We start from the raw sequence: 51,021 nt of genomic DNA on the forward strand, positions 1-51,021 counted from the left end.
GCAGCCTATTTTTGTGTCAGATAGTCGATTATTCGAACAGTTAGCTAACTTGTGGACGAGATCGCGCTAGTTGGGAGCTAACTCAGCGACATTGTCGATAAGTTGCTGTCTTAACAGAGTTTGTTCTTCATCAGACAGTTTTCCACCTTCAGCACTGGTGATGATAAATAAATCTTCAGCGCGTTCTCCAATGGTGGTGATTTTAGCCGCATGAAGACTGATACCCAGATCCGCAAATGTTGCTCCAACTGTGGCTAGTAACCCTGGAGTATCGAGAGCCACAAATTCGAGTAAGGTTCGTTTTTTACTTTTTGTCGGAAGGAAATCAACCCGAGTTTTAACGGTAAAGTGTTGTAAGTTCCTTGGTACGCGGCGAGTGCGGATCTTCGTGGGTCGTCCATCTTCTAAAACGTGCAGTAAGTGCTTTATGACAGCTTTATGGCGGCTTTCTTCGATCGCTTCGCTGTTTTGATCCAATACCATAAATGTATCAAGGACATAACCGTCTTTACTTGTCATGACTTGCGCATCATGAACGTTAAAATTGCGTCGGTCGAGCTCTGCCACCACAGTGGCAAATAATGCGTGCTGATCTTTGCTATAAACAAAGACTTCAGTGCCGCCACGAGTGGCTTTTTTGCTGACTAAAATGAGTGGTTTTTCTGGTGCATCATGTCGTAGTAAGTGACTACAGTGCCAAGCGATTTGCTTATGAGTGTGGCGCAGGAAGTAGTCGGCTTTAAAGCGTTGCCATAACACTTCAATTTCTCTAGCAGTAAAGCCTTCTTTTCTTAGTATGGCAGAAGCCAGCTGTTGGTTGTGGCGGATGCGATCTCGGACGTCAACAGGGTTTTCCAACCCGCGACGCAGTGCTCGCTGAGTCGAATAAAACAGTTCGGCCAATAATGTTCGCTTCCAACTGTTCCATAACTCTGGATTGGTAGCACAAATATCTGCAACGGTTAGACATACTAAGTATTCTAGGTACTCTTCATCACGGACCTGTTTTGCAAATTCAGTGATCACTTCAGGATCGTAAATATCACGACGCTGCGCAGTGACGGACATCAATAAGTGATTGCGCACCAGCCAAGTCACCAGTTTAGCTTCGGGCTTGGATAAGCCATGTTCGATGCAAAACTGGTATGCCTCTTCAGCCCCAATTTCTGAGTGATCGCCACCACGTCCTTTACCGATATCATGGAAAATTGCAGCGAGGATTAGGAGTTCTTTTTTCTGAATTCTAGGATAGACTTCGCAGCAAATAGGGTGTTTATCGTAATTCTTGGCGTAGCTAAAGATATTGATGTGCTTGAGTAAACGAATACTGTGTTCGTCCACGGTATAAACATGAAACAGGTCAAATTGCATTTGACCAACAATTTGGCTCCATTGGGGTAAGTAGGCAGAGAGCACCCCAAGCTTGTGCATTAGGCTAAAAGCTTTGTGCAATGCATTCGGGTGACGGCATAAGGTCATAAATTTCTCTCTTGCCGCTGGAATGGTATGCAGGAACTTATTCAATCGTCTACGAGCTGTTCTTAATTGACGTAGTGTTGGTGGTGAAACGCCTTCGATACTTGAGTCATTGGCAATATGAATAAACATGTCGAGAATGGTTTCTGGGCGCGCTTGAAACAGGGCAGGCTTACGCGCTTCTATCAAATGACCACGTCGCTGGAAGTCATCACTGAGGATCTCTATCTGACATTCCACACCATTATTCAAGATTGCTTGATCAAAAATCTTGAGCAGCATTTTATTGAGCTCAGCCACACGACGTAGCGTGCGATAGAACTCCTTCATCATCATTTCAACACCACGGTTACCTTCTCCGGTAAAACCAAGGTGTTCAGCCACCTGTGCTTGATGGGCAAAGGTTAAGCGGTTGTCGTAACGTCTTAGCTCGATATGCAAAGCAAAACGTACCCGCCAAAGAAAGTCTTGGCACTCTACCAGTTCTCGGTATTCCGCATCAGTCAGAAACCCATATCGGCTCATCTCGAACAGTGATGTGGCGCCGAAGTGACGACGAGCAACCCAGCTTAAGGTATGAATATCGCGTAATCCTCCGGGGGTCGATTTGATGTCGGGCTCTAGATTATAGGTAGTGTCGTGATAGCGAGCGTGACGTGCTTTTTGTTCATCCAGTTTGGCTTTATAGAAGACTTCACTTGGCCAAAATGATTCAGAGTGGATCACCAACTGTAGTTGATGAAATGTGTCTTCGCAGCCGCACAGTAAACGAGACTCTTGTAGGTTGGTTGCCACGGTTAGATCTTGGCGACCAATATCGGCACACTCTTCAACGGTTCTAACGGCATGGCCGATTTCAAGCCGTAGATCCCATAGTAGCGTAATAAACTCACTGACTTTCTCAGCAAGTCCTTCGGGAAGGCGTTTGCGTGAGACAACAAGAATATCGATGTCGGAAAGTGGATGCAGCTCGCCGCGTCCATATCCGCCCACTGCCACTAAGCTGATATTGGGTAAGGCATCAAACCCATAATGGCACCATAGCCGATTGAGCAGCATATCGATGTATTCAGCTCGTCCTAAGACCAAATCAGTCACTGGATGATGGTTTAAGAACTCTTGTTTTTGATAAAGGGCAAACTGATCAAGCTGAGTTTTGATTTCAGCAACGGCCAGCTGCTGCTCAGAGAAGGTAAGGGGAGATTGGTATGGCATATACTGCGATCCATGCAAGATGATTCCATATAATGGAATCCACTCTAGCAAATTCAGGCGGATAAAAAAATATCCCTGCCGAAGCAGGGATATTGAAATTTATGCGTTGTTCATGTGGCGAGGAATGGTGTCATCACTGCGTAGTGTTAACACTTCACAACCACTACTGGTCACTAAAATTGTGTGTTCGTATTGCGCTGATTTCTTACCGTCGCCTGTGTAAACTGTCCAGTCATCTTCAGCATCAACAGTCACCCCAAATTTGCCTGCATTGATCATCGGTTCGATGGTAAAGCACATGCCTTCCTTCAATACACGGCGATCGTTGTTTTTGTAGTGAACAATTTGTGGCTCCTCGTGGAACTCATTACCAATACCGTGACCACAAAAATCTTTTACAATTGAGAACTTATTGCGTGGGTTCTTTTTGTTGTTGTCTTTGATGTATTTTTCAATAGCTGTACCAATATCACCAACGGTTGCTCCCGGTTTTACTTTGCGCATGCCCACATAAAGGGCTTCTTGAGTCACCATGCAAAGACGTTTGTCAGCAGGTGATACATCGCCAACGAAGAACATTTTAGAAGTATCACCGTGGTAACCTTCTGGGCGTACACTTAGGTCTGCATCGCCATCGTTAGGAATGATCACAGTAATATCGACATTGATGATGTCGCCATTTTTTAATACGGCTGGTTTTGGTTGACCATTACTGCCCACTTCATCTTCAGAAGCTGGAATGCCATGGCAAACAATGTGGTTGATAGAAGTACAGATTGATTTAGGGAAACCATGGTAATCAAGAGGTGCTGAGTATGCGCCTTTTTCAATCCCGTAATCGTGACAGAGCTGGTTTAGTTCATCTGTCGTCACACCTTCTTTAATGTGTGGTTCGATCATTTCTAGGATTTCAGCGGCCAACGCGCCCGCAATACGCATACGTTCGATTTCTTGAGCAGTTTTGATCTTGATTGACATTGGTTTTCTCTACTAACAGGTTGCGCCGAGTTCTGCGCGAATTGCGCGCATTCTAACAGGAAGAGATGAGAATGTGTATTGGTCTTGTTTTTACAAAGGCTACTGCATGCCTCGAATCTAGGGTTGATTGATCGTAAACGGGATTTTTTTCTAGCCAATTAGCACCGAAATATGGTATAAAGCGCGCCGGAATCGTGGTCTATACTCTTCAAACTTGGCGAGGTAGATGCACCTTCCATTAACCAATTATCTTTAAATCACACACATTCCGACACATATTCCGGGGTGCTGGGCAGAAGCCTAGTCGGAATCATGGGGGATGTGGAGGCCTAACCCCATAGAGGATTATAAAATGGCAACTGTATCAATGCGCGATATGCTAAAAGCTGGTGTTCACTTCGGTCACCAGACTCGTTACTGGAACCCAAAAATGAAACCATTCATCTTTGGTGCTCGTAACAAAGTTCATATCATCAACCTAGAAAAAACTGTACCAATGTTCAACGAAGCTCTAGCTGAGCTTGCTAAAGTTGGCGAGAAAAAAGGTAAAGTTCTTTTCGTTGGTACTAAGCGCGCTGCATCTGAAGCTGTTAAAGAAGCTGCTATCGCAAGCAACCAGTACTACGTTAACAACCGCTGGTTGGGCGGCATGCTAACGAACTACAAAACTGTTCGTCAGTCAATCAAGCGTCTGAAAGATCTTGAAGCTCAAGCTCAAGACGGTACTTTCGACAAACTAACTAAGAAAGAAGCTCTAATGCGTACTCGCGAAATGGAGAAGCTAGAGAAATCTCTTGGTGGTATCAAAGATATGGGCGGCCTACCAGACGCTCTATTCGTAATCGACGCTGATCACGAGCACATCGCAGTTAAAGAAGCAAACAACCTAGGTATCCCAGTTTACGCTGTGGTAGATACTAACTCTAACCCAGACGGCGTTGACTACATCATCCCAGGTAACGACGATGCAATCCGTGCGGTACAGCTTTACCTAAACGCTGCTGCTGCTTCGGTAACAGAAGGTCGTAACAAAGACGTTGCTGTAGCTGCTGAAAAAGACGGTTTCGTAGAAGCTGAATAATAGCGGCTCCGCGTCATTCTTGGTCTATATGACATCAATTTGTTACATAGACCAAGATATAGTTAGCATCAGGGGCCGATAACGTAGGCCCCTGATTTTTACCAAATCCAGAATCAACTGAGGAATAGAGAATGGCTGTAACTGCTGCTCTAGTTAAAGAACTGCGCGAACGTACTGGCGCAGGCATGATGGAATGTAAGAAAGCGCTTGTTGAAACTAACGGCGACATCGAACTAGCAATCGAAAACATGCGTAAATCAGGCGCTGCTAAAGCTGCTAAGAAAGCAGGTAACGTAGCTGCTGAAGGTGCAATCATCATTAAAGAAGAAAACGGCGTTGCTGTTCTTCTTGAAGTTAACTGCCAAACTGACTTCGTTGCTAAAGATGCTAACTTCACTGCATTTGCTGAAGAAGTTGCAGCTGACGCTCTAGCGTCTAAAGCAACAGCTGAAGAGCTACAAGCGAAATTCGAAGAAACTCGCGTTGCTCTAGTTGCTAAGATCGGTGAAAACATCAACATCCGTCGTGTTCAATACGTTGAAGGTACAGCAATCGCTTCTTACCGTCACGGTGAGAAAATCGGTGTAGTTGTTGCTGGTGAAGGTGACGCTGAAACACTTAAGCACGTAGCTATGCACGTAGCTGCTTCTCGTCCTGAGTTCGTTAACCCAGAAGACGTACCTGCTGATGTAGTAGAAAAAGAGAAAGCGGTTCAAGTTGAGATCGCAATGAACGAAGGCAAGCCAGCTGAAATCGCAGAGAAGATGGTTGTTGGCCGCATGAAGAAGTTCACTGGCGAAATCTCTCTAACTGGTCAGCCTTTCGTTATGGAACCTAAGAAATCTGTAGGTGAAATCCTGAAAGAGCGTGGCGCTTCTGTTTCTGCATTCGTTCGTCTAGAAGTTGGCGAAGGTATCGAGAAGAAAGAAGAAATGAGCTTCGCTGAAGAAGTTGCACTAGCTCAAAAAGGTTAATCCTTAGAGAAGTGTTTTTGATGAGACCGTGGCCTTGGCTACGGTCTTTTCATGAGTATCGCGGCTAATCGTGATGAATAAAGGGTTATTTACTTTTTTCTCAAAATGAATGCAGCCTTATGCATTACAATTTGAGCCTTTATTCATGACTGTTAATCAACAAACTCTTTCTGGAAGGTAAACTCCATGACTACGAACCCTAAACCAGCGTATCAACGAATTCTATTAAAACTGAGTGGTGAAGCACTTCAAGGTGAAGAAGGTTTTGGTATCGATCCTGCAATTTTGGATCGTATGGCTCAAGAAGTTAAAGAACTGGTTGAACTGGGTGTTCAGGTAGGTGTTGTAATTGGTGGTGGTAACCTTTTCCGTGGTGCTGGTCTGGCTGAAGCTGGCATGAACCGCGTAGTGGGTGATCACATGGGTATGCTTGCGACAGTGATGAACGGTTTGGCAATGCGTGATGCTCTGCACCGTGCATACGTAAATGCTCGCGTAATGTCTGCAATTCCTCTAAAAGGTGTGTGTGACGATTACAATTGGGCAGATGCGATCCGTGAACTTCGTCAAGGTCGTGTAGTGATTTTCTCAGCAGGTACGGGTAACCCATTTTTCACAACGGACTCTGCTGCTTGTCTACGTGGTATCGAGATCGAAGCGGACGTAGTTCTAAAAGCAACAAAAGTAGATGGTGTATTTACTGCTGATCCGGTGGCAAACCCTGACGCAGAGCTGTATGATAAGCTTGCTTACAACGAAGTTCTTGATAAAGAACTGAAAGTGATGGATTTGGCAGCATTTACACTGGCTCGTGACCATAAAATGCCAATCCGTGTATTCAACATGAACAAACCAGGTGCACTACGTCGCGTGGTTATGGGTGAAGCTGAAGGCACGCTAATCAGCAACGCTGAATAATAGATAACACCATGACAATATTTTTATTGTCATGGTGTTGCCTTTTCAAAACACCCTATTAGGCTTTCATTTAGAAAGAATTACACATTAAGGTGATATTGTGATTAACGAAATCAAACAAGACGCTCAGGAGCGTATGGACAAAAGCGTTGAAGCGCTGAAAAATACCCTTTCTAAAGTTCGCACTGGACGTGCGCACCCAAGCCTTCTTTCCGGTCTCAGCGTAGAGTATTACGGTGCTCCAACCCCGCTAAATCAGGTTGCAAACGTTGTGGCTGAAGACGCTCGTACATTAGCGATCACTGTGTTTGATAAAGAGCTTGCTCCAAAAGTTGAAAAAGCGATCATGATGTCAGATCTAGGTCTGAACCCAATGTCTGCTGGTACTGTGATTCGAGTACCACTTCCACCACTAACAGAAGAACGTCGTAAAGACTTAGTTAAAATCGTTCGTGGTGAAGCAGAAGGTGGCCGTGTGGCTATCCGTAATATTCGTCGTGACGCAAATAATGATCTAAAAGCGCTTTTGAAAGATAAAGAAATCTCTGAAGATGAAGATCGTAAAGCACAAGACGAAATCCAAAAAATTACTGATGCAGCTGTAAAAAACGTAGATGAAGTCCTTGCTGCGAAAGAAAAAGAGCTAATGGAAGTATAATTCCTGCTCATACTCTTCATATAAAAAACGCTGTGCTCGCAGCACTGCGTTTTTTTATGCTAATCTTTGTCACCTGCTGATATTCACTATTCTCTTTATGCAAAACTCACAACTCTCTCCTGATTCTTTACCTCAACATATTGCAATTATCATGGACGGAAATGGCCGTTGGGCGAAAGCTCAGGGTAAACCTCGTGTGTTTGGTCATAAAAATGGAGTTGCGGCGGTTCGAAAAACGATTTCTACGGCAGCAAAGCTAGGGATCAAAGCGGTGACGCTATTCGCTTTTAGTAGTGAAAACTGGCGTCGACCTGAAGACGAAGTGGGAGTTCTGATGGAGTTGTTCATCAGTGTACTTTCTACCGAAGTAAAAAAACTGCATAAGAATAACCTACGCCTTCGAGTAATAGGTGACACTAATCGGTTCAATGAACGTTTGCGTAGCAAAATTGCTCAAGCAGAAGCATTAACAGAAAACAACACAGGTATGGTGATCAACATCGCCGCAAACTATGGCGGTAAGTGGGATATCACTCAAGCAACACAAAAAATTGCGGCTAAGGTCAAGCTAGGTGAAATTCGAGTTGATGAAATTTCTGAAGAGTTGATTACGCAACAACTAACGATGTCTGATTTACCTGAAGTTGATTTGATGATTCGAACCAGTGGTGAATGTCGAATCAGTAACTTCATGCTTTGGCAAATGGCTTATGCCGAAATGTACTTTACGCCTATCTATTGGCCAGAGTTTGATGAAGATAGCTTAATTGAAGCAGTGACTTGGTTTGTTAATCGTGAAAGACGATTTGGTTGTACCGGTGAACAAATCAAGGCATTGATAGAAAATCAATAAAGGACTAATTGCTTGAAACAAAGAATAATAACAGCACTAATTCTTGCGCCAATCGTTATCTTTGGGATTTTTGAGTTGCCACTCTATTGGTTTATGTTTGCTGTCGCAGGCATAACCTTATTGGGTTTTTGGGAGTGGACTCAATTTGTTGAACACAAATCTCGTATTGCTGCACTCGTGCCCGCCGTTTTGATCAGTGTGGGGAGCCTTTTTGTTATCCCTTTTGACAGTGCAAGCTTACATAATCCGTCTCATCTACATTTAAGTATGTTAGCGATCGGTTTTGTTTGGTGGTTAGCCGCCAGTGCGTTAGCCGTCACCTACCCAAGATCCAGTGCCATGTGGCAGGATTCTAATTTATTGCGTCACTTGTTTGGTATTCTTACTCTTTTACCTTTCTTTTGGAGCGTTGTGCTACTAAGAGCAGAACCAGCAAACTCCGATCCATATCATGGCGCCAAACTTGTTCTCTTTGTGTGCTTTATAGTGTGGGCTGCTGATAGTGGGGCTTATTTCGCAGGGAAGACATTAGGTAAACGAAAAATGGCTCCTCATGTTAGTCCAAATAAAACTATCGAAGGGTTAATTGGGGGAATCATTACCGCCATTATCGTGGCTTGGTTTTCCGCAAAATGGTTTGGTATCGAGTTTAGTAGCCCTGCGGTTATGGTCATGATTACCTTGGTGACGGTTGTTATTTCGGTATTAGGTGATTTAGTCGAAAGCATGTTTAAACGCGTGGCTGGTATCAAAGACAGCAGCAATATCATACCGGGTCATGGTGGTGTTCTTGATCGTATCGATAGTTTGACTGCGGCTTTCCCTGTATTTGCTCTTCTTTATTTCTTCTTCTAATACATAAGAAGGCAAGCGTTAGGCTTGCCTTCTTAATTACTATTGGTTTCGTGTTATGCGTAAGTTAACAATTCTAGGTGCAACTGGCTCAATTGGTGCGAGCACGTTAAAAGTCGTGGCGCAGAATCCGGAACAGTTCTCTGTCGTTGCATTAGTGGCAGGGAAGAACGTTGAAAAAATGCGTCAGCTTTGTGAGCAATGGAAACCAAAATATGCCGTCATGGCGGATGAAGATGCTGCAAAATCACTGAAGCAACAACTCGTTCAACTTAACCTAACCACACAGGTAATGTCTGGCGTTGAGGCAATGTGTGATGTTGCCTCGATGGATGATGTTGATACTGTAATGGCTGCCATTGTTGGAGCTGCTGGTTTGTTACCAACGATGGCAGCAGTCAAAGCTGGTAAGCGAGTGTTATTGGCAAATAAAGAAGCTCTTGTCATGACTGGGCAGCTCTTTATTGATGCTGTTGCCCAATATGGTGCTGAACTATTACCTGTTGACAGTGAGCACAATGCAATTTTCCAGTGTTTGCCAAATTCGATCCAAACAAATTTAGGTCGTTGTGACTTAGCCAAGCAAGGTCTTTCCCATATTCTGTTAACAGGTTCTGGTGGTCCTTTCCGTTATAGCGATATTCATTCTTTAAGCAGTGTTACGCCTGAGCAAGCTATCGCTCACCCTAACTGGTCTATGGGCCCTAAGATCTCTGTCGATTCCGCTACCATGATGAATAAAGGTTTGGAGTATATTGAGGCCAAGTGGTTATTCAATACGTCACGAGATCAGCTGAAGGTATTGATTCACCCTCAATCTGTTATTCACTCTATGGTGCAATACAAAGATGGCTCAGTACTCGCACAGATGGGGGAGCCTGATATGGCGACGCCTATTGCACTGACACTTTCTTATCCAGAACGGGTTTCCGCTGGAGTTGCTCCGCTAGATTTTACTAAAGTTGGTGAACTGACTTTTCTTGAGCCGGATTACAATCGTTATCCGTGCCTTAAGTTAGCCATAGATGCTTGTTACGAAGGCCAGCATGCAACTACGGCATTAAATGCGGCGAATGAAGTGGCAGTAGCGGCATTTTTAGAGCGAAGACTACGTTTTACTGACATTGCGAGAGTGAATGATGTGGTAACGTCCCGACTTTGTGGATTAAATACATCATTGCAATGTGATGACTTGGAAAGCATATTGGAGCTCGATAGAATAGCTCGCAAGCTAGCAACTGAAACTGTGAATGAGTGTTCGTTATGAGTGGAGTATTGTGGAACTTCGTCGCGTTTATTATCGCACTAGGTATATTGGTTGCGGTGCACGAGTTCGGTCATTTCTGGGTTGCACGCCGTTGTGGCGTTAAAGTAGAAAAATTCTCTATTGGTTTTGGTAAATCGATCTGGAGCAAAGTTGGGAAAGATGGCACAGAATATAGCGTGTCTATTATCCCGTTAGGTGGCTATGTCAAGATGCTGGATGGGCGTGTTGATGATGTGCCAGACGACATGCGTCGTTTCGCATTTGATACCAAACCATTATGGAAACGAGCTTCTATTGTTGCTGCTGGGCCTGCTTTTAACTTCCTATTTGCGATTTTTGCTTATTGGTTAGTCTTTCTTATTGGTGTTCCTGCCATTAAACCTGTCGTTGGTCAGGTGACTCCGCACTCCATTGCAGCGCAAGCTGGTCTAGAGCAGGGGATGGAACTAACCGCTGTTTCTGGCGTCAAAACCGCAGATTGGGAATCTGTCAATATGGGGCTGATTTCTCATATCGGTGACCCAGAGCTTACTTTGACGGTTAAGCCTGAAGAAGGTATCGGTGTCGAGCAAACCCTCGCATTAAATCTGACAACATGGAACTTTGACCCAGAAAAAGAGTCTGCTATGGGAGCGTTGGGCTTTAGGCCTTATACTCCGGAAATTAAAACGACACTTGCGAATATTTCAGCCGGTGGCGCAGGTGAAAAAGCTGGGCTGTTGGCCGGCGATAAGATTATTGAGGTTAATGGCGAATCAATCAGTCATTGGCAACAAGTTGTTGATGTCATTCAACAGAACCCAGACACTCAAGTCTCGATAATGGTAGAGCGTAACGCTCAGACTCTGGAAATATCCATGACGCCGGCAAGTCGAGATGTTGCGCAAGGGAAAGTGATCGGTTTTGCTGGTATCGCTCCTGAAGTCGCAGAATGGCCGGAAAATTATCGATTTGAGCTGCAATTTGGTGTATTTGAATCTATCGGTAAGGCAGTAGATAAAACTGGTCAAATTATCGATTTAACCGTCAGCATGCTTAAGAAGCTGATTGTCGGTGATGTTGGGTTAAATAATTTAAGTGGTCCCATTTCCATTGCGAAAGGCGCTGGTACGACAGCTGAATATGGCCTCGTTTACTTTTTAGGCTTTTTAGCATTAATTAGTGTCAATTTAGGCATTATTAACCTCGTACCTTTGCCAATGCTTGATGGTGGCCATTTACTGTTTTTTGCTATTGAGGCAGTGATCAGACGCCCTGTTCCTGAAAAAATTCAGGAAATGGGGTATCGCGTTGGTGGTGCGATCATTTTCTCATTGATGGCTGTGGCAATATTTAATGATTTTGCTCGTTTGTAACAGAGCAAAGGTTGTAGTAAGGAATAACTAAAACAAATATGGCGATGAAAAAAATTCTGTTTGCGACATTGCTAGCGACGAGTGTCTCAGCGAACGGTGCCGAGAACTTTGTTGTTCAGGATATTAAAATCGATGGATTACAACGTGTCGCACTTGGTGCGGCGTTGCTAAAAATGCCTGTGCGTATTGGCGATACAGTCGATGGTCAAGACGTTGCGGACATCATTAAAGCGCTTTACGCCTCAGGAAACTTTGAGGACGTTAAGGTTCTACGTGATGGCAATGCATTATTAGTGCAGGTTAAAGAACGTCCTACCATCGCTAGTATTTCTTTCTCTGGCAATAAAGCGATTAAAGAAGAGCAGCTACAGCAAAATCTTGATGCATCAGGTATTCGAGTTGGTGAAGCCCTTGACCGTACAACGTTGTCCAATATTGAGAAAGGATTGGAAGACTTTTACTACAGCGTTGGTAAATACAATGCTTCGGTAAAAGCTGTTATCACACCTCTTCCTCGAAATCGCTCTGACCTTAAGTTTGTTTTTACTGAAGGTGTCTCTGCGAAAATCCAACAAATTAACTTTATCGGTAATGAAATATTTACGGATGAAGAGCTATTAAGCCGCTTCAACCTAAATGTTGATATCGCTTGGTGGAATTTCCTTGCTGATGATAAATACCAAAAGCAAGTACTCGCTGCCGATATCGAAGCATTAAAATCCTACTACCAAGATCGTGGCTATCTTAAATTCAAAGTCGAATCGACCCAAGTTGCGATTTCCCCAGACAAGAAAGGGGTCTACATCACGCTTGGTTTGAATGAAGGTAACCCTTATACCGTGAAGAACGTTAAGTTCCGTGGTGATATGATCGGTAAGCGCAAAGAGTTTGAGAACTTAGTACCGTTTCTTCCTGGTGATACCTACAATGGCTCTGCGGTGACATCATTGGAAGAGAGTGCAAAACGCTTACTAGGTGAAGCGGGTTATGCATACCCTCAAGTCAACACCATTCCAGAATTTAATGAAGAAACTCAAGAAGTCTCTTTAGTGGTGAATATCGACGCGGGTAAACGAATGTATGTACGTGATATTCGTTTTGTTGGCAACAATTCAACTAAAGATGAAGTACTGCGCCGCGAAATGCGCCAAATGGAAGGCAGTTGGTTGAACTCTAAAGCGATAGATACAGGTAAAACTCGATTAAATCGCTTAGGCTTCTTTGAAACGGTTGATGTTCAAACGGTTCGAGTTCCAGGCAGTGAAGATCAGGTCGATCTGGTTTATAGCGTTAAAGAAGCAAACTCAGGCAGTATTAACTTCGGTGTCGGTTATGGTACTGAGTCAGGTGTGAGTTTCCAGGTCGGTTTACAACAAGATAACTTTATGGGCTCAGGTAATCGCGTTGGTATCAATGCGATGATGAATGATTATCAGAAAAACGTCAGTTTGGATTATCGTGACCCGTATTGGAACCTTGATGGTGTCAGTTTAGGCGGGAAAGTTTTCTATAACGAGTTTGAAGCCTCTGAAGCCGGTATCATCGACTATACCAACGAAAGTTACGGCGGTAGTTTAACGTGGGGCTTCCCATTCGATGAATTAAACCGTTTTGAATTTGGTGTGGGATACACACACAACAAGATCGGTAATGTACCGACTTACGATCAAGCGCAACAGTTTGCCCAAAGTATTGGTCAAGGTGATCAAAACGAAATTGTTACCAGTGACTTTGATGTTAACGTCTCTTGGACGCGTAGCAACTTGAACCGAGGTTACTTCCCTACCGACGGTAACTATCAGCGTGCTTTTGCGAAGATGACAGTACCAAGCTCTGATGCCCAGTACTTTAAAGTGCAATACGACGTGCGTCAGTATGTCCCATTAACACGCAAACATGAGTTCACGGTATTGATGCGTGGTCGTTTGGGTTATGGTAATGGTTACGGTCAGACAGACGGTAGCGACAACTTATTCCCATTCTATGAAAACTACTACGCAGGTGGCTTTACCACGCTTCGTGGTTTTGGATCAAACAGTGCGGGTCCACGTGCCGTTTACACTGACAACAGTGGCTCATGTGGTAACAATGGCTGCGTGTCTGCGACAGATGACTCTGTGGGTGGTAACGCGATCGCTTTGGCAAGTTTGGAGCTGATTGTACCTACGCCATTTGCTTCGGATGAAGTACGCAACCAGATTCGTACCAGCCTTTTTGTTGACGCAGCAAGTGTTTGGGATACAGAGTTTGTTTATCGTGATGGTGTGGACGATAAGTACTATTACGATTACTCAGATCCAACGAATTACCGTGCTTCTTATGGTGCGGCTCTGCAATGGATGTCACCAATGGGGCCATTGGTCTTCTCGATTGCTAAACCTATTAAAATGTATGAAGGTGATGATGAAGAGTTCTTCACGTTCACCATCGGCAGAACCTTCTAAAACTGAGGAAAATATTTTGAATAAAATGATCAAAGCGGCTGGTGTAAGCCTTGTAGTTCTAACGTCTTCTTTCTTCGCCAATGCTGCTGAAGCTGCTCAAAAAATCGGTTATGTGAATACAGCTCAGGTTTTTCAGGCGCTTCCTCAACGTGAAGTTGTTCTTCAAAAAATGCGAAATGAGTTTAAAGACAAAGAAGCTGAGTTGAAGTCAATTCAAGCGCAAGCAAAAACTAAGCTTGAGAAACTAAAACGTGATGGCGAGCTACTATCTTCAGATCAGGTTGAAAAGCTACGTATTGAAATTGCCTCTTTAGACAGCAAATACAAAGTAAAAGCTCAAGCTTTCCAACAAGCTTCTGCGCGTCGTGAAGCTGAAGAGAAACAAAAGTTATTTAAAGTGATTCAAGACGCAGTCTCTAAAGTCGCGAAAAAAGAAGGTTATGATGTTGTTGTTGATATTCAGGCTGTAGCGTTTGCAAAACCAGAATACAACATCTCAGAGAAAGTAATTAAACAAGTAAAATAATTCGTTTATGGCAGTACTGACTTTAGCCGAATTGGCACAAATTACTGGGGGAGCATTACATGGTGACGCGAACGCTAGCGTCACTATGGTTGCACCGATGGATAAAGCTCAAGAAGGTCACGTAACCTTCTTGTCTAACCCGAAATACGCTAAACACCTTGCTGATTGTCAGGCAACGGTTGTCATGGTGAAAGACGCACACAAAGCGTTATGTGCAGGTAATGTATTAGTTGTTGATGATCCATACGTTGCTTTTGCTAAAGTAACTCAAGCTTTAGATTCGACGCCGACACCTGCATCTGGCATCGCACCTTCTGCTGTGATAGCAGAGGATGTGAGTATCGGGAAACGCGTCTCAATCGGTGCAAATGCGGTGATTGAATCGGGTGTTACGTTAGATGACGATGCGGTGATTGGTGCTGGGTGTTTTGTTGGCAAAAACGCAAAGATTGGTCGCAATAGTAAGTTGTGGTCTAACGTTAGTGTTTATCACAATGTTGAAATCGGCACTGACTGTCTGGTTCAGGCAAATACGGTGATTGGTGCTGATGGTTTTGGTTATGCGAATGAGAAGGGCGAATGGATTAAAATTCCTCAGCTTGGCTCGGTGAAAATTGGCAATCGAGTTGAGATTGGCTCTAGCACAACCATTGACCGTGGTGCGTTAGATGACACGGTGATTGAAGACAATGTTATCCTCGATAACCAATTGCAGATCGCCCATAATGTGCACATCGGATATGGTACAGCGATAGCTGGTGGTACAGTAATCGCTGGCAGTACTACGATTGGTAAGTATTGCATTATTGGTGGTGCTACTGTAATTAACGGCCATATTGAAATTGCAGATGGAGTAACCATTACCGGAATGGGAATGGTGATGCGTAGCATTTCAGAAAAAGGAATGTACTCTTCAGGTATTCCTTTGCAGCCCAATAAAGAGTGGCGTAAAACAGCTGCTCGTGTTCATCGTATTGATGAGATGAACAAACGCCTGAAAGCTGTTGAGAAGCAGTTAGAGCAGAAAGGTGAATCTTGATTCCGTTTCTGTTGAAAAAGGCTCGCGAAAGGCGAGTCTTTTTCGTCTATAATGCCTGCCAACTAGTAAAGAATATTAAGTATTAAATAGGAATATGACTTTGACTACTGAAAAGAAAACGATGAATATCACTGAAATTCAGGAACTTCTTCCTCATCGCTACCCTTTTTTGCTAATTGATCGCGTTACCGATTTTCAAGAAGAGAAATACCTAACTGCGATTAAAAACGTCTCTGTAAATGAGCCTCAGTTCACAGGTCATTTCCCTCAGCTTCCGGTATTTCCTGGCGTACTTATTCTTGAAGCCATGGCTCAAGCTACAGGTCTACTGGCGTTTAAATCTTTTGGTGCTCCTCAAGGTAATGAGCTTTACTACTTTGCAAGTGTTGATAATGCGAAGTTTCGTAAGCCAGTAACTCCAGGTGACCAATTGGTCATTGAAGTTGAGTTTCTAAAAGAGCGCCGTGGTATTGCTGCATTCAATGGCGTGGCGAAAGTAGATGGTGAAGTAGTTTGTTCTGCTGAACTAAAATGTGCTCGTCGAGAGTTTTAATATGATTCATGAAACAGCTCAAATTCACCCAGCAGCGGTCGTTGAAGAAGGTGCAAAAATTGGTGCTAACGTGACCGTTGGACCATTTACTTACATCACTTCTAACGTTGAAATTGGTGAAGGTACTGAAGTGATGTCACATGTGGTGATTAAAGGCCACACCAAAATAGGCAAAGACAACCGCATTTTCCCACATGCAGTGATTGGTGAAGAGAACCAAGACAAAAAGTATGGTGGTGAAGATACGACTGTGGTGATTGGTGATCGCAATGTGATCCGTGAAGCTGTTCAAATTCACCGTGGTACGGTGCAAGACAAAGCATCGACGGTGATTGGTGATGACAACCTATTGTGTGTGAATGCTCATATTGCCCATGACGTTGTAGTTGGTAACCATACTCACATTGGTAACAACTCAATATTGGGTGGTCATGTAACCGTGGATGATCATGCGGGTGTTATGGCATTGTCTGCAATTCATCCTTTCTGTACAGTTGGTGCGTATGCTTACATCGGGGGCTGCTCTGCGGTGGTACAAGATGTTCCCGCTTACGTCTTAGCTCAAGGAAATCACGCATCTCCGTTTGGCTTAAACTTGGTAGGGCTAAAGCGTAATGGTTTTGAAAAACCAGAATTGCGTGCTCTGCAAAAAGCATACAAAGAACTTTATCGCTCTGGTAAAACGTTAGAAGAAGTGATGCCGACTCTGAAAGAAATGGCCCAAGAGTGGTCGTCAGTGCAACGCATTATTGATATCGTTGAAAACAGTGAGCGTGGCATTATTCGTTAAGGCGAAAATGCATGGAATAGATAAAGATCGCCATTTTATCAGTGGCGATCTTTTTGTGTTTTATGGATAGAGAGAACCTTTATCCATAAAACATAGGACAGAAGTGAACCTCTTATGGAAAAACCACTACGTATTGGTATTGTCGCAGGAGAGCTGTCTGGCGATACACTTGGTGAAGGCTTCATCAAAGCAATAAAATCACAATATCCCGATGCAGAGTTTGTTGGTATTGGCGGTCCAAAGATGATGGCTCAAGGGTGCGAGTCTTTGTTTGATATGGAAGAGCTGGCGGTGATGGGCTTGGTTGAAGTGCTTGGTCGGTTACCCCGTTTGCTCAAAGTGAAAGCTGAATTGGTTAAGTTTTTTACGGAAAATCCACCAGATGTTTTTATTGGAATCGATGCACCAGACTTCAATTTACGCTTAGAGCTGGATTTAAAGAACGCTGGCATCAAGACGGTTCACTACGTCAGTCCTTCCGTTTGGGCGTGGCGCCAGAAGCGAATCCATAAAATTGAAGCGGCAACAAACTTGGTATTGGCGTTTTTACCGTTCGAAAAAGCGTTTTACGATAAGTTCAATGTCCCATGTGAATTTATTGGTCACACGCTGGCTGATGCGATTCCGTTGGTTTCTGAGAAAGCTCCTGCTCGAGAGTTACTCGGCCTTGCTCAAGATAAAAAATGGCTTGCCGTTTTACCAGGTAGCCGTGGCAATGAATTAAAAATGTTGTCACAGCCATTTATTGAAGCGTGTCAACGACTACACGAACGATACCCTGAGCTTGGATTTGTTGTGGCGTTGGTGAATCAGAAGCGCCGTGAGCAATTTGAAGCTGCATGGCAGGAATTTGCACCAGAGCTGGACTTCAAACTTGTTGATGATACTGCTCGTAATGTGATCACCGCGTCGGATGCCGTTATGCTTGCTTCGGGAACCGTAGCTTTGGAATGTATGTTGATTAAACGTCCAATGGTGGTTGGCTACCGTGTAAATGCGCTTACCGCATTCATTGCCAAACGCTTGGTTAAGACTCAATACGTCTCTCTACCCAACATTCTTGCGGATAAGGAACTGGTGAAAGAATTCCTCTTGGAAGATTGCACAGCAGAGAATTTATCAGAAGAAATCAGTCGCCTGCTAGATACTGACGCTGGCAGTGCAATGATAGAAAAATTTACCGAGATGCATCACTGGATACGAAAGGATGCCGATCAACAAGCCGCACGCGCCGTGTTAACCCTGATAGGCAAATAATGACTATGACAAAAGATAAAAAAGAATTACCACCTTTTGAGTATCCTCATGGTTACCACTTGGTCGCTGGTGTCGATGAAGTCGGGCGTGGGCCTTTGGTCGGGGATGTTGTGACTGCAGCCGTTATTCTTGACCCGAATAATCCAATAGAAGGGCTTAATGATTCTAAAAAATTGTCGGAGAAAAAGCGTTTAGCACTTCTTCCTGAGATCAAAGAAAAAGCATTAGCTTGGTCGGTAGGGCGCTGTTCTCCAACTGAAATTGATGAGTTGAATATTCTCCAAGCCACTATGGTAGCAATGCAAAGAGCGATTGCGGGACTATCGGTTCAGCCGGATTTAGCCTTAATTGATGGTAACCGTTGTCCTGAATTAGCAATGGATGCTCAGGCTGTAGTGAAAGGTGATTTGCGTGTGGCAGAGATAAGCGCAGCCTCCATTATTGCCAAAGTGGTGCGTGATCAAGAAATGGAAGCGCTGGATAAGGTTCATCCACAATTTGGTTTTGCTAAACATAAAGGTTATCCGACCAAAGCACATTTTGAAGCGATAGAGCAACATGGTGTGATCGCCGAACATCGCAAAAGCTTTAAGCCAGTAAAAAAAGCTCTTGGTATAGAGTAACAATTTGCGGGCTATTCACGTAAAATAGCCCCTAACTTTCCGCAACGCGTTATATTCCGGAACTTTATTCATGTCAGATCCTAAGTTTATCCACCTTCGAGTTCATAGTGACTTTTCCATGGTCGACGGCCTGTCTAAGGTGCCTCCATTGGTCAAGAAAGTGGCTGAAATGGGGATGCCTGCGGTAGCACTGACTGATTTCACAAACTTGTGTGGTCTCGTTAAGTTTTATGGTACGGCTCATGGTTGTGGTATCAAGCCAATCATCGGCGCCGACTTTGCCATGCAGTCACCAGAATTTGGTGAAGAGCTGAGTAAGATTACAGTTCTGGCAGCAGACAATACCGGTTATAAGAATCTAACGTTACTGATTTCTGAGGCTTATCTTCGTGGTCATGTACAGCACCAGCCTGTAATTGATAAAGAGTGGCTTATCAATCATGCAGAAGGCCTGATCTTACTGTCTGGTGGTAAAGATGGAGAGATCGGCAAAGCTTTACTCAAAGGCAATCAGGCCCTTGTTAACAGTTGCGTAGCCTTTTACCAAGCGCATTTCCCAGATCGTTTTTATCTTGAGCTGACCCGTACTGGTCGAGCTGATGAAGAAAGCTACCTTCATTTTGCTTTAGAGCTTGCGGAGCAGTTTGAGCTTCCGGTTGTCGCAACAAACGACGTTGTGTTCATCTCAGAAGATCTTTTTGACGCCCATGAAATCCGCGTAGCGATTCATGATGGTTACACACTTGAAGACCCTCGTCGCCCTAAAAAATACAGTCCGCAACAATACCTTCGTACAGAAGAAGAAATGTGCGAACTGTTTGCTGATATTCCAGAAGCATTAGAAAACAGTGTTGAGATCGCTAAACGCTGTAATGTGACGGTACGTTTAGGTGAATACTTCTTACCGGCGTTCCCTACTGAAGGAATGGAAGAAACCGAGTTCTTAGTAAAGAAATCGGAAGAAGGGTTGGAAGAGCGTTTGGAATTTCTTTTTCCTGATGCAGAAGAGCGCGCAAAGCGCCGACCAGAGTATGATGATCGCTTGAAAATTGAATTGGAAGTGATCAACAACATGGGTTTCCCGGGGTACTTTTTGATCGTAATGGAGTTCATCCAGTGGTCGAAAGATAACGATATCCCTGTAGGCCCTGGTCGAGGTTCTGGTGCAGGTTCCCTTGTTGCATATGCGCTAAAAATCACGGATCTTGACCCGCTTGAATATGATTTGCTCTTCGAACGTTTCTTAAACCCAGAACGTGTTTCGATGCCCGATTTCGACGTCGATTTTTGTATGGATAAACGTGATCAGGTGATTGATCACGTAGCAGAAATGTACGGCCGCGATGCGGTATCTCAGATCATCACCTTTGGTACCATGGCTGCGAAGGCAGTTATCCGAGATGTGGGCCGCGTATTAGGGCATCCATTTGGTTTTGTTGATCGTATCTCTAAACTGGTGCCGCCAGATCCGGGTATGACACTGGAAAAGGCATTCAAAGCCGAGCCAGCGTTACCTGAGCTTTATAATAACGATGAGGAAGTCAAAGACCTTATCGATATGTGCCGCATTTTGGAAGGGTGTACGCGAAATGCTGGTAAGCACGCGGGTGGGGTTGTGATTTCCCCAACCACCATTACCGATTTTGCCCCGATTTATGCAGATGCTGAAGGCCATTTCCCCGTAACACAGTTTGACAAAAACGACGTAGAAACCGCAGGCTTAGTTAAGTTTGACTTTTTGGGTCTACGAACTCTAACCATCATCGATTGGGCGTTAGGGTTGATCAACCCTCGTTTAGAGAAAGAGGGTAAAGAACCAGTTCGAATTGAATCGATCGACTTGGCTGACGACACTTCATTCCGTTTGCTTCAGAACTCTGAAACCACAGCAGTATTCCAGCTTGAATCGCGTGGTATGAAAGAGCTGATCAAACGCCTTCAGCCTGACTGTTTTGAAGATATCATCGCATTGGTGGCCTTGTTCCGTCCAGGACCATTGCAGTCAGGCATGGTAGATAACTTTATCGACCGTAAACATGGTCGCGAAGCCATCTCATACCCTGATGAAAAGTGGCAACATGAATCGTTGAAGGAAATCCTTGATCCGACCTACGGCATTATTCTCTATCAGGAACAGGTCATGCAGATCGCACAGGTACTGTCTGGTTATACCCTTGGTGGTGCAGACATGCTGCGACGTGCGATGGGTAAGAAAAAACCTGAAGAAATGGCTAAGCAGCGTGCGACATTTGAAGATGGCGCGGTGAAGAATGGTGTTGATGGCGAGTTGGCGATGAAAATCTTCGACTTGGTAGAAAAATTCGCCGGTTATGGTTTTAACAAATCTCACTCAGCAGCCTACGCCTTAGTTTCTTACCAAACACTTTGGCTTAAAACGCATTTCCCTGCAGAGTTTATGGCGGCGGTAATGACCGCTGATATGGATAACACGGAAAAAGTGGTTGGCTTAGTCGACGAATGTTTCCGAATGAAGTTAAAGGTGTTACCGCCAGACATCAATGCGGGCTTGTATCGCTTTAACGTCGATGAAGATGGTGCGATTGTTTATGGAATAGGTGCAATCAAAGGGGTTGGTGAAGGCCCGATTGAAGCAATATTGGTTGCGCGCAATAAAGATGGCCACTTTAAAGACTTATTCGACTTCTGTGCTCGTATTGATCTGAAAAAAGTGAATAAACGAGTCATTGAGAAATTAATTTACGCAGGGGCGCTTGATCGTCTTGGTCCTCATCGTGCAGCATTGATGGCTTCGCTGGATGATGCGGTCAAAGCAGCAAGCCAACATCACCAAGCTGAAGCATTTGGTCAGTCCGATCTTTTTGGCGTATTAACTGAAGCGCCAGAAGAAGTTGAGCACAAGTACACTAAGGTGCCACCATGGCCTGAAAAGGTTTGGCTGGAAGGTGAGCGTGATACATTAGGGCTTTATTTGACCGGGCACCCAATTAATGCGTATCTCAAGGAACTTGGTAAGTACACCAGTTGTCGACTAAAAGACGCCACGCCAACGCGTCGTGATCAATTAGTTACTGTGGCAGGCTTAGTTATTGCCGCTCGAGTGATGACAACTAAGCGTGGAACCCGAATTGGTATCATGACGTTGGATGATCGCAGTGGACGAATGGAAGTCATGCTGTTCTCTGATGCGCTTGATCGTTATGCTGAACTTCTCGAAAAAGACAAAATTTTGGTGATTTCTGGACAGGTCAGCTTTGATGATTTCAATGGTGGTCTTAAAATGTCCGCGCGCGAGGTCATGGATCTTGGCGCTGCACGTGAAAAATACGCACGTGGTGTATCTGTTTCGATTGATGAATCTCAGATAGACGATCAGTTTTTCGAGCGTTTCAGTAAAATACTGGAGCCTCACCGAGCAGGTAGCGTACCTGTGAATGTATACTACCAACGTTGTGATGCGCGAGCGCGGATCGCCTTGGGGACAGAATGGCGAGTGACGCCAAGTGATACATTATTAGACGAATTAAAACAGTTGCTTGGTAAGAGCCAGGTAGAACTCGAATTTAACTAAAAATTCGATATACAAATATCGAGTGAAAAGGATCCATAGATGAGCCTAAACTTTCTAGAATTTGAAAAGCCAATTGCAGAACTTGAAGCGAAAATCGAAGCGTTACGTGATGTTTCTCGCCACGGTGGTGAAGCGGGCGTTGATTTAGATAAAGAAATCGAACAGCTAGAGAAAAAAAGCTTAGAGCTTAAAAAGAAAATCTTTAACGATCTTGGTGCTTGGGAAACAGCGCAGCTTGCTCGTCACCCTCTTCGTCCATACACATTAGACTACGTTGAACACGTTTTCACGGAGTTTGATGAACTGGCTGGTGATCGTGCTTATGCTGATGACAAAGCTATTGTTGGTGGTATTGCTCGCCTAGAAGGGCGTCCAGTGATGATCATTGGCCACCAAAAAGGTCGTGAAACGAAAGAAAAGGTTAAGCGTAACTTTGGCATGCCAAAACCGGAAGGTTACCGTAAAGCTCTTCGTCTAATGGAAATGGCAGAGCGTTTTAAAATGCCTATCATCACGTTCATTGACACGGCTGGTGCATACCCAGGTGTTGGTGCAGAAGAACGTGGTCAATCTGAAGCAATCGCAAAAAACCTTAAAGTGATGGCTGGCCTTAAAGTGCCTGTTATTTGTAACGTTGTTGGTGAAGGCGGCTCTGGTGGCGCATTGGCGATTGGTGTTGGCGATTACGTGAATATGCTTCAGTACTCGACTTACTCAGTGATCTCTCCTGAAGGGTGTGCATCTATCCTTTGGCGTGATTCAGATAAAGCACCGCAAGCTGCAGAAGCGATGGGTCTGATTGCTCCTCGTTTAAAAGAGCTTGAGCTGATTGATGAAATCATTGAAGAACCACTTGGTGGTGCGCATCGTGATCACATTCAAATGGCTGAAAACATGAAAGCAACACTTCTAAAACAATTAGAAGAGCTTGAGCAATTTGGTGCTGAAGATTTGCTAGAGCGTCGTTATCAACGCTTGATGAGCTACGGTTACTGTTAAGCAGTATGAATTAATAAAAAGGCCGAACTGAGTTCGGCCTTTTTTGTACCTAGCAGACAAGGACAAAGATTGGGTTTCACGCTAAACTAGCTGTGATTTTGGATTACTTGTTACTGAATATGCCCGAGTTATATCACCAGTTCTCTCAGCTATTGCATCAACATTACCTACCTGAGCATAAAATCGTTATCGCTTTTAGTGGTGGTATCGACTCTCGTGTTTTGCTTGATTTAGCCCATCAATATCAGCAGCAACACCCAATGAATATAATGGCAATCTATGTTCATCATGGGTTGAGCTCAAATGCGGATGAATGGGCGGAAAATTGTGCACGCTGGGCAGCGCAAGTAGGTATTGCTTTTAAGGTCGAGTATGTTCAGTTAGCTTCCGCTAGTGGTGAAAGTATCGAGAAGTTGGCGAGAGAAGCACGTTACCAAGCTCTCGAAAAGCACTTGAACCAAGGTGATCTGCTGTTAACAGGGCAACATGCTGACGACCAATTGGAAACGTTCTTGTTGGCATTAAAGCGAGGTAGTGGGCCCAAAGGCTTATCTTCAATGGCTGAAAGTATGCCGTTTGCTGGTGGAAAAGTAGTTCGCCCCTTACTGAAATGCTCACGCGCTCAAATTGAAGCGTATGCTGAATCCAGAAGCTTAGCTTGGGTGGAGGATGAAAGTAACCAAGATATTCGCTTCGATCGCAACTTCATCCGCCATCAAGTAACCCCTGTGTTAACTGAGCGCTGGCCTTCTTATCGTCAGTCAGTGCAGCGCAGTGCAGAATTGTGCGCCGAACAAGAAGCACTGCTCAATGAGCTATTAGCTGAAAAGTTTCAATCAGCACTGCAAAGTGACGGTAGCCTGTCTATTGCTGTGCTAGCGGACAGCTCAGAGTTGGCGAGAGTACGCTTACTCAGAATGTGGTTTGAGCATCATCATCAGCTGATGCCTAGTCGAGAGCACAGTTTGATGATTTGGCAACAAATTGCATTGGCTAAACAAGACGCAAATCCGCAACTCAATCTTCAATCTGTACAAATTCGCCGTTTTAATGGTGCGCTACACATGCTTGCGCAGTGGGCAGACGTGAGTCAATGGCGTAGTGTGTTTAAGCTGGGTGAGACCTTGAACTTACCTGATAGTCTTGGCTGCTTATCACTCCAAGACAGCGGTGCTCAGAACCATCTCCGACTACCAGAAGGGAAAGCGACGTGTTTTGATGTGGTATTTGAGCCGCAAGGTTTAAGTGCTCATCCTGTTGGTCGCGGTCATAGCCGTAAGCTTAAGAAGCTGTTTCAAGAGTATGATGTGCCTAGCTGGCAGAGACGCCGAACTCCAATTTTACTCCATCAAGGTCGGGTAGTTGCAGTTGCAGGTTTGTTTATAGATCAAGCGTTTGCAGGTCACGATTGTGAACTTCTCTGGAGCAAGTAATCCGATTTTGTGTAAGAATCGTATAATAAAAACACGATAAATTAAGGAAGAGCAATGAAAAAAGTCGCACTGGGAATCATTATCGGCATAGGCATGATTGGAGGGCAAGCAGTCGCTGGTGATATTGAAGCGGGTAAAGCGAAAGCGATGGTTTGTGCTGCATGCCATGGTGCAGATGGTATGGCGACCATTCCAGGCTACCCACATTTAAAAGGACAAAATGAGCAATACATTATTTCCTCGATTAAAGCTTATAAAAACAAAGAGCGAACGGGTGGCCTTGCCGCGGTGATGCAAGCGCAGGCTGCATTGCTAAACGATGATGATATTGCGAATTTGGCCGCGTACTATTCGAGTTTGAAATAGTTGAATGTATTCATGATGAGCCCGAGCCTATATGCTCGGGCTTTTTGTTGATTGTTAGCCTTTGCTGGCTGATAATAGCGGCAACGCCAAAAGTTTAAGGGATGAACATGAAGAAAATTGAAGCGATCATTAAACCATTTAAGCTTGATGATGTTCGTGAAGCACTGGCTGAAGTTGGCATCACTGGTATGACGGTTTCAGAAGTGAAAGGTTTTGGTCGTCAGAAAGGGCATACAGAACTGTATCGTGGTGCTGAGTACATGGTGGACTTTTTACCAAAAGTGAAGCTTGAGATTGTGGTGACTGATGACGTCGCTGATCAATGTGTCGATACTATTATTGAGACCGCTCAAACCGGTAAAATTGGCGATGGAAAGATCTTCATTACGGACGTGGAACGCGTGGTGCGTATCCGTACTGGAGAAGAAGACGAAGACGCAATTTAAGAGAAAAGAGCCGTAAGGCTCTTTTTTATTGATATGAGAAAAAAGCTACTCCTTGGGCTTCCTTTCATGATTACCGTTGTGATCATTTGGGGTTACCAGACCATATTTACCCTTTCAGATACACCTCAATTAACAACGATAGAAAGCCACTCAGAGTTGCCTTCACTCAATTGTTACCATAATCCTGCTCCTGTCACTATTGATGAAAGTGGCGTGATTAACCTTTTAGTTTGGAACATTTATAAGCAAAATCGAGACAATTGGCAGCAAGCATTAGAGCAATACTCCTCAAACAAACAGTTGGTTTTACTGCAAGAGGCCAGTATGACTTCCGAGTTAAAGCAATGGATTGCTCAACGAGGCTGGAATGGCAATCAGGTTGACGCGTTTAAAGCATTTGATGTTAGTGCTGGGGTGCTAAATTTAGCGCCAGAATTGCCTGTAAAAGCGTGTGCATACACAGAGTTGGAACCATGGCTTCGATTACCTAAATCGGCACTCTATGCAACCTATCAGCTCTCTGACGGTCAACAACTGGCTGTTGTTAACATTCATGGGGTGAACTTTACTTATGGTACGACAGAGTATCAACGGCAATTAGATAGCTTGGTTGCTGCGCTAAATGAGCACACGGGGCCAATTATTGTTGCAGGAGATTTTAATAGCTGGAGTGAGCAGCGCTTACAGGTCTTGAAACAAGCTTTGAGCGGTTTGAAACTGACAGAGGTTAAGTTTTCCCCTGATCACCGAGTGGAATTTTTAACTGGATTGCCACTGGATCATGTGTTCTACAAGGGGCTTTCTCTAAAAACAGCAGAGGCGCCTGTTTCTGACGCCTCTGATCATAATCCTTTATTAGTTCAATTTAGCTTATAGCAATGTAAATGGCCCAAATTAGGTAGTAACCTAACCAAGGTAATGCCGAAATAACCAGAGCCTGCCCTCGTTCAAATTCAGTCCATGTACCTATTGCGGCATAGCCGAGTACGATGTACCAAGGAAGAAGCAGTGGAAATGAACTGGCAAACTGAGACCAATCATTGGTTAGAGGTAGTTTGAGTAAACCATTTAAGCTATTGAGATCAGCTGCATAGGTCATCACTTGACCATGTTTAAGCAGTAAGCTGGCGTAACTGGCGAGATCACCAAGTACTGCCGGGAAAGTGATGACGGCACTGGCGGCAAACCAACGCCAAAAGCCATGTTGATGCTGGCTTGGTTTGGTCGCTAGGTTGAACCAAAATGCCAGCATAATAATTGTGAGCGTTCGGCTGACAATATCACTAATGATTTCGCTCGCCATGAGTGTATTAGCATCCAAAAGCTCTAGTTGCTCTGGATTTGTTTGGCCAAGTTGCGCGGATAGACCGGCTTTTAGCCATTCAAAGTCAACGATATCAAAGTAAGCACCCCAAAATAGGAAAGGGGTCAGCATCAAAAAGATATACGGTTGCCAGCCCCACATCCCTCTTTGATACAATGCGAGAAAACATGAACTTGGTGAACGAAAAATGTCCACCAGCATGATGAGTGGGTTACTTGAAGGATTCATTAAACACTTACCTTAGTGACATCGACATATAATTTAAGCTTTTGACCCGGCTGCAGGTACTTATTCTTGCTTAATGCATTCCATTTGACGATATCGTTACTTTTCACTTTAAATCTATTTGCGATCCCACTGATGGTATCACCAGAGCGGACTTTATAAAAAACGGTTCGAATGATGGCACCATCGCTACCATCTTTCCAGATCACTAAACTTTGTCCGATACGTAATGTATCGCGTGGGCTGAGCCCATTCCATTTTGCGAGTGCTTGATGAGATACTTTATTGTCGTTGGCAATACTCCACCAACTTTCTCCAGCGCTGACTTTGTGGATCAGTTTGTACTTTCCGCGGCTTTTATCTTGAGTTTTCTGCAAGCGGTTCGAAGCGCTTAGTAAATAGGCTTTATCATCTTTGGTCGATGTTGGGATCATTAGTGCCTGACCAACACGAATGGTATTGCCTGATAGGTTATTGGCGGTACGAATCACTTTTGGGGTGGTGTTATATTTTTGCGCTAGGACACTAAGGCTATCCCCTGATTTCACCTTATAGCGAACCAGTTTCATCCCTTTACCACGGTTGCTATCCACTTGCTGAGTAAACTGGGTAACCGCTTCAATTGGTAACAGTAATCGATGTGGCCCATTTGGAGCCGTTGCCCATTGGTTATAGGCAGGGTTTAGGCTCTGTAGTTGTTTAACAGAAATACCGGCATATTGCGCGGCAATAGCGAGATCGAGCTGCTCTTTCGGGTCAACTTGTTCTACGACTGGTTTATTTGCAATCGCTGGGATCTTGATGCCGTATTTATCTTGGTTGGCAATGATATCCGAAAGAGCGAGAAGCTTAGGCAAGTAACCGCTGGTCTCTTTTGGTAGGTCCAAGGAGAAAAAGTCCACTGGTTTGCCGAGTTTTTTGTTTTTGCGTATTGCGCTAGAAACTCGACCACCACCGCTATTGTAGGCAGCAATCGCATGATCCCAATTCCCATCAAAACGCTTATTGAGTGAGGTTAAGTAATCAAGTGCAGCATCGGTAGAAGCTGCGACATCGCGGCGACCGTCATACCAGTAGTTTTGCTCTAATCCATACATCTTGCCTGTCGCCGGAATAAACTGCCATAAACCTGCCGCACGGCCATGTGAATAAGCAAACGCATCAAAGGAGCTTTCAACAACAGGTAAAAGCGCCAGCTCGAGTGGAAGATTACGTTCTTCAATTTTCTCAGTGATCAGATACAGGAAAGGTTCCGCGCGTTCAGACACCGTCTTAAGATGACGAGGGTGCTTGAGGTACCAATTACGGTAATAGTCGACTTTTTTATGCATTGGAATAGGCATTTCCAATTGCATAGCAATGCGTTGCCAAACGTCTTCTTGTGATTCAGGCGTCAATACTGGCTTGAGCTTGATAACGGGTTTACTTGGCTTAACTTCAGAATTAACCGTATGCTCAACTTTTGGTTTGGCTTGAGTATTCGTTGGTTCTGCATTGGTTTGTTGTGGTGGCTGGGTAAGCTGACATCCTGTCAGAAAAAGCGCCAGTACCCAGCTGTATGTTACTCGCATTCTACAGCCCTTTTGTTATGTAGCTGCTGATAATAAAGGTCTAGTTATGCGAGTGACAAGCACCAAAACGTTAAAATTCGTTCTTCCACTCACGTAATGCGGTAAAAATAGCGAGTGGATCGGTTTGTGCTGTACGATTTGCCACCGATTTGATCACATTAGGTTGATCTAAGCGTAAGAACGGATTTACCCATTTTTCTTGGCGCAATGTTGTCGGAATGGTGGCTTTGTTTTGTGCCCGCAGACGATTTACCTCATCGCGATATTGTTGCAAGAGGTCATTTTCTGGCTCAACAGCCAAAGCAAAAGAAAGGTTGCCTGCGGTATATTCATGTGCGCAGTACACTTCGGTCTCTTCTGGTAGAGCTGCTATTTTTTCTAGAGATGTGTACATTTGCTCCATTGTGCCTTCAAAAACTCGTCCACATCCGGCAGAAAACAGCACATCACCACAGAATAGTTTACCATCACCGACATACCCAATATGACCGAGTGTATGTCCTTCTAATCCAAGGATAAAAAATACCTCATCAAAAAGTTTAATTTGGTCACCCCCTGATACAGGATGCGTCAGTGGTGGAACGGGATCATTTGCTGGGCCAACAATATCTGCATTAGGGAAGTGGCGTGCCAGTTCTGAGATCCCTCCAGTATGGTCAGCGTGATGATGCGTGATGAGAATGGCATCCAGTGTTAAGTTATGTGTTTGAATATATTCTAATACGGGCTTGGCATCGCCCGGATCGACGACGGCACAACGCTGATCGCTATTTTGTATCAGCCAGATGTAATTGTCGTTAAATGCGGGTATGCTTTTGATATCTAACATTGTTGAGTCTCCAATCCCCAAGAGTGAAGCAGGTTACACATGAACCCAGCACGCAGCAATAAAAAGCTTGAAAAGCCTCATTCATGGTCTCAGCTAAAAAATGGTCAATGGGTGAGTGAGTCCATTCAAATCCGCGTGGATGAATGGTGCCCGAAATTGTTTGGTTACCATTTTTTAAAGCTGGGAGGGTTGAGCTGTGAGCTCACCACCAGTTGTAACTGTAACATTCAACATCAAGTAAACCTAGATATCCAGAACCCATTGCATAATGTTATCGCGGATGGTTACGAGCTCCCTTTTCTTGAAAAAAGCTTTGATGCTGTTTTATTAGCCCATCAATTGGATTACTGCAATGATCCGCATCGAATGCTGCGCGAAGTCGATCGAGTTATGATTGATGATGGTTACTTGATCATCACGGGGTTTAATCCTGTTAGCTTCACTGGGCTGGCAAGCTTGATGCCGTGGCGCAGGAATAATTTACCTTGGAGTGGGCGAATGTTCACTCCCGGGCGAGTTCGAGACTGGCTTGGTTTACTAAATTATCAAGTAATTGAGATGGACAGGTATGCTTTGTTTCCAATGCAGAGGTATCGCACGATGTGGACTTGGATGGAGAACAGTCTAGGGGAGTGGGCTTCCCCCTTTGGTAGTTTGTATTTTATTGTGGCACGAAAACGGACCTACCCACTAAAACCGATCAAACCTCATTGGAAGCTTAAACGTAAGCTTTCTCCAGTTGGGGTGAACTATAAAGTCAGAGTCGAAAAGACCAACCATCAAGAAGGCTGATAGCCTGTGTCCTCGTCGGTTGGGTTTTCTGCAGCCGTACGTGCAAGTTCATCACACATTTCATTTTCTCGGTGACCTGCGTGGCCTTTGACCCAACGCCAGTCAATCTCGTGACGCTGAGTTTCACTGTCGAGTGCTTGCCATAAATCCGCATTTTTCACTGGTTTTTTATCTGCCGTTTTCCAGCCACGTTTCTTCCAATTGTGGATCCATTGGGTGATCCCTTGACGTACGTATTGGCTATCCGTCGTCAGAATAACATGACAGGGTTCTTTGAGAGTTTGCAGAGCAACGATGGTTGCGAGCATTTCCATGCGGTTATTGGTTGTTAGGGTGTAGCCCTTCGCCAAGGTTTTTTCTACTTGCTTGTAGCGAAGTACGATCCCGTAGCCACCCGGGCCTGGATTCCCCAAACAGGAACCATCAGTGAAAATTTCCACCTGTTTTGTCATGATTTGATACTATTGGGTTAAGCAGTTATAAAGCATAGTCTGACACACATATCGTTATGAATACCAGTAACAAATCGAATTCCCAACGCATCGTGGTGCTCGATACCGAAACCACGGGTATGAACAGAGAAGGTGGTCCTCACTACCAAGGGCACCGTATCATCGAAATCGGTGCGGTTGAAATCATCAACCGTAAGCTCACAGGGCGCCATTTCCATGTTTATCTCAAACCTGATCGTGAAATACAGCCAGACGCCGTCGAAGTTCACGGTATCACGGATGAATTTCTTATTGATAAGCCAGAATATCGCGATACTCACCAAGAGTTTCTAGACTTTATTAAAGGCGCAGAACTTGTTGCCCATAACGCGCCCTTCGACGTGGGCTTTATGGATTACGAGTTTGAAAAGCTCGACCCAGCCATAGGTAAGACAGTCGACTACTGTAAGGTGACTGATACCCTTGCGATGGCGAAGAAAATCTTCCCGGGTAAGCGTAACAACCTTGACGTACTCTGTGATCGTTACGGTATTGACAACTCACATCGTACTCTCCACGGCGCATTGCTCGATGCGGAGATCCTAGCGGATGTTTACCTGCTGATGACTGGTGGGCAAACGTCAATGCAATTTGGGGGCGACGCGTCATCTGATGGAGATTTGAGTGGTGAGTCGATAAAACGTGTTGCTGGTGGACGAAAAGCATTAAAGGTTTTACGTGCAACCGCCGATGAATTAGAAGCACATCAAGGTCGTTTAGATATCGTCGAAAAAAGTGGAAGTTGCCTCTGGCGTCAGTAGGAGAAGGAATGTTGAGGATTTGGTTTACCCTGTTAGCTCTGGTTTATACATCACTCAGTTATGCCGCTGAGGGATCCTCAATGTCTTTACTCGATAACCGTTTTCGTGTTGATCCCACCATTAAACAAATTACTTTTGTGATTTATCGTGCAGAGCGTTCTCAACCAGTGGTATTGGTGCGGCCTGACGGTAAGAAATATTATGCTTGGCGTGCTCCTGATAATGTTCGTTGGTATCAAGAGCCTGCTATGGATATCGTCTCAATCGATAACCCGATGCCGGGACCTTGGCAGGCGATTGGCAAAGTGACGCCAAAAAACAAAATTAAACTGATTTCGCATTTAGAGCTAAATACGGATGAGTTGCCTGAACGATTATTTCAAGGGGAAGAGATTAAGTTTACTGCCCAACTGACGTCTGATGGAAAACCCTTAGTGCTAAGGGACTTTTTAGATCGAGTTAAGTTGATGGTGACGTTCACCAAGTATGTCGAAAATGAAGATAGCTTGATTAAAGAAGCTCGCCCAATTCCAACCACTATTGGTGAGTTTGCCGATGACGGGCAGGGGCTCGATGAACGTGCTGGTGACGGTATTTTTACTGTGTCGCTACCTATCACACCACAACCGGGTAAATATCGCGTACGAGTGACTTCTGGCAATGGTGTATTCCTCCGCGCTCGCGAAAATGAAGTATTGGTTTACCCGTCACCTCTGCAACATACTTTTATTCAGTCTCGCACAGAAGGCACTCCTCACGAGTTGGTTTTTTCTGGGGAGCAAGGCATGGTTGCTCCGGGTTCTGTCGCGGCGCAAATTGAACACCAAAATCCTGATGGATCAGAAAATATTCTTGCTGGTGCAGCTGCGGAAGAATCGATGAAAGTGTCATTGAAGATCCCATACTCAGGGGAAATTGGCCAGTATTCATGGACGGGCCGTGCCTTTGCCACTGAGCTTGCCGCTGGCAGGCCGCTTGTTTTTCCACTCACGCAGCAAACGTACAGCGTAGTGAAAGAAGTGGATATGGCAGAAACTCGTCGCCTTCAGGAAGAAGAACGACTCAAGCAGCAGAAAATCCAAGAAGAGTTACGTTTATTGCAACTGCGTGAGGAAAAGCGTCAGCGCAGCATTATGTTTATTGCCATAGGCAACGTTGCTGCGATACTGCTGGGGCTGATTGGTTGGTTTGTATGGCGTAAAGTGAAATTTAAACGTGAAGCCATCCCTGAGATGCAATTGGAAATGCCCAAAAAATGATAAAGAGAAAAGGACTGCATGAGGCAGTCCTTTTTTGTACAGCGCTATATTCCCAGTGGTTTACGCAACGTTATCCATCACTGGGAATCTTGGCTTTGCGGCTAGGGCTTCTGGCTCAAAGTCATCAACATTGATGACGTATAAACGCTGCTCCTCAGCCTCACATAGCAGATCGGCTTCTGGTTTATCAATGATGCCTTCCGCCAAACCAATTTCAGCGACTAAATCTAACCTCAGGAATGGACGGCGCTGCTTAGTCATTTTACAAACTTTATCAAACAAAGGCTCGGCTTTGAGGATCACGTCTAACGCTTGCTCAATGCGACCTGCAGGGTTGTGCTCTGTTGGTTGCAAGTATTGATGTCGACCAATACGTGAGCGAGAAGCGCTTGGCGTTTGTAAAATTTGCGCGACGGTACTGTCGAGCGCATCACTTGGGGCTCTGCGTACACGTCCAAATGGCATTAGCATGATGCGCAGTGCTCGACCGACCCAACGATTAGGGAAGTTAGCTAAAAATTCATCGATAGCGACTTCGGTTTGTTTCAAGCTGTCTTGCAAGCTCCAATGTACCAACGCCAGATCTTCTTCAGGGCGAGCGTCTTGTTCGAAGCGTTTCAGCGTTGCAGAGCTTAAGTAAAGTTGGCTAAGAATATCACCAAGGCGCGCAGATAACCGCTCCTTGCGTTTCAGAGAGCCTCCCAGCATCGCCATTGAGATATCGGCAAGCAGAGCTAAATTCGCGCTGTAACGGTTTAACTGTTGATAGTAACGTGCTGTTGCGTCAGAGGTTGGCGCATCAGAACCAATACCATCGCTTAAGCCAAACCAAATACTGCGAACAAGGTTGCTCATTGTAAAGCTAACATGCCCAGCAAGCGCGCGGTCAAACTGAGCTACTGCATCCGCGCTTTCTGAATAAGCGGCATCCATTTCAGCCAGTACGTATGGATGGCAGCGAATCGCGCCTTGACCAAAGATGATCATAGAGCGTGTCAGTATGTTTGCTCCTTCTACGGTGACCGCAATTGGAGCTCCTTGATAGCCACGAGCAAGGAAGTTTGAAGGGCCCAAACAGATCCCTTTTCCGCCGACGATATCCATAGCATCGATAATGCTTTGCTGGCCGCGATGAGTGCAGTGATATTTTACTATGGCTGATATCACAGAGGGTTTTTCACCCGCATCAATGCCAGCGACAGTAAGGTTGCTGGCGGCATCCATCACATAGGCGTTACCACCGAGGCGAGCGAGTGGTTCTTCAATCCCTTCCATATGGCCAATAGGTTGCTTGAACTGGCGACGAATGCGCGCATAAGCACCGGTTGCGAGCGCAGCAGTTTTGATCCCGCCGGTTGAATTAGAAGGCAGCGTGATGCCACGGCCGACGGACAAACATTCAACCAGCATTCGCCAGCCTTGGCCTGCCATTTTTGGGCCACCAATAATGAAATCGAGAGGGACAAAAATGTCGTTGCCTTGCGTTGGCCCATTTTGGAACGGCACATTGAGCGGAAAGTGGCGGTTGCCAATATCGACGCCCGGAAGTTCCGTAGGGATCAAGGCGCAAGTAATGCCAACCTCTTCTTGTTTACCGAGCAATCCATCGGGATCGCGTAGTTTGAATGCTAACCCTAAAACGGTGGCTACCGGAGCTAGCGTGATATAACGCTTGTTCCATGTCAGTCGCATGCCCAATACTTTTTCACCTTGCCAATCACCTTGGCAAACCACACCGTAGTCTGGAATCGAGCCTGCATCTGAACCAGCTTCTGGGCTGGTTAATGCGAAGCAAGGTATTTCCTTGCCTTCGGCTAGACGAGGTAGGTAATGATCTTTTTGTGCTTCAGTTCCGTAGTGTTGCAACAGTTCGCCCGGGCCCAGTGAGTTAGGCACACCCACGGTAGAAGAGAGCACGCTGGAAACACCTGTCAGTTTTTGCAACACAAGTGATTGCGCGTATGCGGAGAACTCGAGACCACCGTATTTTTTCTTGATGATCATGGCGAAGAATTTATGGTCTTTTAGGTATTGCCATACTTCAGGGGGCAGATCAGCCAGTTCATGCGTGATTTGATAATCATTGACCATTGCACACACTTGGTTGACGGGGCCGTCTAAAAAAGCCTGTTCCTCGTCACTTAATGTTGGTGCAGCAATATCATGAAGCTTGCGCCAGTCTGGCTTTCCTTTAAACAGTTCGGCTTCCCACCATACTGTCCCGGCATCCAGTGCTTCTTTTTCGGTTTGTGACATTGCCGGTAATACTTTCCGAAATAATGTTAAGGCTTTTCGACTGATCAACGTTTGTCGAATGGCGGGAACGGCTAATATCGCCACTGCTGTTAGATACAACAGCCAAGCAATAGAGCCAGCAGTGCCTAAGAAAGTAAACAGCACCATGACAGCAGTTAAGGCGGTAAGTGTCAGCGCTATTGTTGCGCGATGGTATAGGCAGGTTGCACTAACGACAACAAAGCCAAGCAGGGAGAGCAAGATGTCCATATATCTGTTCCTTGTTCAGACACTGTAATTTTGTTTATTGGTCTGGTTTAAATAAGAGGTCTTACCAGTTAAGTGTAATCAAAATATTAAATAAATGTAAAACGATAGCGTGGTTAAAAAGTGATCCGTGTAGAGCAATAATTCTAAAAATGAGGGGTTGTGCCGATTTTGTGAGCGTAGGAAGTATCGAAAGAGAATATTCTTGGACGCTGACTATCGACAGTGAGAATTGTTTGAGTAAACTCAGAGATAACGCAGAACCTCCCTCAGTGGGGGTCATCTTGTTACAGAATAACTAAGAGAAAAATCCTATGTACCACGACCTGATTAAAAGTGAGTTGACTGAAGCTGCCGACGTTCTCAACAAATTTCTGAGTGATGACAACAATATTGCTCAAATTGAAGCCGCAGCAAAATTGATCGCGGATTCATTTAAGCAAGGTGGCAAAGTCCTTTCTTGTGGCAATGGTGGTTCTCACTGTGATGCGATGCACTTTGCGGAAGAGCTAACTGGCCGTTATCGTGAAAATCGTCCGGGCTATCCTGGTATCGCTATTTCAGATCCAAGCCACTTGTCGTGTGTAAGTAATGACTTTGGCTATGATTTTGTTTTCTCACGTTATGTCGAAGCGGTTGGTGCTCAAGGTGATGTGCTGTTTGGCCTTTCTACATCTGGTAACTCTGGCAATATCTTAAAAGCGATTGATGCTGCGAAGGCAAAAGGCATGAAGACCATCGCATTGACAGGGAAAGATGGTGGTAAAATGGCAGGACTCGCGGATATTGAAATCCGTGTGCCACACTTTGGTTATGCTGATCGCATTCAAGAGATCCACATCAAGATCATTCACATTGTGATTCAGTTGATTGAAAAGGAAATGGAAAAATAATTGGTTTAATTTTCAAAGGAGTGTTTTAAACCATGTGTGAGTTGCTCGGAATGAGCGCAAATGTGCCGACAGACATTTGTTTTAGTTTTACTGGTTTGATGCAGCGTGGGGGCAATACAGGCCCTCATCGCGATGGTTGGGGAATCACCTTTTATGAGGGGAAAGGATTCCGTAATTTCAAAGATCCAAACCCAAGCTGCGACTCTAAAATCGCAGAGTTAGTACAGAATTATCCCATCAAGAGTTGTGCGGTGATCAGCCACATTCGGCAAGCGAATCGTGGTGGCGTTAACCTTGAAAATACCCACCCATTTACCCGCGAGTTATGGGGGCGTTATTGGACCTTTGCTCATAATGGGCAATTGTCTGATTATCAGGATTTCCAAACGGGACGCCACCGGCCAGTCGGGCAGACCGACAGCGAGCTTTCTTTCTGCTGGTTACTTAAACAGATGGAAGATAAGTACCCTGAGCCACCGCAAGATATGGTTGGTGTTTTCCGTTTTGTTGCGCAATGCTGTGACAAGCTGCGTGAGAAGGGGGTGTTTAATATGCTGCTTTCTGATGGGGAATACGTCATGACGTATTGTACCAATCATCTTTATTGGATCACTCGCCGCGCACCTTTTGGTAAAGCGTCATTGATTGATGAGGACGTGGAGATCAACTTCCAAGAAGAGACTACGCCAAACGATGTTGTGTCGGTGATTGCCACTCAACCTTTAACGGACAATGAAACTTGGCATCGAATGAAGCCGGGCGAGTTCGGTATTTTTCACTTTGGTGAATTGATTGATGGTAATGCTGATGAACTTGTTGATGTGCCATACGCGCCGAAGAAAGTCGCAAGCCAAGCACCAACAGAACCGTTGGAGTAGATAAACAAAAAGGCCGATGTTTCCATCGGCCTTTTTAATTTCTAAGCGTTAAACAATTTAAGCCAGTTGCGCTTTAATGTGTTCAACAATATCAGCCATCGCTACAGCTGTTTTCTCACCTGAGCGGCGGTTCTTGTACTCGAAGTTGCCTTCTTTCATTGAACGATCACCGATCACGATAGTGTGAGGAATACCGATAAGCTCCATATCAGAGAACATAACGCCTGGACGCTCTTTACGGTCGTCGAACAGTACTTCAATACCCATAGCCGTCAGCTCAGCGTACAGCTTCTCAGCCGCTTCTTTCACTTCTTCAGACTTGTGCATGTTCATTGGAACGATCGCTACTTGGAAAGGTGCTAGTGCGTCTGGCCAAATGATGCCGTATTTGTCGTGGTTTTGCTCGATTGCAGAAGCAACAACACGTGAAACTCCGATGCCGTAGCAACCCATTTCTAGGATTACGTTCTTACCATCAGGACCAAGCACGCCACAGTTCATCGCTTCTGAATAAGCATTACCAAGTTGGAAGATGTGACCAACTTCGATACCACGTTTCAGTTGTAATGTACCTTGACCACATGGGCTTGGATCACCTTCAACAACGTTACGTAGGTCTTCAATTTGGCCTAGCTCAACGTCACGGCCCCAGTTGATGCCGAAGTAGTGTTTGTCATCAACATTAGCACCCGCGCCAAAGTCGGTCATTACAGCAACAGTACGGTCAACGATGAACGGCAATTCAAGGTTTACTGGACCTAGAGAACCTGGGCCAGCGCCGATCAGTGCGCGAATTTCTTCTTCTGTCGCCATCTCTAGAGGAGAAGCAACTTGAGGAAGGTTCTCTGCTTTCACTTCGTTTAGTTCGTGATCGCCACGGATGATAAGCGCGATGATGTCTGCGTCTACTTCATCAGAGGCTTTAACGAATAGCGTCTTAACTGTCTTTTCGATCGGCATGTCGAACTGTTCAACAAGCTCGGCAATAGTTTTCGCGTTTGGCGTATCAACCAGCGTCATCTCTTGAGTTGGCGCTGCACGCTCGCCAGCAGGAGCAGCAGCTTCCGCTTTTTCGATGTTTGCTGCGTAATCAGACTCAGTAGAGAATGCGATTAGGTCTTCGCCACTTTCTGCAAGTACGTGGAACTCTTGAGAGCCACTACCGCCGATAGCACCAGAGTCAGCCAGTACTGGGCGGTACTCAAGACCCATGCGATCGAATGCTTTACAGTAAGCATCGTGCATCGCTTGGTAAGATTTCTCTAGACCTTCTTTGTCGATGTCGAAGCTGTAAGCATCCATCATGCAGAATTCACGTGCACGCATTACACCAAAACGTGGGCGACGCTCATCACGGAATTTAGTCTGGATCTGGTACAGGTTTAGCGGAAGCTGTTTGTAAGAGCTCACTTCGTTACGCACAAGGCTAGTGATCACTTCTTCAGCTGTAGGGCTAAGAACAAACGGACGAGTATGACGGTCAGTAAAGCGAAGTAGCTCAGGACCCATCTTCTCAGAACGACCTGTCTCTTCCCATAGTTCAAACGGCTGAACAACGGGCATCAAAGTTTCGACTGCACCTGCATTGTCGATCTCTTGACGAACGATGTTTTCGACTTTACGCAGCACACGTAGACCAGTAGGCAGCCAGGTATAAAGACCTGAAGCCAGCTTACGGATCATACCCGCGCGTAGCATGAGCTGGTGGCTCACTACTTCTGCGTCGTTTGGAGTCTCCTTCAGAGTAGAAAGAAGATAATTACTGGTACGCATTAAATTTATCCGTTTATTAAAGTTAGATACTCGAGCCAGAATGGACCGGAGTATGAAGGTCCCCGAGGGGAAAATTGTTAGCCGCTTATAATATCAGCCAATTGGCTTTGTCAAAAGTGTTCAATCGCAGTAACTGTTATTAAGTTATCGCTCGCTGTGAACTTAACGTTCAGATCGAACAAATTTACCGCATATTCTTTACTATCTGGTTTTTTCTTCTTATAAGCTGGCCGAGGATCTTGCGCGAGTACTTGCTCGATGATTTCACGCTCAGTACGACCGTCTGCTCTCTTCGCGAGTAGCCGTTGAGCCTGCTCAGAAAAAATGACCACTGAAGTGGCAGGCTCTGCGTCCGCATACCCACCTTTTGCGTTTGTTACTGAATCGGAGTAGGGGATGTAGGGCTTAATATCCACAATAGGCGTACCACTGACTAAATCGACACTGCCCAGCTCGAGGTACACCTGATCCCCTTCAATTGAGACACCTTTTAGTTCAACGGCCGACATCCCAATGCCATTTGGGCGGAACGTTGAGCGTGAGGCAAATACGCCAATGCGCTCATTGCCACCAAGGCGAGGTGGTCGCACGGTCGGCTTCCAACCTGCTGAAAGATTTTGATCAAACAGAAATAACAGCCACACGTGGCTAAATTGTTCGATGCCTCTTACGGCTTCCAAACAATTAGCGGCTCCTAAAAGCTTGATCCGTGCTGTTGCAGCAGGCACCAAGCGAGGTTGGCGAGGAACCGCAAATTTCTCTTTATATGGACTTTCTACGGTACCAATTGGGTCTATGGAATACATATTGATTGTTATGACGAAAAAGACTGCGACACAAAGTATCACATTTTTTACTTGCAAAACTGGTTGAGAATGATTATTAATTAAAACGTTATAACATAACAATTTATCTTTTGAGGAGTAGAATATGAAACCAGGCATCCATCCTGAATACCGGAAAGTGGTTTTTCACGATACGAGCGTCGACAAGTATTTCGTTGTGGGGTCAACCTTGCAAACCGATCGTACGATCAAGTGGGAAGACGGCGAAACGTATCCTTATTTTACGTTAGACGTTTCTTCGGAATCTCACCCTTTCTATACTGGCAAGCAACGTGTTATCCAAAAAGAAGGACGTATCGCCAACTTTAACCGTCGTTTTGCCCAGTTTTCAAAAGGAGAGGAGTAAATGAAGGTAGTTAAATCATTAAAGAGTGCGAAAAGTCGTCACCCAGACTGCCAAATCGTGAAGCGCCGTGGTCGTTTATATGTGATTTGTAAAACCAACCCGAGGTTTAAGGCGGTTCAGAAATAACTGACAAACTCATTAGTTACTCTAATTAATCTAGCTTAATAATTATGCTAACAAATTGTTTGTAACTGGATATAAAATCTACATATTTGATAAAAAATGGTGAAAAATTGTGATTACAGCAACACTTTGTAACATTTAGGATTTTTAATTGAGCCTTCTCTCAAGTAACCTGCGCTGGATTTGTGAATGATTTGTCACAAATTCGGAGGAATAACTACAAGGAGGGAACAGATGAGTTCATCTGCTTCAATTAAACAAAATTCACCTAAGAAACCGTTATTTACGCGTTTCCTAGATGCTGTTGAATATTTGGGGAACCTTTTACCCCACCCAATCACTCTTTTCGCCATCTTCTGTGTGGCCATTCTTATCACATCTGGCATCGCTGGCTATTTTGATGTTTCTGTCGTTGACCCTCGCCCTGAAGGTGCGAAAGGTCGAGCGGCTGATGGCATGATCCACGTTGTCAGCTTGCTTAATGCAGATGGCCTCCAACTGATTGTGACCAATCTGGTTAAAAACTTTGTTGGCTTCGCACCGCTCGGTACTGTTTTAGTGGCGATGTTAGGTGTTGCGATCGCAGAGCACTCAGGTCTACTTTCTGCCGCGATGCGTGGCATGGTGATGGGCGCGTCTAAGCGTATGGTGACAGTGACTGTTGTATTCGCTGGTATCATTTCTAACACTGCATCTGAGTTGGGTTACGTCGTTCTTATCCCATTAGCAGCAATGCTATTCCACTCTTTAGGACGTCACCCTCTTGCAGGTCTTGCTGCTGCCTTCGCTGGTGTTTCTGGCGGATACTCAGCAAACCTACTGATTGGTACGGTTGATCCATTGCTTTCTGGTATTACAGAAACAGCGGCGCAAATGATTGACCCGACTTACACTGTTGGCCCAGAAGTAAACTGGTACTTCATGTTTGTATCGACGTTCTTCATCGCGTTCATGGGTGCGTTTGTTACCGAGAAAATTGTTGAGCCTAAATTGGGCAAATACAATGAAGAAGAAGCGGCAGAAGACCTATCTCAAGACACCATGGGTAAACTTACGGCTGTTGAGAAGAAAGGCCTTAAGTTAGCGGGTCTAGCGGTAGTGGTTGTTTCTGCATTACTTGCTTGGACAATTGTTCCTGAAGATGGCGTACTGCGTTCAGCAACCGGTACAGTGGCAGGTTCACCATTCCTGAAAAGTATCGTTGCGTTTATCTTTGTATTCTTTGCGATCCCTGGCTTTGTCTACGGTAAAGTTACTGGTTCAATGAAAACGGACCGTGATGTGATTGATGCGATGGCGAAATCAATGTCTTCAATGGGCATGTACATCGTACTGGTCTTCTTTGCAGCGCAGTTTGTTGCGTTCTTTAAGTGGACTAACTTCGGTCAGGTATTTGCGGTTGCGGGTGCAAGCTTCCTACAGGAAATTGGCTTGACTGGCCCAATGCTGTTTTTCGCATTCATCCTAATGTGTGGCTTCATTAACCTAATGATCGGTTCAGCGTCAGCTCAGTGGGCAGTAACAGCGCCAATCTTCGTTCCGATGCTAATGCTAGTTGGTTACGCGCCAGAAACGATTCAGGCAGCTTACCGTATCGGTGATTCGACTACTAACATCATTACACCGATGATGAGTTACTTTGGTCTGATCCTTGCGGTTGCTAGCCGTTATATGAAGAATCTAGGTATCGGTACACTGATCGCGACCATGCTCCCTTACTCAATCTGCTTTATCGTTGGTTGGAGTGTGTTGTTCTACCTATGGGTATTCGTGTTTGGTCTACCAGTAGGTCCGGGTGCTGCAACGTATTACACACCTTAGTAGAGGTTATTAAATCTTCATTAAAAGCCAGAGCTCTTGCTCTGGCTTTTTCATTTAGGAGCTTATTAGATAATAAAAAAGCCAGCGTTATGCTGACTTCACTTTCTGTATCCGTAATGACTTGCTTAGTTGTTTGCTATCTTCACGCGAATCTTACTTTTAGCAAGCGTGCTAAGGTTTAAATGAGTCATCGCCGCTTTAGCTTCCTCTTCATTAGCCATTTCAACAAAGGCGAAGCCTTTTGATTGCCCTGTTTCTTGATCTAAGACCAGAGTACATTGAGCAACAGTACCGTGAGCTGAAAATAGAACACGAATTTCGTGCTCTGTTGTTGTACGTGCAAGGTTACGAACTAGTAGTTTCATCATATAGGTCTTATTGAGTAGTTAAGGGCGGATTGTCGCAGGTTCGTTATGACAAACCAAGCAAAGAATAGAATTATGGGGATTAAAAAAGGGCTAACGCGTTAACGTTAGCCCTTACAATTTGTATAGCGTAGTAAATAATTACCAGCCTTTTACCACACCACCTTGGAAGATCTCTGAAGCGGCGTTGTACACTTCTTCAGTTTGGTAAGACTTCACAAAGTTTTGTACGTTTTCAGCTTTTACATTGTCTTCACGCGCCACAATTAGGTTTACGTATGGCGACTCTTTATCTTCAACGAAGACGCCGTCTTTTTGTGGTGTTAGGTTGATTGAGCTTGCGTAAGTGGTGTTAATGATTGATAGCGCAACATCATCTAATGAACGAGGAAGCTGTGCAGCATCGAGTTCAACGATTGTGATGTTTTTCGGGTTTTCTACGATGTCACGTACTGTTGCTAGCAGGCCAACACCTTCACGTAGTTTTAGCAAGCCTTGTTGCTCAAGCAATAGCAATGAACGGCCAAGGTTAGTTGGATCGTTTGGTACAGCGATACGGTCGCCATCTTTGATTTCATCCACTGATTTTACTTGTTTTGAGTAGCCTGCAATTGGATAGACAAAAGTGTTGCCAGCGATAGTCAGCTTATAACCGCGATCGGTCACTTGTTGGTCTAGGTATGGTTTGTGCTGGAATGCATTGATGTCGATAGAGCCATCATCAAGCGCAGCGTTTGGTGTGACGTAATCAGTAAAAGTAACCAGTTCAACATCCAAGCCATAAGTTTCTTTTGCAACTTTTGCAGCTACTTCTGCCACTTGTGCTTCTGCACCAGCCATGACTCCAACTTTGATTTTGCTGTTATCTACGGCTTTCTCACCACAACCTGAAAGTACCAACGCTGAAGCGGCTGCTGCAATTGCCAAAAGACCTTTTAAATTAAATTTCATCGACTATCTCCTTATAAAATCTTGTGTTGTTATCTGTGATCAACGCGGCGAACAACAGCATCGCCAATCATTTGAATAATTTGTACCAATACGATAAGCATGACGACCGTCACAGCCATAATGACCACATCGTAACGGTGGAAGCCATAACGGATGGCTACATCACCTAAGCCGCCACCGCCTACCGTTCCTGCCATGGCTGAGTAACTTACCAAAGTCACCAGGGTAATGGTTACTGAGTTAACAATAGTTGGTAGTGCTTCTGGCAGTAGAACTTTTGAAATAATTTGAAGTGGTGTCGCGCCCATGGATTGAGCGGCTTCGACTAAGCCCGTCGGCACTTCAAGTAATGCCCCTTCAATTAGGCGGGCTACAAATGGGATTGCGCCAATGGTGAGAGGAACGATTGCGGCGGTTGTGCCGATAAAGGTCCCGACGAGTAACTTAGTTACGGGAATAATAGCCACCATTAGGACTAAGAATGGCACTGAGCGACCAACGTTTACCACTGCACCTAACACATTGTTCAATGTGGTATTTTCAAGTAGCCCACCTTTTTTGGTGATATGCAGGATCACACCTAGCGGAATACCGACAGCGAAACCAACAATACCCGCCACAGCAACCATGTAGAGGGTTTCCCATGTTGCCCCCAGTAGAAGATCGCCATTCAGGCTAATCCAATCAGAAACTGTATTAAAGGACATAACCTAGCACCTCCACTTTTACATTATGGTCGCGAAGATAATGGATTGCCGCATTATCGTCTGATTCGTTGCCAAAGAGTTCAGCGACCATCATGCCAAACTTAACACCACCAGCGTAATCCAGATCTGAGCTCAAAATACTGACATCAATATTGAACTTACGTGAGATTTGCGACATCAAAGGCGCATCAACGGTAGCACCTGTAAACTCGAGGCGTACCAACGGGTAACTACCTTCAACTCGTGTTGTCTGAAGACGTGCTTGGTAGTCTTCAGGAATAGAAAGGTCGAGTGTAGAGCGAATAAAATCGTGGGCTAATTCTGTTTTTGGATGGGCGAAAATCTCGCCAACAGTGCCTTTTTCGACCAGCTCACCATCACCGATGATTGCTACTTCGTGACAGATGCTTTTAACAACATCCATTTCGTGAGTGATCAGTAGCATCGTGATGTTGAGGGTGCGGTTGATCTCTTTCAGTAACTCAAGAATGGATTGTGTGGTCGCTGGATCCAGTGCGCTGGTGGCTTCATCACATAATAAAACCTTAGGATCGGATGCCAATGCTCGAGCGATAGCGACACGTTGTTTCTGACCACCACTCAAGTTTGAAGGGTAGCTTTCATGTTTGTCTGCAAGACCAACCAGTTTTAGTAGTTCAGAAACTTTCGCGTTGATTTGGCTTTTCTCTTTGCCAGCAAGCTCGAGTGGAAGGGCAACGTTGTCAAATACGGTACGAGAAGAGAGCAGATTAAAATGTTGGAAAATCATACCAATATTACGGCGCGCTTTACTTAGCTCAGATTTCGACAACTGGGTCAGGTCGACACCGTCAACAACGATATTGCCTGATGTTGGCGCTTCAAGCATATTCACGCAACGGATGAGCGTACTTTTCCCCGCACCAGAAGAACCAATGACACCAAAAATAGTGCCTTGTGGAACATGAAGGTTGATGTCTTTCAAGGCATTAATTTGTTTATCGCCTTGATAGAAAACCTTATTAACTTGTTTAATCTCAATCATTTAAAAACCTGTTTAACTTGAGTGCAGAGGAAACAGAATAATATTTTGAGCAATGTCTCAATTAGTAGATGATGCTATGGTGTTCAGAGATTCAAGTCAATAGATATTTTTACGTCTAGATGGCTAAACGGAGAATTGCAGCTAATTAAAGTGTCATTAGATATGACAAATCGGAATGCATATCCATGATGAGGTTTTGTACTAAGGCTTCGTAAGCTCCTACTCGCATCTTAATGTTACTTGCACCCAAGTCATGTATAATCGGCCTTTCCCTATAATACAGACAGAGAAGCAAATTTTGGCGAAACCAGCAGTCTTTTTAGATCGTGATGGCGTGATTAACGTCGATCATGGTTATGTTCATGATGAACATGATTTTGAGTTTATTGATGGTGTATTTGAAGCGACGAAACAGTTGAAGCAAATGGGCTATCAGCTGGTATTGGTCACTAACCAGTCAGGGATTGCTCGCGGTAAATTTAGTGAAGATCGCTTTTTATCTTTGACCCAATGGATGGACTGGAATTTTGTCGACAATGGGGTTGAGTTTGACGGTATTTATTACTGCCCTCATCACGCAGAGCATGGTGTTGGGAAGTACAAAGAAGATTGTGATTGTCGCAAACCCAAACCTGGAATGTTTATCTCTGCGCGTGATTTTCTGAACATTGATATGGCCAACTCTGTCATGGTTGGTGATAAAGCAGAAGACATGATGGCAGCTGATGCCGCTGGCGTTGGAACAAAAATTTTAGTTCGCACAGGAAAGCCTGTGACAGAGCAGGGTGAAGCAATAGCGACTGCTGTGTTAGACAGCATTAAAGAAGTACCCGCTTACCTTACCAAATAAGCCTGATTTCCTGTCAAACAGGTAGCTTGCTAACTTGAGTGTATATACTTAGTAGGCAACCTTTTGATGTGGAAGGAGGGCTTAATGAAAAAACTCATCGCTATTTCTATGTTTAGCTTAATGGCTGCGTTAGGGTGTGCAGGCTCTGGCTCGCAAGAGGGCTTAAGCGAAGGGCGATTCTATCATTATCATTGTGACCAAAATGAAACGTTCTCAGCGGCGTATTACCCACAACAACGTTCGGCGGTGTTGCAGGTTGCCGATGAAGAGTTTCAGATGAAACAAGTGATCATGGGGTCGGGGACTCGCTATATTCTTGATGACGGCACCGCTGAGATCGGTAATCCTGTGACGCTGTACACGAAAGGATACGAAGCTCGCTTGGAATTGGACCGAGAGATTTACAAGAATTGCAAAACTCAATAACGTAATACGTATTGGCGGACAACCCTGCGGGTCGCGAAATAGCAAAAAAGGCATTCGACATGAATGCCTTTCTGATCCCCGTTTCTTTTCTATTAACTATCACTGCTGACTTATATGAGTAAAAAACTCACGATTCTGGATATTGCTAAACTATCGGGCGTTGGTAAATCAACGGTCTCTCGTGTATTGACCAATGATCCAAAAGTAAAGCCGGAAACTCGAGCCAAAGTAGAGCAAGTTATTGAGCAATCAGGCTATGTGCCTTCGAAATCGGCTCAAGCGATGCGAGGCGGGAGTCAGAAAGTCGTCGGGGTGATTATTTCTCGTCTGGATTCACCATCAGAAAACCGCGCGGTCGGCAGTATGCTGCAAGCCTTGTATAAAGCGGGGTACGATGCAGTGATTATGGAGAGCCAGTTTGACCGTGAGAAAACCTCGGAGCATTTAGAGGTACTGCGACGTCGCAATGTTGATGGGATCATTGTGTTTGGCTTTAGTGAGTTAGACATCGACAAGCTTGCCGCTTGGCAAAATCGAGCTGTGGTGTTAGCTATGGATACTCAAGCTGTTTCTTCCATTAATTATGATAATCGTGGCGTGATTTTTTGTGCTCTTGAGTATCTCCTTGCAAAAAATTGCCGAGACATTGCATTTGTTGGTGTCGACCCAAGTGATAAAACGACTGGGAAACTCCGTCTCGAGGCATATCTTGACTGGTGCCAGCAGCATGGAGTGAAGCCTAACTACCAAACGGGTCAGTTGCATCATGATAGCGCCTACCATCTCGTGACAGATGTGTTGACTAAACAAACTCAAGCCATTGTTTGTGCCAGTGACACTCTAGCTATGGGGGTGATTAAGCGTTTACAAGAACTCGGACGTGAAGATGTTGTCGTCACCGGAGTTGGTGGTAATGAGTTGTTGTCTTTCCTTTTCCCTAATGTCTTTAGTATTGATCCCGGCTATGCAGAGGCGGGTGAAAAAGCTGCTAATTTATTGATTTCCCACTTAAATGGTGAAACTGAACTGATCCATATGACTCAGTCACCACTCAACGGCTAACCCATTCTTTTATTTACTGATTTATAATTGTACTGTGATCTTATTCAATTAATGGGAATGTTCCCATTTTGGGTTTTAATTTGCTATGGCAATATAATTGTCGAAATGGGAATGTTCCCAAAATAAAAATTATATCAGAATGAGATTCCAACTAGGGTGGACAAACTTATGAGTAAGATAGCGAAACAAGAGGTTGAGCGTCTGATAGAACTGGTCGGCGGCAAAGGCAATATTGCCAGTGTTAGCCACTGTTTGACACGATTACGCTTTGTCTTGAATGATACGAGCTTGGCAGATACGGCTAAGCTAGAAGCTCTGTCATTGGTTAAGGGATGTTTTACCAATGCTGGTCAGTTTCAAGTTGTCATCGGAACGGAAGTAGACGAGGTTTACAAAGTACTGATTGAGCTCACCGGACAAACGGAAGCCTCGAAAGAGGATGCCAAGTTAGCGGCCCGTCAGAACATGAATATATTAGAGCGTGGCATCTCCCATCTTGCTGAAATTTTTGTACCACTGCTCCCTGCCATCATCACGGGTGGTTTGATCCTAGGCTTCCGTAATGTGATTGGTGACATCAAAATGTTTGATGGCCAGTCACTGACGGAGATCAGCCAGTTTTGGGCAACAGTCCATAGTTTCCTCTGGTTGATTGGTGAAGCGATTTTCTTCTTCTTACCTGTCGGTGTTTGCTGGTCGACGGTGAAGAAATTAGGCGGTACGCCGATTCTTGGCATCACGCTAGGGGTGACATTAGTATCGCCACAGTTAATGAATGCGTATTTGATTGGTAAGCAAGTTCCTGAAGTGTGGGATTTTGGTTTATTTGCCATCGAAAAAGTCGGTTATCAAGCGCAGGTGATCCCAGCAATGTTGGCGGGTATGGCGCTGGCATTTATTGAAACCCATTTAAAACGCATTGTTCCGTCTTACTTGTATTTAGTTGTTGTGCCTTTTGTTTCGATCATTGTCGCCGTTATTTTAGCGCACTCTCTAATTGGTCCTTTTGGTCGTGTGTTGGGTGATGGTGTTGCCTTTGCTGCTAAAGCTGCCATGACCGGTGATTTTGCGGTGATTGGTTCCATGATATTTGGTTTTTTGTATGCACCACTGGTGATCACGGGGATCCACCATACAACTAACGCAGTTGACTTGCAGTTGATGCAAGATCTCGGTGGTACTCCAATTTGGCCATTGATTGCATTATCGAATATTGCACAGGCTTCAGCGGTCGTTGGCATCATTATCATCAGTAAAAAACACGGTGAGCGTGATATTTCTGTTCCTGCGGCGATCTCTGCTTACCTTGGTGTAACGGAGCCTGCCATGTACGGCATTAACTTAAAATACAAATTCCCTATGTTGAGTGCGATGATCGGTAGTGCAGTCGCCGCTGCGATTTGTGGTAGTGCAGGTGTTATGGCGAACGGCATTGGTGTCGGTGGTCTGCCTGGTATTCTCTCAATTCAACCACAGTTTTGGGGTATTTACGCCGTGGCAATGCTTGTGGCGATTATCTTACCCGCGATGATGACTCTGATGTTGTACAAGCGCGCTCAAGCGAAAGGTGAGCTTGAGCCAATTAATGCTTAATTGCCTAACTTCTTTTCTGATGGAGCGGTGTTTGCCGCTCCTTATTCTTTCTTTTTTTGGTAAGTGAGTCTGAAAGATGACAATCCGTAATCAAGATGCAAACTGGTGGAAAACTGCAACCATCTATCAAATTTATCCCAAAAGTTTTTGTGATAGTGGTGCGCAAGGAACCGGAGATATCAAAGGGATCATCTCGAAATTGGATTATTTGAAGTTACTGGGTGTGGATGCCATTTGGCTGACACCCGTGTATCAATCTCCAATGGTCGACAATGGGTACGACATTTCCGATTACTATGCGATTAACCCAGACTTTGGCACCATGGATGACTTTGATGCACTACTTGAACAAGCGCATCAACGTGAGATCCGCATTATTATGGACATCGTGGTTAATCACACCTCGACCCAGCATCCATGGTTTCAATCTGCATTAGGCGATAAAGCAAGTCCTTATCGTGATTATTATATTTGGAAAGATCCTGTAGATGGGGGCGTGCCCAATAACTGGCAATCAAAGTTTGGTGGCAGTGCGTGGGCGCTGGATGACAAAACGGGTCAATATTATTTGCATCTATTCGCTAAAGAGCAAGCCGATCTCAACTGGGAAAATCCGGTGGTTCGCGCAGAAGTTAAAGAGGTGATTGAGTTCTGGGCCCATAAAGGAGTGGATGGTTTCCGCCTTGACGTGATTAACCTAATCTCAAAGCAGCAAGACTTTCCAGATGACAATCATGGTGATGGTCGCCGCTTCTACACCGATGGTCCCCGAGTTCATGAATACTTACAGGAAATCAGCCAAGCGGTATTTCAAAAGTATGGCAGCGTAACGGTAGGAGAAATGTCATCGACAACGCTAGAGCACTGCCAGCAATATTCATCGCTTGAGGGTAAAGAGTTGTCGATGGTGTTTAACTTCCATCACCTGAAAGTGGATTATCCAAACGGTGAGAAGTGGACCAAGGCACCATTTAATTTTCTTCAGCTGAAGCAGATTTTTGGTCACTGGCAAACAGGGTTGAATGGCAAAGGGTGGGGGGCATTGTTTTGGTGTAACCACGATCAACCACGTATTGTGAGCCGGTTGGGAGAGGATAAAAAATATCGGGTTGAGTCAGCGAAAATGCTGGCGGCTTCGATACATATGATGCAAGGCACGCCTTATATTTATCAGGGCGAAGAGATTGGCATGACTAATCCAAACTACCAGAGCATTACACAGTACCGAGATGTAGAAAGTATCAATATGTACAACATCATGGTCGGCGGACAAAACCTTCCCAAACAAGAGATGCTGGCTATTCTTGCGCAAAAGTCCCGAGATAACTCACGCACTCCAATGCAGTGGGATGACTCTGAGTTTGCTGGTTTCTCAAAAGGGCAGCCTTGGCTAGATATTGCACAGAATTACCGTCAACTCAATGCCAAACACGCCATCGCCGATAAAGACTCGGTATTTTATTTCTATCAAAAACTGATCAAACTGCGGAAACAGCTTGAAGTCATTACAACGGGTGACTATACCGATTTGTTGCCGGAGCATCCGTCTGTCTTTGCCTATCGACGCCAGTCAGAACGCCAGACTTTACTCTGTTTGAATAACTATTATGCCGATGAGGTTGAATTTGTTTTGCCTGAAGACATCGCGTTAGAAGGCGCGCAATATGTGCTTGGTAACTACAGCAAGTGGAATGAGCAGCATGTGACTCGCCATCAATGGCTAAAGCCTTATGAAACACGAATTGTTTTAATTGAATCTTAGGGTCTGTTTCCCTTCAGATATAACTAAGAATTGATTCAGGCCTTCATGACGAAGGCCTTTTTTGAGTCTTACGAATTTTAAATGCAAAAAAGCCAGCTCGAAGAGCTGGCTTTAATGTATATGGTGGAGGGGGACGGATTCGAACCATCGAAGGCAGTGCCGGCAGATTTACAGTCTGCTCCCTTTGGCCACTCG

47 protein-coding genes are annotated in these 51,021 nt (G+C 44.8%); 34 read left to right on the plus strand and 13 right to left on the minus strand.

The window, feature by feature from the left end:
* Positions 1-66: 66 nt before the first annotated feature.
* Positions 67-2,691 carry a bifunctional uridylyltransferase/uridylyl-removing protein GlnD gene (gene glnD, locus ACQEXU_RS16235; protein WP_427011609.1) on the minus strand — a complete coding sequence of 875 codons (2,625 nt, stop codon included), beginning with the start codon at positions 2,689-2,691 and terminating at the stop codon, positions 67-69.
* A 99-nt stretch (positions 2,692-2,790) separates the two neighbouring features.
* Positions 2,791-3,669, minus strand: coding sequence for a type I methionyl aminopeptidase (map, locus tag ACQEXU_RS16240; RefSeq protein WP_427011610.1), 879 nt, complete (start codon positions 3,667-3,669; stop codon positions 2,791-2,793).
* A 352-nt stretch (positions 3,670-4,021) separates the two neighbouring features.
* Between map and rpsB the strand changes: the two genes are divergently transcribed.
* The 21 genes from rpsB to ACQEXU_RS16345 all read left to right on the plus strand — a co-directional run bounded on the left by rpsB (position 4,022) and on the right by ACQEXU_RS16345 (position 26,529).
* Positions 4,022-4,750 carry a 30S ribosomal protein S2 gene (rpsB, locus tag ACQEXU_RS16245; RefSeq protein ID WP_367988340.1) on the plus strand — a complete coding sequence of 243 codons (729 nt, stop codon included), beginning with the start codon at positions 4,022-4,024 and terminating at the stop codon, positions 4,748-4,750.
* A 131-nt stretch (positions 4,751-4,881) separates the two neighbouring features.
* Positions 4,882-5,724 carry a translation elongation factor Ts gene (gene tsf / locus ACQEXU_RS16250; RefSeq protein WP_367988341.1) on the plus strand — a complete coding sequence of 281 codons (843 nt, stop codon included), beginning with the start codon at positions 4,882-4,884 and terminating at the stop codon, positions 5,722-5,724.
* A 186-nt stretch (positions 5,725-5,910) separates the two neighbouring features.
* Positions 5,911-6,642 (plus strand): UMP kinase, encoded by a 732-nt coding sequence (gene pyrH, locus ACQEXU_RS16255; RefSeq protein ID WP_367988342.1) that lies wholly within the window; start codon positions 5,911-5,913, stop codon positions 6,640-6,642.
* A 100-nt stretch (positions 6,643-6,742) separates the two neighbouring features.
* Positions 6,743-7,300, plus strand: coding sequence for a ribosome recycling factor (frr, locus tag ACQEXU_RS16260; RefSeq protein ID WP_367988343.1), 558 nt, complete (start codon positions 6,743-6,745; stop codon positions 7,298-7,300).
* 97 nt (positions 7,301-7,397) lie between these two features.
* Positions 7,398-8,153 (plus strand): isoprenyl transferase, encoded by a 756-nt coding sequence (locus ACQEXU_RS16265; RefSeq protein ID WP_367988344.1) that lies wholly within the window; start codon positions 7,398-7,400, stop codon positions 8,151-8,153.
* 12 nt (positions 8,154-8,165) lie between these two features.
* Entirely contained in the window at positions 8,166-9,008 is an 843-nt protein-coding gene (locus ACQEXU_RS16270) for a phosphatidate cytidylyltransferase (protein ID WP_427011611.1), read from the plus strand.
* A gap of 55 nt (positions 9,009-9,063) precedes the next feature.
* Entirely contained in the window at positions 9,064-10,272 is a 1,209-nt protein-coding gene (ispC, locus tag ACQEXU_RS16275; RefSeq protein ID WP_427011612.1) for a 1-deoxy-D-xylulose-5-phosphate reductoisomerase, read from the plus strand.
* Positions 10,269-11,627: a sigma E protease regulator RseP gene (gene rseP / locus ACQEXU_RS16280; protein WP_427011613.1), complete on the plus strand. Its 1,359-nt coding sequence runs from the start codon at positions 10,269-10,271 to the stop codon at positions 11,625-11,627. The genes ispC and rseP overlap by 4 nt, the downstream gene beginning before the upstream one ends.
* A 38-nt stretch (positions 11,628-11,665) precedes the next feature.
* The gene (gene bamA, locus ACQEXU_RS16285) at positions 11,666-14,071 is read left to right on the plus strand and encodes an outer membrane protein assembly factor BamA (RefSeq protein ID WP_367988348.1); all 2,406 of its coding nucleotides are present in this window, start codon (positions 11,666-11,668) and stop codon (positions 14,069-14,071) included.
* A 16-nt stretch (positions 14,072-14,087) separates the two neighbouring features.
* On the plus strand, positions 14,088-14,597 hold the full coding sequence (locus ACQEXU_RS16290) for an OmpH family outer membrane protein (protein WP_427011614.1): 510 nt from the start codon (positions 14,088-14,090) through the stop codon (positions 14,595-14,597).
* A 7-nt stretch (positions 14,598-14,604) separates the two neighbouring features.
* Positions 14,605-15,636 carry a UDP-3-O-(3-hydroxymyristoyl)glucosamine N-acyltransferase gene (gene lpxD / locus ACQEXU_RS16295; protein WP_427011615.1) on the plus strand — a complete coding sequence of 344 codons (1,032 nt, stop codon included), beginning with the start codon at positions 14,605-14,607 and terminating at the stop codon, positions 15,634-15,636.
* Positions 15,637-15,736: 100 nt separating this feature from the next.
* Positions 15,737-16,189 (plus strand): 3-hydroxyacyl-ACP dehydratase FabZ, encoded by a 453-nt coding sequence (gene fabZ, locus ACQEXU_RS16300; protein ID WP_367988351.1) that lies wholly within the window; start codon positions 15,737-15,739, stop codon positions 16,187-16,189.
* A 1-nt stretch (position 16,190) separates the two neighbouring features.
* Positions 16,191-16,979, plus strand: a complete 789-nt coding sequence (gene lpxA / locus ACQEXU_RS16305; protein ID WP_427011616.1) for an acyl-ACP--UDP-N-acetylglucosamine O-acyltransferase — start codon at positions 16,191-16,193, stop codon at positions 16,977-16,979.
* A 114-nt stretch (positions 16,980-17,093) separates the two neighbouring features.
* Entirely contained in the window at positions 17,094-18,236 is a 1,143-nt protein-coding gene (gene lpxB / locus ACQEXU_RS16310; protein ID WP_427011617.1) for a lipid-A-disaccharide synthase, read from the plus strand.
* A 5-nt stretch (positions 18,237-18,241) separates the two neighbouring features.
* Positions 18,242-18,859: a ribonuclease HII gene (gene rnhB / locus ACQEXU_RS16315; RefSeq protein ID WP_427011618.1), complete on the plus strand. Its 618-nt coding sequence runs from the start codon at positions 18,242-18,244 to the stop codon at positions 18,857-18,859.
* Positions 18,860-18,929: 70 nt separating this feature from the next.
* Complete coding sequence (dnaE, locus tag ACQEXU_RS16320) at positions 18,930-22,409, plus strand: DNA polymerase III subunit alpha (protein ID WP_427011619.1); 3,480 nt, start codon at positions 18,930-18,932, stop codon at positions 22,407-22,409.
* 39 nt (positions 22,410-22,448) lie between these two features.
* On the plus strand, positions 22,449-23,408 hold the full coding sequence (accA, locus tag ACQEXU_RS16325; protein ID WP_367988357.1) for an acetyl-CoA carboxylase carboxyl transferase subunit alpha: 960 nt from the start codon (positions 22,449-22,451) through the stop codon (positions 23,406-23,408).
* Between the two features lie 119 nt (positions 23,409-23,527).
* Positions 23,528-24,841 carry a tRNA lysidine(34) synthetase TilS gene (tilS, locus tag ACQEXU_RS16330; RefSeq protein ID WP_427011620.1) on the plus strand — a complete coding sequence of 438 codons (1,314 nt, stop codon included), beginning with the start codon at positions 23,528-23,530 and terminating at the stop codon, positions 24,839-24,841.
* Between the two features lie 54 nt (positions 24,842-24,895).
* A complete protein-coding gene (locus ACQEXU_RS16335) occupies positions 24,896-25,207 on the plus strand; it encodes a c-type cytochrome (RefSeq protein WP_367988359.1) in 312 nt (103 codons plus the stop codon).
* A gap of 107 nt (positions 25,208-25,314) precedes the next feature.
* Positions 25,315-25,653 carry a nitrogen regulatory protein P-II gene (gene glnB / locus ACQEXU_RS16340; RefSeq protein WP_038203435.1) on the plus strand — a complete coding sequence of 113 codons (339 nt, stop codon included), beginning with the start codon at positions 25,315-25,317 and terminating at the stop codon, positions 25,651-25,653.
* A gap of 33 nt (positions 25,654-25,686) precedes the next feature.
* Positions 25,687-26,529 (plus strand): endonuclease/exonuclease/phosphatase family protein, encoded by an 843-nt coding sequence (locus ACQEXU_RS16345; protein WP_427011621.1) that lies wholly within the window; start codon positions 25,687-25,689, stop codon positions 26,527-26,529.
* Here ACQEXU_RS16345 and ACQEXU_RS16350 read toward each other — a convergent pair.
* From ACQEXU_RS16350 to gloB, 3 genes are all read right to left on the minus strand, one after another.
* Positions 26,519-27,205 carry a YIP1 family protein gene (locus tag ACQEXU_RS16350; RefSeq protein ID WP_367988361.1) on the minus strand — a complete coding sequence of 229 codons (687 nt, stop codon included), beginning with the start codon at positions 27,203-27,205 and terminating at the stop codon, positions 26,519-26,521. The two genes, ACQEXU_RS16345 and ACQEXU_RS16350, sit on opposite strands and share 11 nt — an antisense overlap.
* Positions 27,205-28,773, minus strand: a complete 1,569-nt coding sequence (locus ACQEXU_RS16355) for a LysM peptidoglycan-binding domain-containing protein (RefSeq protein ID WP_427011622.1) — start codon at positions 28,771-28,773, stop codon at positions 27,205-27,207. Before ACQEXU_RS16355 ends, ACQEXU_RS16350 begins: the two co-directional genes overlap by 1 nt.
* Before the next feature lie 70 nt (positions 28,774-28,843).
* Positions 28,844-29,602, minus strand: a complete 759-nt coding sequence (gloB, locus tag ACQEXU_RS16360; RefSeq protein WP_427011623.1) for a hydroxyacylglutathione hydrolase — start codon at positions 29,600-29,602, stop codon at positions 28,844-28,846.
* Between the two features lie 39 nt (positions 29,603-29,641).
* On the opposite strand from gloB, the gene ACQEXU_RS16365 reads away from it, so the two are divergent.
* A complete protein-coding gene (locus ACQEXU_RS16365) occupies positions 29,642-30,394 on the plus strand; it encodes a class I SAM-dependent methyltransferase (protein WP_367988365.1) in 753 nt (250 codons plus the stop codon).
* Here ACQEXU_RS16365 and rnhA read toward each other — a convergent pair.
* Complete coding sequence (gene rnhA / locus ACQEXU_RS16370; protein ID WP_427011624.1) at positions 30,382-30,846, minus strand: ribonuclease HI; 465 nt, start codon at positions 30,844-30,846, stop codon at positions 30,382-30,384. The genes ACQEXU_RS16365 and rnhA overlap by 13 nt on opposite strands.
* Before the next feature lie 56 nt (positions 30,847-30,902).
* Between rnhA and dnaQ the strand changes: the two genes are divergently transcribed.
* Together dnaQ and ACQEXU_RS16380 are read left to right on the plus strand one after the other, a co-directional pair.
* On the plus strand, positions 30,903-31,646 hold the full coding sequence (dnaQ, locus tag ACQEXU_RS16375) for a DNA polymerase III subunit epsilon (RefSeq protein ID WP_367988367.1): 744 nt from the start codon (positions 30,903-30,905) through the stop codon (positions 31,644-31,646).
* 8 nt (positions 31,647-31,654) lie between these two features.
* On the plus strand, positions 31,655-32,905 hold the full coding sequence (locus ACQEXU_RS16380) for a TIGR03503 family protein (RefSeq protein WP_427011625.1): 1,251 nt from the start codon (positions 31,655-31,657) through the stop codon (positions 32,903-32,905).
* 60 nt (positions 32,906-32,965) lie between these two features.
* Here ACQEXU_RS16380 and fadE read toward each other — a convergent pair whose 3' ends face one another.
* The gene (gene fadE, locus ACQEXU_RS16385) at positions 32,966-35,410 is read right to left on the minus strand and encodes an acyl-CoA dehydrogenase FadE (protein ID WP_427011626.1); all 2,445 of its coding nucleotides are present in this window, start codon (positions 35,408-35,410) and stop codon (positions 32,966-32,968) included.
* A gap of 311 nt (positions 35,411-35,721) precedes the next feature.
* On the opposite strand from fadE, the gene lpcA reads away from it, so the two are divergent.
* Together lpcA and ACQEXU_RS16395 are read left to right on the plus strand one after the other, a co-directional pair.
* Positions 35,722-36,300: a D-sedoheptulose 7-phosphate isomerase gene (gene lpcA, locus ACQEXU_RS16390; protein WP_367988371.1), complete on the plus strand. Its 579-nt coding sequence runs from the start codon at positions 35,722-35,724 to the stop codon at positions 36,298-36,300.
* Between the two features lie 32 nt (positions 36,301-36,332).
* Entirely contained in the window at positions 36,333-37,178 is an 846-nt protein-coding gene (locus tag ACQEXU_RS16395) for a class II glutamine amidotransferase (protein WP_367988372.1), read from the plus strand.
* Positions 37,179-37,235: 57 nt separating this feature from the next.
* Here ACQEXU_RS16395 and ACQEXU_RS16400 read toward each other — a convergent pair whose 3' ends face one another.
* Positions 37,236-38,951, minus strand: a complete 1,716-nt coding sequence (locus tag ACQEXU_RS16400) for a proline--tRNA ligase (RefSeq protein ID WP_367988373.1) — start codon at positions 38,949-38,951, stop codon at positions 37,236-37,238.
* A gap of 110 nt (positions 38,952-39,061) precedes the next feature.
* Complete coding sequence (tsaA, locus tag ACQEXU_RS16405; protein WP_427011627.1) at positions 39,062-39,757, minus strand: tRNA (N6-threonylcarbamoyladenosine(37)-N6)-methyltransferase TrmO; 696 nt, start codon at positions 39,755-39,757, stop codon at positions 39,062-39,064.
* Positions 39,758-39,881: 124 nt separating this feature from the next.
* Here tsaA and ACQEXU_RS16410 point away from each other — a divergent pair, with 124 nt between their 5' ends.
* The 3 genes from ACQEXU_RS16410 to ACQEXU_RS16420 all read left to right on the plus strand — a co-directional run bounded on the left by ACQEXU_RS16410 (position 39,882) and on the right by ACQEXU_RS16420 (position 42,086).
* Positions 39,882-40,142: a type B 50S ribosomal protein L31 gene (locus ACQEXU_RS16410; protein WP_427011628.1), complete on the plus strand. Its 261-nt coding sequence runs from the start codon at positions 39,882-39,884 to the stop codon at positions 40,140-40,142.
* Positions 40,143-40,268, plus strand: coding sequence for a type B 50S ribosomal protein L36 (ykgO, locus tag ACQEXU_RS16415; RefSeq protein WP_005380299.1), 126 nt, complete (start codon positions 40,143-40,145; stop codon positions 40,266-40,268). It abuts the gene before it with no gap.
* Positions 40,269-40,499: 231 nt separating this feature from the next.
* Positions 40,500-42,086, plus strand: a complete 1,587-nt coding sequence (locus ACQEXU_RS16420) for an AbgT family transporter (protein ID WP_427011629.1) — start codon at positions 40,500-40,502, stop codon at positions 42,084-42,086.
* A gap of 125 nt (positions 42,087-42,211) precedes the next feature.
* On the opposite strand, the gene ACQEXU_RS16425 is transcribed toward ACQEXU_RS16420, so the two are convergent.
* The 4 genes from ACQEXU_RS16425 to metN all read right to left on the minus strand — a co-directional run bounded on the left by ACQEXU_RS16425 (position 42,212) and on the right by metN (position 45,133).
* On the minus strand, positions 42,212-42,451 hold the full coding sequence (locus tag ACQEXU_RS16425) for an RNA recognition motif domain-containing protein (RefSeq protein ID WP_427011630.1): 240 nt from the start codon (positions 42,449-42,451) through the stop codon (positions 42,212-42,214).
* Between the two features lie 141 nt (positions 42,452-42,592).
* Positions 42,593-43,402 carry a methionine ABC transporter substrate-binding lipoprotein MetQ gene (gene metQ, locus ACQEXU_RS16430; protein ID WP_367988377.1) on the minus strand — a complete coding sequence of 270 codons (810 nt, stop codon included), beginning with the start codon at positions 43,400-43,402 and terminating at the stop codon, positions 42,593-42,595.
* Between the two features lie 29 nt (positions 43,403-43,431).
* Positions 43,432-44,109, minus strand: coding sequence for a methionine ABC transporter permease (locus tag ACQEXU_RS16435; protein WP_427011631.1), 678 nt, complete (start codon positions 44,107-44,109; stop codon positions 43,432-43,434).
* On the minus strand, positions 44,099-45,133 hold the full coding sequence (gene metN, locus ACQEXU_RS16440) for a methionine ABC transporter ATP-binding protein MetN (protein ID WP_427011632.1): 1,035 nt from the start codon (positions 45,131-45,133) through the stop codon (positions 44,099-44,101). The genes ACQEXU_RS16435 and metN overlap by 11 nt, the downstream gene beginning before the upstream one ends.
* Before the next feature lie 298 nt (positions 45,134-45,431).
* Between metN and gmhB the strand changes: the two genes are divergently transcribed.
* From gmhB to treC, 5 genes are all read left to right on the plus strand, one after another.
* Complete coding sequence (gene gmhB / locus ACQEXU_RS16445; protein WP_427011633.1) at positions 45,432-45,983, plus strand: D-glycero-beta-D-manno-heptose 1,7-bisphosphate 7-phosphatase; 552 nt, start codon at positions 45,432-45,434, stop codon at positions 45,981-45,983.
* An 84-nt stretch (positions 45,984-46,067) separates the two neighbouring features.
* Positions 46,068-46,409: an MliC family protein gene (locus ACQEXU_RS16450; RefSeq protein WP_367988381.1), complete on the plus strand. Its 342-nt coding sequence runs from the start codon at positions 46,068-46,070 to the stop codon at positions 46,407-46,409.
* A 114-nt stretch (positions 46,410-46,523) separates the two neighbouring features.
* Positions 46,524-47,471, plus strand: coding sequence for a trehalose operon repressor TreR (gene treR / locus ACQEXU_RS16455; RefSeq protein WP_427011634.1), 948 nt, complete (start codon positions 46,524-46,526; stop codon positions 47,469-47,471).
* Between the two features lie 168 nt (positions 47,472-47,639).
* Entirely contained in the window at positions 47,640-49,064 is a 1,425-nt protein-coding gene (gene treB / locus ACQEXU_RS16460) for a PTS trehalose transporter subunit IIBC (protein ID WP_427011635.1), read from the plus strand.
* A gap of 76 nt (positions 49,065-49,140) precedes the next feature.
* Positions 49,141-50,826, plus strand: a complete 1,686-nt coding sequence (treC, locus tag ACQEXU_RS16465) for an alpha,alpha-phosphotrehalase (RefSeq protein WP_427011636.1) — start codon at positions 49,141-49,143, stop codon at positions 50,824-50,826.
* Positions 50,827-51,021 lie beyond the last annotated feature (195 nt).

The sequence above is a fragment of the Vibrio sp. TRT 21S02 genome (assembly GCF_050113675.1).
Taxonomy (GTDB): Bacteria; Pseudomonadota; Gammaproteobacteria; order Enterobacterales; family Vibrionaceae; genus Vibrio.

Excerpts from the sequence above, each read along its gene's own strand:
- ACQEXU_RS16335 (WP_367988359.1), top strand. The coding sequence starts at position 24,896 with ATGAAAAAAGTCGCACTGGGAATCATTATCGGCATAGGCATGATTGGA.
- bamA (WP_367988348.1), top strand. The coding sequence starts at position 11,666 with ATGGCGATGAAAAAAATTCTGTTTGCGACATTGCTAGCGACGAGTGTC.
- ACQEXU_RS16345 (WP_427011621.1), top strand. The coding sequence starts at position 25,687 with ATGAGAAAAAAGCTACTCCTTGGGCTTCCTTTCATGATTACCGTTGTG.
- treB (WP_427011635.1), top strand. The coding sequence starts at position 47,640 with ATGAGTAAGATAGCGAAACAAGAGGTTGAGCGTCTGATAGAACTGGTC.
- lpxD (WP_427011615.1), top strand. The coding sequence starts at position 14,605 with ATGGCAGTACTGACTTTAGCCGAATTGGCACAAATTACTGGGGGAGCA.
- accA (WP_367988357.1), top strand. The coding sequence starts at position 22,449 with ATGAGCCTAAACTTTCTAGAATTTGAAAAGCCAATTGCAGAACTTGAA.
- glnB (WP_038203435.1), top strand. The coding sequence starts at position 25,315 with ATGAAGAAAATTGAAGCGATCATTAAACCATTTAAGCTTGATGATGTT.
- glnD (WP_427011609.1), bottom strand. The coding sequence starts at position 2,691 with ATGCCATACCAATCTCCCCTTACCTTCTCTGAGCAGCAGCTGGCCGTT.
- lpxB (WP_427011617.1), top strand. The coding sequence starts at position 17,094 with ATGGAAAAACCACTACGTATTGGTATTGTCGCAGGAGAGCTGTCTGGC.
- ACQEXU_RS16355 (WP_427011622.1), bottom strand. The coding sequence starts at position 28,773 with ATGCGAGTAACATACAGCTGGGTACTGGCGCTTTTTCTGACAGGATGT.
- ACQEXU_RS16395 (WP_367988372.1), top strand. The coding sequence starts at position 36,333 with ATGTGTGAGTTGCTCGGAATGAGCGCAAATGTGCCGACAGACATTTGT.
- ACQEXU_RS16380 (WP_427011625.1), top strand. The coding sequence starts at position 31,655 with ATGTTGAGGATTTGGTTTACCCTGTTAGCTCTGGTTTATACATCACTC.
- ACQEXU_RS16410 (WP_427011628.1), top strand. The coding sequence starts at position 39,882 with ATGAAACCAGGCATCCATCCTGAATACCGGAAAGTGGTTTTTCACGAT.
- gloB (WP_427011623.1), bottom strand. The coding sequence starts at position 29,602 with ATGTTAGATATCAAAAGCATACCCGCATTTAACGACAATTACATCTGG.
- rnhB (WP_427011618.1), top strand. The coding sequence starts at position 18,242 with ATGACAAAAGATAAAAAAGAATTACCACCTTTTGAGTATCCTCATGGT.
- ACQEXU_RS16420 (WP_427011629.1), top strand. The coding sequence starts at position 40,500 with ATGAGTTCATCTGCTTCAATTAAACAAAATTCACCTAAGAAACCGTTA.
- ACQEXU_RS16350 (WP_367988361.1), bottom strand. The coding sequence starts at position 27,205 with ATGAATCCTTCAAGTAACCCACTCATCATGCTGGTGGACATTTTTCGT.
- ACQEXU_RS16265 (WP_367988344.1), top strand. The coding sequence starts at position 7,398 with ATGCAAAACTCACAACTCTCTCCTGATTCTTTACCTCAACATATTGCA.
- treC (WP_427011636.1), top strand. The coding sequence starts at position 49,141 with ATGACAATCCGTAATCAAGATGCAAACTGGTGGAAAACTGCAACCATC.
- ACQEXU_RS16425 (WP_427011630.1), bottom strand. The coding sequence starts at position 42,451 with ATGAAACTACTAGTTCGTAACCTTGCACGTACAACAACAGAGCACGAA.
- ykgO (WP_005380299.1), top strand. The coding sequence starts at position 40,143 with ATGAAGGTAGTTAAATCATTAAAGAGTGCGAAAAGTCGTCACCCAGAC.
- pyrH (WP_367988342.1), top strand. The coding sequence starts at position 5,911 with ATGACTACGAACCCTAAACCAGCGTATCAACGAATTCTATTAAAACTG.
- ACQEXU_RS16435 (WP_427011631.1), bottom strand. The coding sequence starts at position 44,109 with ATGTCCTTTAATACAGTTTCTGATTGGATTAGCCTGAATGGCGATCTT.
- tilS (WP_427011620.1), top strand. The coding sequence starts at position 23,528 with ATGCCCGAGTTATATCACCAGTTCTCTCAGCTATTGCATCAACATTAC.
- treR (WP_427011634.1), top strand. The coding sequence starts at position 46,524 with ATGAGTAAAAAACTCACGATTCTGGATATTGCTAAACTATCGGGCGTT.
- rnhA (WP_427011624.1), bottom strand. The coding sequence starts at position 30,846 with ATGACAAAACAGGTGGAAATTTTCACTGATGGTTCCTGTTTGGGGAAT.
- dnaQ (WP_367988367.1), top strand. The coding sequence starts at position 30,903 with ATGAATACCAGTAACAAATCGAATTCCCAACGCATCGTGGTGCTCGAT.
- fadE (WP_427011626.1), bottom strand. The coding sequence starts at position 35,410 with ATGGACATCTTGCTCTCCCTGCTTGGCTTTGTTGTCGTTAGTGCAACC.
- rpsB (WP_367988340.1), top strand. The coding sequence starts at position 4,022 with ATGGCAACTGTATCAATGCGCGATATGCTAAAAGCTGGTGTTCACTTC.
- lpcA (WP_367988371.1), top strand. The coding sequence starts at position 35,722 with ATGTACCACGACCTGATTAAAAGTGAGTTGACTGAAGCTGCCGACGTT.
- tsaA (WP_427011627.1), bottom strand. The coding sequence starts at position 39,757 with ATGTATTCCATAGACCCAATTGGTACCGTAGAAAGTCCATATAAAGAG.
- metQ (WP_367988377.1), bottom strand. The coding sequence starts at position 43,402 with ATGAAATTTAATTTAAAAGGTCTTTTGGCAATTGCAGCAGCCGCTTCA.
- ispC (WP_427011612.1), top strand. The coding sequence starts at position 9,064 with ATGCGTAAGTTAACAATTCTAGGTGCAACTGGCTCAATTGGTGCGAGC.
- lpxA (WP_427011616.1), top strand. The coding sequence starts at position 16,191 with ATGATTCATGAAACAGCTCAAATTCACCCAGCAGCGGTCGTTGAAGAA.
- tsf (WP_367988341.1), top strand. The coding sequence starts at position 4,882 with ATGGCTGTAACTGCTGCTCTAGTTAAAGAACTGCGCGAACGTACTGGC.
- dnaE (WP_427011619.1), top strand. The coding sequence starts at position 18,930 with ATGTCAGATCCTAAGTTTATCCACCTTCGAGTTCATAGTGACTTTTCC.
- ACQEXU_RS16365 (WP_367988365.1), top strand. The coding sequence starts at position 29,642 with ATGAACCCAGCACGCAGCAATAAAAAGCTTGAAAAGCCTCATTCATGG.
- ACQEXU_RS16450 (WP_367988381.1), top strand. The coding sequence starts at position 46,068 with ATGAAAAAACTCATCGCTATTTCTATGTTTAGCTTAATGGCTGCGTTA.
- ACQEXU_RS16400 (WP_367988373.1), bottom strand. The coding sequence starts at position 38,951 with ATGCGTACCAGTAATTATCTTCTTTCTACTCTGAAGGAGACTCCAAAC.
- rseP (WP_427011613.1), top strand. The coding sequence starts at position 10,269 with ATGAGTGGAGTATTGTGGAACTTCGTCGCGTTTATTATCGCACTAGGT.
- metN (WP_427011632.1), bottom strand. The coding sequence starts at position 45,133 with ATGATTGAGATTAAACAAGTTAATAAGGTTTTCTATCAAGGCGATAAA.
- map (WP_427011610.1), bottom strand. The coding sequence starts at position 3,669 with ATGTCAATCAAGATCAAAACTGCTCAAGAAATCGAACGTATGCGTATT.